Raw genomic sequence first — 57,671 nt, forward strand, 5'->3', positions numbered from 1 at the left:
TATCAACTACTTTCTTTCCTATAATCAGTCTTTCATAATTGGCATAAAATCCTTGGATTAAATCTTTTTTAGATTTATAAGAAGTGTGATAACCATTTTTGTACTTTTTGAACGAATGTTTCCTCGCCGTATCAAAATCTTTTGAAGCCTGTTTGGGAACTTGTGCGTTGATGTCATTTAACCACTCATATCTCTTTCGCTTCTTGATCTTTGTAAATCGTTTCTGTAAAGCTAACTGTGAAACAGATTTTCCAAATAGCTTATAATATCTATCACTCATTCTTTTACAATAGTTATAAGCGAATCTTGCAGCACCAGCATGGTTTCTAAGCACTTTTTCTTGTTCAGGCGTTGGAATCAGTCTAACTTTCTTCGCCAATATCATCAGAAGCCTACTCCTTTACTGTGCGATTATTCGAGCACTCACCTTTTAGATAACGAAAGATTGATCCTTCTGAATAGTAGCGTGTTCCATCAGCATTCTCCAAAGACTACTAGGATACAAACCTGTTAATTCCGATACTTGACTAACTCGTGAAAATTTCATTATTATTCTCACCTCATTGAACCTAACATAGAACGTACGTTCGATATTTTCAATAAAGTTTGATAGATTCAATAAAATTTATCTTGTTCAACTAAGGGCGCAATTCCTTAGCCAGTTCTCTTATGAACTTCTCATGTTTTCACATGAGCGCAGACTATATGTTTATCTACTTAAAGATAGAGGATTTTTCCACCACCATAGGCTTGTGATGTACTCTCGTCAGTTATACGAGATAGTCGTTGAACGTTCATCTTATCCATTTTGACTTAGATGATTCGAGGCGGAAGACCCATTGTTCTAATGTTTAGGATTTAACCTTGCACGATCTGATTGATTTTTTCTGCTTTCGCGACATTCACGCTCGCTATTTCTAGCCACGTTGTAGTTCAATCAGCTTTAGGGATTGCCCGCAGTTAACCCTCACTACTAGCCAATCACTTGACTAGCAGGGCTTACTGATATATTTAATTAACTTTGGTTATAATTGGTTAAATAAATCGTAACAGTTAGTTACCCTATTTTCTCTCTCATTCGTACTCCCCCATTCTACTTCTTCTTTAATATGTAACTTGCTATACTTATAACAATTCTTAGCAAAATAACAACTACAATTACAAGATAAAGAGCTTTTGCAGACGACAACCATTGTTGAAAAATAGACATTTTCTCCATTTGCTTCTGACCTTCTATTAAAATAAAACCTACGACAAACGAACTAACAACAATGATACCTATCATAATTCCAATACTTTTCTTGCTATATTGTTTCATATCATCCCAGTTATATAAAAGTACAAATACAAACCCGAAAACAGGTATGATACTGATCCATTCATTGTTTGTGAACAGATTTAAAATGATTAATAGACTACAAGAGAGGATGAATCCCCAAAATCCAATTTGTTTGCGCATATGCCCCCTCAAATTCCATTTTTAGGATTAATTGTATTGTAACATCCATTTACTATTCTTACCATTACAGTACATGAAATTTCACTTTTTCTTTTTCCTATACTCACATACTTTCACTGCTTTCATACAATAAACTACACGAATGCCTAAAGGATGTGAATGTTATGGGAGTTGAATTAACGCTGTTGCACGCTCTCTATATTCTTTGTTTACTCACTATTATTACCTTTTTTATTCTCCGGAAAGATACGACGATTATTTGTATCGTTTTTATCTTTTTATTAGCATTAACCGCTACAAGCTCTATCCCTCTTGCTATTAGCGGTATTTTTCACAGTTTCATTTACGCCATTACTGAGCTATTACCAACTATATTAATCATCTCCATTATCGTATCAATGAGCAATCTACTCGTTCATACCGGCATAAATGATACGATGATTTCACCATTTACAAAAATGATTCGTACACCTACCCTCGCCTATTGGATTATCGGACTTTTAATGATGACAATTTCTTTCTTCTTTTGGCCTTCTCCAGCTGTCGCCTTAATGGGGGCTATTTTATTACCCGTCGCTGTACGCGTTGGCCTTCCGCCAATTGGTGTTGCCATTGCTATGAACTTATTCGGACACGGCATCGCCTTATCTGGTGACTTCGTAATTCAAGGTGCACCGAAATTAACTGCAGACGCTGCTGGTCTTCCTGTTTCCAGCGTTGTTTCAGCCAGTGTTCCCCTCGTTATTGTTATGGGTATTGTAACAACTTCCGTTGCATTTTTCTTCTTACGAAAAGAATTTCATATAGGCTTATCTATACAAGAATCTACTCCATCAACTGAGTCTTCTAAAACGCTCACTTCATTATCTCCTCAGACAAAAAAATGGCTCGCTATTTGTATTCCGATCGTATATGCCATAGATATTCTTTGCATGATTCAATTTAAACTACAAGGAAGCGACGCAACTGCACTTATCGGCGGGACGACTGTTATTATGATTATCATCATTTCTCTCATCACCTACAAAGGACATGGACTAAATAAAACGACCGATTATTTTATAGCAGGGCTTCAATTTGGATTTAAAATTTTCGGACCAGTCATTCCAATTGCTGCACTTTTTTATTTAGGAGATAGCGGCTTTGTGAAAATCATCGGAGACTATTTACCGAAAGGTTCACACGGAATCATTAACGACTTAGGAATCGCTTTATCTCAAACTGTTCCTTTAAACCAATATGTATCAGCTGGAACATTAACTATCGTTGGTGCCATAACAGGATTAGATGGATCTGGCTTTTCCGGCATTTCACTTGCTGGTTCAATTGCCAATCTTTTCGGAACAGCGCTTGGGCATGGGACCGCTACATTAACAGCTCTCGGACAAATTGCAGCTATATGGACCGGGGGCGGGACGTTAATTCCTTGGGCGCTTATTCCTGCTGCTGCCATTTGTAAGGTGGATCCATTTGAACTTGCACGCCGAAACTTTTTACCGGTTGTGATTGGCTTAATTGTCACCACAATCGTTGCGATGTTTATTTTATAACGTAAGCAAGTGTTCTCTTGCTTACGTTTTTTTCTTGTAAAATTCATCATGAATTACTCGTTTTCAAAAGGGATTAGTTATTACTTAGCGAAATTATATTAGGAGAGTATTTATTTCAAAATGTTTACGGAAAACAGATTACTGCAATTAGAAAAGGGGACATAACTATGAATGAATTGATTTTCGTCTTATTAATTTGTCCATTACTTATCTTTATCGTTTCTGTTATGGGAACACGTAGAACGAAAACGTATTACGTAATGCCGATTGTAACGTTTGCTAGTTTTTTAATAATAGGTGTTTTCGCCTTTACCCCAAAGTTTTTCTTTTGGATTGGTATGTACAGCATCTTCTCATTTATTGTTTCTTATATGACTCTCTTGTTTGTGAGAGGATATGAAGTTGTAGAAAACGCTAAGTAGTTACTAGTAAGGAGATTTTACTATGATTTTCTTTGATATCGATGGAACTTTACTTGATTACGACACTGCTGAGAAAAATGGTATCTCACATTTCTTCCAAAAGTATAATGATATTTTCTCAGGAAACGAATTAGAGGCTACGAAACTATGGCATGAATTATCCGAACAATATTTCAATAAATTTTTATCCAAAGAATTATCTTTTCAAGACCAACAAAGGTTGCGAATGTCTCATTTATTTAAAGTATATGAAGTAAACTTATCACTCGAGGAATCTCAGCACAGATTCAATCAATATATAGAACTATATAAGAAGAACTGGACCACGTTTGAAGATGTCCTCTATACATTGCAAACTTTGCAGCAAAGAGGATACTCGTTAGGTATCATTAGTAATGGTGACTATGAACAACAAATCGAAAAATTAACAGCTCTAAACATTCTACAATATTTCAAATATATTTTTACTTCTAGTGAAATTGGTATATCGAAACCAGACCCTGAAATATTTCACAGAGCCGTATTACAATCGAATCTTGAAATGCAAGACTGCTATTATATTGGCGATCGATTAGAAACTGATGCAATTAGTAGTACAGCAGCTGGAATGCAAGGGATATGGTTAAATCGGGATAACTCGCAACTCAAGTGCGCTGTTCCTACTATATGTTCTTTACATGAATTTTTAACAATGATATAAAAAAAACGACCGCGTTTCCCCCCGCAGTCGTCTTTTTTCGTATTACGCTGTAACCCAAGCTTCGTCAGCTGGATTTTTACGCCACTCTTGTAATTTTTTCGTTTCAGCTTGTCCGATCATACCTTTTTCTGCTGCAACTTCAGTTAATGCACTGTAATCACTTAAAGAATATGATGCTACGTTTGCTGCTTCTAGTTTCTCTTTTCCTGACTCAAGCTCGTACGTGAAGATTGATACGATTCCTAATACTTCACAGCCAGCTTCGCGAAGTGCTTCTACACATGTAATTGCACTACCGCCAGTTGAAATTAAGTCTTCTACTACTACTACTTTTTGACCTTTTTCAGCTTTTCCTTCGATTTGGTTCCCTTTACCGTGACCTTTTGCTTTACTACGTACGTAGCACATTGGTAAATCCATACGATCGCTTACCCATGCAGCGTGCGCAATACCAGCAGTTGCTGTTCCTGCAATAACTTCTACAGTTGGGAAGTGCTCTTTAATTAACTCTTCTAATCCAGCTGCAATCGCTTGGCGTACTTTTGGATAAGATAAAGTTAAACGATTATCACAATAAATTGGTGATTTCATACCAGAAGACCAAGTAAATGGATCATTCGGTTGTAAAAATACTGCTCCAATTTCTAATAAATGCGATGCGATTTCTTTTTTCATACTGTTACACCTTCCCACTGTTGTTTTACTGTTTTATACGCTTCAAGCGGATTTTCTGCTTTTGTAATACTACGTCCAACTACGATGTAGCTTGAGCCAAGTTCCCTCGCACGTTTCGGTGTTGCTACGCGCACCTGGTCATTTACATCATCGCTTGCAAGACGAATCCCCGGTGTTACTGTTACAAATTCATTTCCGCATACTTCACGTAATTTTGGTACTTCAAGTGTTGAACAAACAACGCCATCAAGTCCACTTTCTTTCGTTAATTTTGCATAATGAGCAACCGCTTCTTCTAACGTTTTCTCAATGCCAATCTCTTTTTTCATCATAGCTTCCGAAGTGCTTGTTAATTGTGTAACGGCAATACAAATCGGTCTCTCTTTTCCTTCTTGCTTACCTTCCTCTAATCCCTCAATCGCAGCTTTCATCATACTGCTTCCCCCAGCAGCATGAACATTTACCATATCTACATCTAGACTAGCTAGGCTACGCATAGCGCTTTTTACCGTATTCGGAATATCATGAAGTTTTAAATCTAGGAAGATTTTATGTCCTTTTTCTTTTAAGTACGTAATAATTGCAGGACCTTCTTTGTAAAACAACTCCATACCAACTTTGACAAATAACTCTTCCCCTTCAAAGTGGTGTAAGAATTGTTCTACCTCTTGTTTCCCTGGAAAATCTAGTGCAACGATTAACGACTGTGACATGTTTGCTTCCAGCTCCTTCCTTGACATTCCGAAATATGATCAAATCCTAATTCATCTAGTAATGCTGGTAATTCTTCAATAATTGTCGGACATACGAACGGATCGATAAAGTTCGCCGTTCCAACTGCAACCGCGCTTGCACCCGCATAGAAGAATTCAATTACATCTTCCGCTGTTTCAATACCACCCATTCCGATGATCGGAATGTTAACAGCTTGACTTACTTCATGTACCATACGAATTGCTACTGGCTTAATCGCAGGCCCGGATAGTCCGCCCGTACGGTTTGCTAAAATTGGTTTTGCAGTTTTTAAATCTAGACGCATACCAAGCAATGTATTAATCATCGTTAAACCGTCCGCACCCGCATTTTCAATTGCTTTTGCAATTTCCACAATGTTTGCCACGTTCGGTGACAATTTCACATATACCGGTACTTCAGAAACCTCTTTTACTCGCTTCGTTAAATCAGCAGCAATTTCAGGATTTGTACCAAAAGCGATACCACCCGTTTTTACGTTTGGACAAGAAATATTTAATTCTAGCGCATGAACATTAGGTGCCTTTGAAATCGCCTTCGCAACCGCTACGTAATCCTCAGCTTGTGAACCCGCAACGTTTGCAATAATCGGAAGATCAAATTGCTCGAGAAAAGGTAATTCAGAATTCATTACCTTTTCTAATCCAGGATTTTGAAGCCCGATTGCATTTAGCATTCCGCCTGGTGTTTCAGCAACACGAGGCGTTGGGTTTCCATAACGAGGTTGTTCTGTTGTCGCTTTAATCATAATTGATCCAAGTACACTTAAATCATAGAACTGTGCATACTCACGACCAAATCCGAAGCAACCAGATGCTGGGATGATTGGATTTTTTAATGATAACCCTGGTAATTCAACTTGCAATCTGTTCATAGTACAACCTCCCCGATTGGAAATACTGGTCCGTCGCTACACACCTTCTTGTAAGAATGTCCACTCGGATCTGCTTGCAAATGGCATACACATGCGAAACATGCTCCGATACCACAGCCCATACGTTCTTCTAATGAAATGTAGGCTTTTCTCTCCTTATAGCGTCCTTCTAATGCACGAAGCATCGCTAAAGGTCCACATGAGTAGAGAATGTCAAAGTCAATTCCATAGCTATCGATTACATCTGTTACAAACCCTTTTGTACCATGTGTACCATCAACTGTTGCAACATACGTATCACCAAGTTCTGCGAATTTCTCTTCATAGAAGACAACATCTTTCGTTTGGAAACCTAAGATGTGAATAACGCGTACTCCTTTTGCTACAAGACGCTGTGACAATTCATATAGTGGTGGTACACCAATTCCCCCACCAACTAATAGAGCCGTTTGTCCAGATTCCGCTTCTTCTACAGGAAATCCATGACCAAGTGGTCCTAACACATCTACAAGTTCACCTTGTTTTCTTTTCGCTAATGTTTTTGTCCCTTGTCCTTCCGCACGATATAGCATTGTAAATTCGTTCTTGTCTTGATCGACATTACAAATACTAATTGGGCGGCGCAGAAGGGGCGTAATGCCCTCTGCTACCTTAATGTGTACAAACTGTCCTGGATCGTTCATTTGCTGCACTAAATCCCCTTGAAGCACTAATTCGTAAATGTTTTTTGCGATTTCTTTTTGGTTAACGACGATCATATTTTGCTTTTGCATCATGCATGTACCACCTCGTGACGCTTCGTTTGCGTAATTTCTTTCATTGAATGAGCTGAGAATGTCATAGATTCTAATACTCTCAAGATTGCTCTCGTTGTATCAAGTGATGTTAAGCAAGCCACACCATTTTCTACTGATTCACGGCGAATGCGGAAACCATCACGCGCTGGTTGTTTTCCTTTTGTTAATGTATTGATTACAAACTGCGCTTTCCCTTGACGGATAATATCAAGTAAGTTGTAGTCTTCAGAATCAATTTTGTTTACAACTTGCACCGGAATGTTTTGTTCTGTTAGCGATTGTGCTGTTCCTGCTGTTGCTAATAAGTTATAGCCGATTTCATGGAAGCGTTTTGCAATTTCCAGCGCTTCTTCTTTATCTTTATCCGCTACAGTGATGATTACTGATCCGTGCGTTGGAATGTTAATTCCTGAAGCAACAAGTCCTTTATATAATGCTTTTTCAAGCGTTAAATCTTTACCCATTACTTCCCCTGTTGATTTCATTTCAGGCCCTAATGTTGTATCAACTGAGCGTAGTTTCGCAAATGAGAATACCGGTGCTTTTACATACACTTCCTTCTCTTCTGGGTGATAGCCAGTTCCATATCCTTGTTCTACAAGGTTTTGACCTAAAATAACTTTCGTTGCGATATTTGCCATCGGTACGCCTGTAATTTTACTTAAGAATGGTACTGTACGGCTCGCACGTGGATTTACTTCAATTACATACACTTCATCTTTGAATACTACAAACTGAATGTTTAGTAATCCAACAATGTTTAAACCTTTTCCAAGCCCAATTGTATGTTCAATAATTTGTTCTTTTAGTTTTTCAGATAAGCTCTGTGGTGGATATACTCCAATTGAATCCCCAGAGTGAACTCCAGCGCGTTCGATATGTTCCATAATACCTGGAATGAATACATTCTCACCGTCTGAAATTGCATCTACTTCAATTTCTTTACCAACCATATAACGGTCGATTAATACTGGGTGATCTGCGTGAACTTTAACCGCATTTTTCATGTAGTGCAGTAATTCTTCTTGACGATATACGATTTCCATCGCACGTCCACCTAGTACGTAAGATGGTCTTACTAATACTGGGTAACCAATTTTGTCAGCGATCGCTACTGCTTGCTCTACAGTCGTTGCTGTTTTACCAACTGGTTGCGGGATACCAAGCTTTGTTAAAGCTGCTTCAAACTTATCACGATCTTCTGCACGGTCTAAATCTTCAAGTGATGTTCCTAAGATTTTTACACCGTGTGCTTCTAATTTAGCCGCTAAGTTAATTGCCGTTTGTCCACCGAATTGGACGATAACACCTTCTGGCTTTTCTAAATCGATAATGTGCATTACATCTTCGATTGTTAATGGTTCAAAGTATAATTTGTCAGAAATACTGAAGTCTGTTGAAACTGTTTCTGGGTTGTTATTAACAATAATTGCCTCATATCCAGCTTCTTTTATTGCCCATACAGAGTGAACTGTTGCATAATCAAACTCAACACCTTGACCAATACGGATTGGACCAGATCCTAGTACAACTACACTCTTACGATCTGTTACAATCGATTCATTCTCGTCACCATATGTGCTGTAGTAGTATGGTGTTGCAGATTCAAACTCTGCCGCACAAGTATCTACCATCTTATAAACAGGAGTCATATTGCTTTCTTTACGCATATCGTAAATTTCACGCTCTGTTTTGTTCCAAGCATTGGCGATGTAATGGTCACTGAAGCCCATTTCTTTCGCAGATTGTAACACTTCCATATTTCCTACATTCGCTTTTACTTCGCGTTCCATGTTTACGATATTTTCAACTTTTTGTAAGAAGAAGAAGTCCATTTCACACCATTCGTTGATTTCTTCTTTCGTTACACCTTGACGGATCGCTTCTGCTACAACGAACAGACGCTCGTCATCAGCTTTTATAATACGCTTTTTCATCGTTTCTTTATCAAGCTCTTTTAAGTGGTCTAACTCTAGGTGATAAACGCCAAGCTCTAAAGAACGGATCGCTTTTAATAATGATTGTTCTAAGTTACGTCCGATTGACATAACTTCACCAGTTGCCTTCATTTGTGTACCAAGTGTTCTGTTTGCTGATTCAAACTTATCAAATGGCCAACGTGGAATTTTTGAAACAACATAGTCTAATGCTGGCTCGAAGCAAGCGTATGTTTTTTGTGTTACTGGGTTTATAATTTCATCTAATGTTAAACCGACTGCAATTTTCGCCGCTAGCTTCGCAATTGGATATCCAGTTGCTTTAGATGCTAGTGCAGACGAACGACTCACACGCGGGTTTACTTCGATTACATAGTATTGGAAGCTATGTGGATCAAGTGCAAGCTGAACGTTACATCCACCTTCAATTCCTAATGCACGAATAATTCTTAATGAAGTGTTTCGTAACATTTGATACTCACGGTCACTTAATGTTTGGCTCGGTGCTACAACGATAGAATCACCTGTGTGAACCCCAACCGGATCGATATTTTCCATGTTACATACTACAATCGCGTTATCATTCGAATCACGCATTACTTCATATTCAATTTCCTTACAACCGGCAATACTCTTTTCTAATAAACATTGTGTTACTGGACTATGTTTTAATCCACCTGATACGATTTCAATTAGTTCTTCTTCATTATTACAGATTCCGCCACCTGTTCCCCCCATTGTAAATGCTGGGCGAACAATAACTGGATAACCAATTTCTTTTACAAATTCATGTGCTTCTTCCAGCGTATGAATAATCGTGCTAGATGGAATTGGTTCATTTAATTCCTGCATTAATGTACGGAATAAATCACGATCCTCGGCTTGCTCGATTGCTGATAATTTTGTTCCTAAAATTTCAACTCCGCACTCTTCAAGTATGCCTGATTTCGCAAGTTCAACAGCCATGTTTAGGCCTGTTTGACCACCTAATGTTGGTAGGAGTGCATCTGGACGTTCTTTACGAATGATACGGCTTACGAATTCTAATGTTAATGGTTCTATATATACTTTATCTGCTGTTGCAGTATCTGTCATAATTGTTGCTGGGTTAGAGTTAACAAGGATTACTTTGTAACCTTCTTCTCTAAGAGATTGACAAGCTTGTGTACCAGAGTAATCAAACTCTGCTGCTTGCCCAATTACAATTGGTCCTGATCCGATTACTAAAATTGTGTTAATGTCTAGGCGTTTTGGCATAACTCTTCCCCTTCTTTCTTGAAGTTTTCAATCATTGCTAAGAAATCTTCGAATAAATCATTTGCATCTTCTGGACCTGCAGAAGCTTCTGGATGGTATTGCACTGTAAATGCCGGGAACTTCGTATGACGAAGACCTTCTACTGTTCCATCATTTAAAGCAACATGTGTAATTTCCAGTTCTGTATTTCCAACTGATTCTTCTTCTACTGCGTAACCATGGTTTTGAGATGTAATTGCTACTTTTCCAGTTGCAAGATTTTTTACTGGATGATTTAAACCACGGTGACCGAATTTTAACTTACTTGTATTCGCACCAGATGCCAGGGCGAACAATTGATGTCCTAGGCAAATCCCGAATAAAGGAACTTTACCAATAATGTCTTTTAACATTTCAATTGCTTCTGGTACATCTTTTGGGTCCCCAGGTCCATTACTTAACATAATTCCATCTGGGCTAAGGCGTAGAATTTCTTCTGCTGTTGTATTGTAAGGTACAACAATCACATCACAATCACGCTTATTTAATTCTCGTAAAATACCATGTTTCATTCCGAAGTCTACAAGTACAACTCGGTGTCCACGGCCTGGACTTGGATATGGATCTTTTGTTGATACGCGTTTCACATGATCTGTAAAGACAGTTGCTTTCAATTGGCTAACGATGTCCTCTACATCCACATCCATATTGCAAAGACGTCCGCGTAAAGTTCCATATTGACGAATTTTTCTTGTTAATTTTCTCGTATCAATTCCTGCTAATCCTGGGATATTTCTTTCTTTCAAGTAATCATTTAACGAAATTTCATTACGGAAGTTTGATGGATGATCACAAATTTCGTTTACGATTAAACCATTTACAGATGGGTGAATTGATTCAAAATCATCACGGTTAATGCCGTAGTTTCCGATTAATGGATACGTAAATGTTACGATTTGACCGCAGTATGATGGATCAGATAAAGTTTCTTGATATCCAGTCATCCCAGTTGTAAATACAACCTCACCTGACTTTTCTATTTCTCCTCCGAAACCTTTTCCAATTAATACTGTTCCATCTTCTAAGATAAGTTGTCTTTTCATACTAATGCACTCTCCTTTTGCCATGCGATCTTACCACCAACGATTGTCATAACCGGCCAACCTTGGCATTTCCAACCTGCGAATGGTGTGTTTTTTCCTTTTGATAAGAATGTTGTTGGATCAATTTCTTCTTCTTGTTCTAAATCGATAATTGTAATATCAGCTGTTCTACCTTCTGTTAAGCGCCCTGCTTCTAAACCGAATGTGTCAGCTGGTTTTTCTGTTAAGAATTGAATCAGTTGCTCTAATGTAATGATTCCTTTTTTCACAAGGTTTGTATATAAAAGCGGGAATGCTGTTTCAAAACCAGTAATTCCGAACGGTGCTCTTTCAATCCCTTGCGCTTTCTCTTCTGCAGTATGCGGTGCATGGTCAGTTGCGATCATATCAATTGTTCCATCTAATAGTCCTTCAATTAACGCTGCATGATCTTCTTTTCCTCGAAGCGGTGGATTCATTTTAAAGTTAGGATCAGCCGATGGGATATCATCTTCACATAATACTAAGTGATGCGGTGTTACTTCTGCTGTCACCTTAATTCCAGCACGTTTCGCGTCACGGATTACACGTACAGATCCTTTTGTACTTACGTGACATACGTGGTAGTGACAATTTGCAGCTTCCGCAAGTAAGATGTCCCGGGCAATATGTACGGATTCACATACTGATGGGATACCGTTTAATCCGTGTTTCTCAGAAAACTTCCCTTCATGTACACATCCTTTATTAATAAGTGTGTTCTCTTCACAGTGTGCAACAACTGCCATATTTAATTTCGATGCACGCTTCATTGCAGCTAACATCATACTTGCATCTTGCACGCCTACGCCATCATCAGTGAAAGCAAACGCTCCAAGTTCTTTTAACGTTTCAAAATCGGTCATTTCAGAACCTGCTTGACGTACTGTAATTGCTCCATATGGTAATACATTTACATGTGCTTTTTCTTTAATACGCTTTTGCAGGTCTTCCATATGTTCTTTACAATCTGGTACTGGGCGTGTGTTTGGCATTGCGCAAATTGTAGTAAATCCACCTTTTGCTGCTGCAAGTGTTCCTGTTTCAATTGTTTCTTTATGTTCACCACCTGGTTCACGAAGATGAACGTGTACATCTACTAATCCAGGTGCGATTAACTTTCCATTTACATCGATTACTTCAGCATTATCTGCCGTAATATTTTCTGCTACCTTCGCAATTTTACCGTCTTGTACGAGAAGATCTGTTGCTACAATTGTTCCTTCTGCATTCATATAACGACCATTTTTAAACAAATAATTCATGTTTCATTCCTCCTAATACATTTGGTAATGCGCGTTTTAGTACAGCCATTCTTACGTAGACCCCGTTTTCCATTTGCTTGAATATGCGTGAGCGTTCACACTCGACAAGTTCACTCGCAATTTCAACATCACGGTTTACAGGGGCTGGATGCATAATAATGCTTCCTTCTTTCATACGTTTTTCTCTTTCAACTGTTAACCCATGTTGCTCGTGATACTCTTTCATAATGTCTGTTTCATAATGGTCATGACGCTCATGTTGTACACGAAGTAACATCATCACATCCACTTCTGGAACAAGTTCATCTAAACTCTTGTACGTTCCAAATGTGTTCTCTTCATCTTTCCACTCTTCTGGGCTTGCAAAGTAAATTGTCGCGCCCAGTTTCGTTAATGCTTCTGCATTAGAACGTGCTACTCGGCTATGACGAACATCCCCAACTATTGCAATCTTCAAACCTTCAAATCTTCCAAACTCTTGTTTAATTGTTAGAAGATCGAGTAGACATTGCGTTGGATGATTTCCACATCCATCTCCAGCGTTCAAGATTGGGATATTCACCTGATCTTTTAATTCATCGAAGTAACGATCTTGCTCATGGCGGATGACTACCGCTTTTGTTCCGATTGATTCTAGTGTTCTTATCGTATCGTATAAAGTTTCTCCTTTTTGTACGCTAGATGCATCTGCGGAAAAGTCTAATACTTCAAGTCCTAATCTCTTCTCAGCAACTTCAAAGCTAAATCTCGTCCTCGTACTATTCTCAAAGAACAAGTTCGCAACAAATGTTTGCTCTGTCGTTTTTCTCTCTTTTCCATTCGCGAAATCTTCTGCGTCTTTTAGGATTTCTGAAATTTCTTGTTCCGATAATTCACTCATCGTTAACAAATGGCTCATCGTCATCCCTCATCTTTCTGTTTTTTATGATAACACCATTGAATTTATATAACAATAACTGTATAAAAATACCCTAGTCTTTGAGACTAGGGTGCGTTAAAGTAGCCACCCTTTTCTATCTCACAGGACTGAATTAAAAGGTTATTTTTATGAAGCAATCTGCTTAGATTGTTTTGTTTTATTTGTTTGTTTTGTCTCTGGTAGTAGTAGATTTAATAGTACACCTACAATTGCTGCTAGCGCCATTCCTTCTACTTGGAACGATTCACCTACGTGCAGTACCGCTCCGCCAATACCGATTACTAGTATAACTGATGCAATCATTAAGTTTCGTTTGTCACCTAAGTCTGTTTTATCGTCTACCATCATACGTAAACCACTTGATGCGATTACACCGAAGAGTAAGATTGATACACCACCCATAACTGGTGTTGGAATCGAATGAATCAGTGCTGAAATCTTCCCGATAAATCCAAACATGATTGCGAACACTGCTGAACCGATGAATAAGTATACACTGTATGCTCTCGTAATTGCTAGCACACCGATGTTTTCACCGTACGTTGTATTCGGTGGTCCTCCTATTAGTGATGCGATCAATGTTGCTATCCCATCACCGAAGATTGAACGATGTAAACCTGGTTTTTCAATTAAATCTCTTTTAATAACATTTCCAAGTACAATTTGATGTCCGATATGTTCTGAAATTGTTACAAGTGCAACTGGCACCATTAAGAGTACAATTTTCCATGAAAACTCCGGAGTATATGTTACAAACGGTACTGTGAAGTCTGGTATGACAAACCATTTTGCCTCAGCTACTGGCTTTAAATCTACTAGCCCTTGGAAGTAAGCGAATATATACCCGCCGATGATTCCAAGTAGCACTGGTATGATACTGAAAAATCCTCTCCCGAATATGGAGCAAATGATTGTAATTGCTAATGTTACTAATGCTACTGAAAAGTGTGTAATGCTATACTTACCATCCGCACCGTTCATCGCCATGTTCACTGCTGTATGTGCTAAAGATAAACCGATTACCATTACGACTGGCCCAACTACGATTGGCGGAAGTAATTTCATAATCCATTCTGACCCAGATTTCTTAATTCCGAGTGAGATTAAGATGTAAACAAGTCCCGCAAGCATTCCTCCAAGCATCGCTGCTCCAGGTCCACCTGCTGTTTTCGCTGTAATAATTGGTGCAATAAAGGCGAATGATGATCCTAAATATGCTGGTACTTGACCTTTCGTTATTAGAAGAAACGCTAGCGTTCCTAATCCACTTGATATTAAAGCTACTGATGGATTCAGTCCTGTTAAAAACGGAACAAGCACTGTTGATCCAAACATCGCGAACAAATGTTGTATACTTAATAATAACCATTTTCCCGGTTTCGGTACTTCATGAATGTCTAACACTGGCCTTTGCTCCATTGTTACATCCTCCTTCAGTTTTAATTTTTGCAATAAAAAAACTCTTTGTGCCTGTGCACAAAGAGTCCTACACTTTCGTATGCCAAATTTGACATATGAAAGCCAAGACCCTTTGGCAGCCTCACAGGACTACATTTAAAAGGGCTTTACTTATCGTATATGCTTACTCGATCTTGTTGATCTGTCTCTTGCAAATCAACTTCGATACGCTCTTCACTAGATGTTGGAATGTTCTTTCCTACATAATCAGCGCGAATTGGTAATTCACGATGACCTCTATCAACAAGAACAGCCAATTGGATTTGTGATGGTCTACCTAAATCCATAAGAGCATCCATTGCTGCTCGAACTGTTCTACCTGTATATAACACATCATCCACAAGGATAACTTTTTTCTTCGTAATATCTACAGGAATATCAGAACCTTTTACAAGTGGTTCTTTATGTTTCGATTGTAGTGTTAAATCATCACGATATAACGTAATATCTAACTCTCCTACTTCCATCTCTTTTCCTTCAATTTGACCAATTCGTTCTGCCAAACGTTGTGCAATAAAAATTCCACGTGTTTTTATTCCGACAAGAACACAATTATCGACACCTTTATTTCGTTCCACGATTTCATGACTAATTCGTGTTAAAGCGCGGCGAATCATTTGGTCATCTAAAACGACAGCTTTCTCTTGCATGCTCTACACCTCCAAGCTTTTTTTCTTGCGTGAGAGTAATGGTATAAAAAAAGTCCTCTCAGCGTGTGCGAGAGGACTTTTGAAAAAAGGGTACAACATACCCTAAGTATTTCAAACCGTTACCTTCTCAACCTCACGGGGCTGTGTTAAAGGATCATTATTTAACTGTTGTCAGTATCTCAGTTTTCTTATGATTTGTCAATACTATTTCCGTAAAACATTTAGCGCTTCTTCAAACACTTCTGGAATCGGTGCCTCAAACTCAATATATTCACCAGTACGAGGGTGATCGAAACCTAAAATCCCTGCATGAAGTGCTTGTCCATTCATATCTAATGTTTTCTTCGGACCATACTTTGGATCTCCTGCAAGTGGATAACCAATATATTTCATATGAACACGAATTTGGTGTGTACGTCCCGTTTCTAAGCGGCATTCTACAAGTGTGAAATCCTTAAATCGCTCTAACACTTGGAAATGTGTAACTGCATTCTTACCATTTTCATCAACAGTCATACTTTGACGTTCTTTTTTATCACGACCAATTGGAGCGTCAATTATTCCTTTATCATGTGGAATTACACCATGTACAATCGCTTTATAACGTCTTGTTACCGTTTTTGCTACAAGTTGATTTACAAGTGATTCATGCGCCATATCATTTTTAGCAACCATTAATAATCCAGATGTATCCTTATCAATACGGTGTACTATACCAGGACGCATTACACCGTTAATACCTGATAGGTCTGTACAATGATGCATAAGTCCGTTTACAAGCGTACCCTTCGTATGCCCTGGTGCTGGATGTACTACCATGCCACGCGGCTTATTTACAACTAGTACATCGGCATCTTCATAATAAACTTCTAAATTCATATCTTCCGGTTGAATATCTAACTCTTCTGGCTCGGGAATTGTTACTGTAATTTCATCATTTCCTTTTACTTTATAATTCCCTTTAACTGATTTCCCATTTACTGTCACAACAGCATCTTTAATCCATTGCTGCACTTGTGAACGTGACCATTCACTGTTTATTTCTGCAACGAATTTATCAATTCGCTCGCTTTTTTGTTCTTCTGCAACTGTTACTTGTACTACTTCACTCATTCAATTACTCCTTCGCTTTCTTTCCTTCTAATACTGTTTGAATAATAATTAATACAACTCCAATACATAATGCTGAGTCAGCTATATTGAATACCGGATAGTTGTACGAGAAAATATACACGTGAATGAAATCCACTACTTCTTGTCTAAATACACGATCAATAAAATTGCCAATTGCTCCGCCTAAAATTAGACCTAATGAAATACCTAGAAGCTTGTCCGTTTTCGCATATTTTTTCATATAAAATACGATAAATGCTACGAAAATGACTGTAATAATGTAGAAAAACCACATTTTATTTTCTAAAATACCCCAGGCAGCTCCTCTATTTCGATGAGATGTTATGTATAATACATTATCGATAATCGGAATGCTCGTACCCAATTCCATGTTCTTTACAATTAGCCACTTCGATATTTGATCGATGGCAATGACAAATAACGCTATTACATAATATATCATTTTCATTTCCCCCACAAAGACAGTGTACCTCAAAATTTTAGCATAGCTGCTACCTTTTCACAATGAACCTTTGTAGAAGAATAAAATAAATTAAAAAAAGGTAACATAATATCGTTGTGCGTATTTCATACATTTACCTTTTCATAGAAAAATTCATGAATAGTACGAGCAGTCGGCATTGTTTTCATTTGTTTTGTAGAAATCGCTCTTCCAGTTTCTTCACAAATACCGTACATATCTATTTCCATTTTAAACAATGCACGTTCTACATCTTTTAAATCCTCTTTTATATCATGTAATAGCAATTTTTTCTTTGTCTCTTCCTTTATTTCGTATCCAAGTTCTTGCCCAAATTCCATATAGTATGTGTGCATTACTTCTTTAGCCAGTCTATCTTGCAACTCTTTTCTCATCAATTGTAATTCTTCTTTTATTTCCATATAAATTTCATTCACGTGTACATTCCTCCCAGCTGCAATGTACAATTAGTGTGTCCGAAATTTCCACGCTTACCTCACACACATTTTTCCTTCATAGGAAAGAGAGTGAAAGTTATTTTGATATATTATCAACAAAAAACTGACTGCTATTATGAGCAGTCAGCTTTTTTTCATTATTTTACATAATTTTCTTTAACAACCGTTGCACAACGCTCACATAATGTTTCATGTTCTGCATCTTTACCAATTGTTTCTGAAACAACCCAACAACGTTCACACGTCTCACCTGTCGCCTGTGCTACAACTACAGCTGTATGCTCATACTTTGGTGCTTCTGTTGGCGCTTCTTCAATTGTACCACCAAGTTTATACTCAGAGACGATGAATAATTGCTTTAAGTCTTCGCTAATAGACTCTAACATAGCCTTCATTTCTGCAGTCGGATATAGCGTAATGCTCGCATTTAATGACTTACCAATTACTTTCTCATTACGAGCTACTTCTAACGCTTTTAAAACGTCATCACGTAATGTCATAAATGCATCCCATTTTGCTCTTAACGCTTCTGAACCCTCTACTTCTGTAGCTTCTGGCATATTAGTTAACTGTACGCTTTCTTCTTCTGCACCAGGAACATATGGCCATACTTCATCAGCTGTATGAGGTAAGATTGGCGTTACAAGTTTCGTTAATGCAACAAGAACATCATATAATACAGTTTGAATTGCACGACGATCCGCGTGATCTGCACCTTCAATGTATAAAATGTCTTTTGCAAAGTCTAAGTAGAATGAACTTAGATCAATTGTACAGAAGTTGTGAATTGCATGATATACAGCAGCAAAGTCATATGTTTCATATGCATCTTTTACTTTTGTAATTAAGTCATTTAACTTCACTAACATGTAACGATCTACTTCACGAAGTTCAGCTACCGCTACTGTATTTTCACTTGGATTAAAATCATCTAAGTTTCCTAATAAGAAACGGAATGTGTTACGGATTTTACGATACACTTCTGCTACTTGTTTTAAAATATCATCTGAAATACGTACATCAGATTGATAGTCAACAGAAGATACCCATAAGCGTAAAATGTCTCCGCCTAATTGATCCATAATTTTCTTCGGTACGACGATGTTTCCAATCGACTTACTCATTTTACGTCCTTCACCATCTAGTACGAAACCATGGCTTAGTACGCCTTTATATGGAGCTTTACCAGTTACAGCAACTGCTGTTGATAATGAAGAGTTAAACCAACCACGATACTGGTCAGATCCTTCTAAATATAAATCAGCTGGACGTTGTAAGTCTTCGCGCTCTTCTAATACCGCTTGGTGAGAAGAACCTGAATCGAACCATACATCCATGATGTCTGTTTCTTTACGGAATTCACCATTTGGGCTACCTGTATGTGTAAATCCTTCTGGTAATAAATCTTTCGCTTCACGCTCGAACCATACGTTAGAACCGTGCTCACGGAATAAATCTGCTACATGATTAATTGTTTCATCTGTAATAATTGGATCACCATTTTCTGCATAGAATACAGGAATTGGCACACCCCATGCACGCTGACGAGAAATACACCAGTCACCACGGTCACGAACCATATTATGAAGACGAGTTTCTCCCCATGCTGGTACCCATTTTGTTTCCGCAACAGCTTCTAATAATTCTTTACGGAACGCTTCAATAGATGCAAACCACTGCGCTGTCGCACGGAAAATAATTGGTTTTTTCGTTCTCCAATCATGTGGGTATGAATGCGTAATGAATGTTAGTTTCAGTAACGCGCCTACTTCTTCTAATTTTTCCGTAATTGGCTTGTTAGCTTTATCATAGAATAAGCCTTCAAATCCAGGTGCTTCATTTGTTAATACACCTTTATCATCAACTGGGCAAAGTACTTCTAAGCCATACTTTTTACCAACAACGAAGTCATCTTCCCCGTGTCCTGGTGCTGTATGAACACAACCTGTACCTGCATCTGTTGTTACGTGCTCTCCTAGCATAACTAATGAGTCACGATCGTAGAATGGATGTTTTGCAACTGTATACTCAAGTTCGCTACCTTTTACCGTTTTCACAACTTCAGCATTTTCCCACTCTAACGTTTTTGCAACTGTCTCAAATAGTTCAGAAGCGATGATATATTTCTCATCATTTACTTTCACAATAGCATATTCAAGTTCTGGGTGAACAGAAATACCTAAGTTTGCAGGTAACGTCCAAGGCGTTGTTGTCCAAATAATGTATTTCTCATCACCTTCTAATACGTTCTTTCCATCTTTTACAGGGAATGCTACGTAAATAGATGCTGATTTTTTATCTTGATATTCAATTTCAGCTTCTGCTAAAGCTGATTCACTTGTTGGAGACCAGTAAACTGGTTTTTGTCCTTTATAGATATAACCTTTTTTCGCCATGTCACCAAACACTTTAATTTGTTGTGCTTCATAAGCTGGCTCTAAAGTAATATATGGATTATCCCAATCTGCACGTACACCTAAACGCTTAAATTGTTCACGTTGACGTTCCACTTGCTCATATGCATACTCTGCACATAACTTACGGAACTCAGCAACTGTCATTTCTTTACGCTTTACACCTTTATTTGTTAAAGCTTGCTCAATTGGTAAACCGTGTGTATCCCAACCTGGTACATATGGTGCACAGTATCCAGTCATTGATTTAAAACGAACAATAAAGTCTTTTAACACTTTATTTAGTGCGTGTCCCATATGGATGTCACCATTTGCATATGGAGGTCCATCATGTAGTACAAATAAAGGACGGCCTTTCGTATGTTCTTGTACCTTTTCATAAATATTCATTTCAGCCCATTTTTCTTGCATTGCAGGCTCACGTTTCGGTAAATTCCCACGCATCGGGAATTCTGTTTTTGGCATTAGTAATGTATTTTTGTACTCCATGCTCAATTCCTCCTTAAATATATAAACGACAGACCTTAAAAAAGGGAATAAAAAAGAGACCTCTCATCCCCAAAAAGGGACGAGAAAGTCTCCCGCGGTACCACCCTAGTAGACCATATACAAATGCATAAGGTCCTCTTTATATTCTTAACGCGAATATACGCCTACGCTTACTAAATTTGTTCAGCGCGGAACTCCAGGGTGATATTCCCATTATCTCCTTATCCTGAGCTTACACCATCCTCAGTTCGCTATATAAGGTATGAAAAAGGTACTTATCCCTATCTTCGTTTTTCTTAATAAATATGCTGTTTAAAATTATATGTAATAATGAGAAAAACGTCAAGCTTACACTGTTTCTTCTTTTTTCAACAGTTCGTCCACTTCGTCTTCTAATTCAATTAGTTTATCCCAATCATCGTTGTTTAACATTTCAAGTTGTGTTTCTAATAACATACGGAAACGAGTTCGGAATACTTTCGCTTGTTTCTTCAACTCTTCAATATCAAAAGCAACTTTTCTTGATTTCACTAACGCTTCATTAATGATACGATCTGCATTTTTTTCTGCTTCACGTACAATTAATTTTGCTTCTTTTTGTGCATTACGCTTCACTTCTTCAGCAGCTTCTTGTGCGACAATGATAGATTTGTTCAGCGTATCTTCAATATTAGAAAAATGATCTAACTTTCCTTCTAATTGTGCAACCTTTTCTTCTAAAGCTTTTTTCTCACGAATGACTAATTCATAATCTTTGATGATTTGATCAAGAAACTCATTTACTTGATCTTCATCGTAGCCACGAAACCCGCGACCAAATTCTTTGTTATGAATATCTAATGGTGTTAACGGCACAACGCCACCTCCAAGTAGTTATCTAAATTTCCTCTTTCAATTATATCTTTTCTTCGACAAAATAAGAGAATTTCCTTCTAAAAAACCAATCATTTTAGTATACCATACAAAACTCTCCATTTGTCGCGCTTCGTTTTACCTTCTACAGAAAATAATTTGCTTCGTCCATACCCTCTAACCGAGAAAACATCCCCCGGAAAACATTCATACGAAGTTTGCTCTACTGTTTTCCAATTGACTTTTACTAAGCCACCTTTTATAAGAGGCTGTACCTTCTGCCTAGATATATGTAGCATTTCAGCTAATAAAACATCTAGACGAAGTGACGAAACAGTCCCAGATTTTTCTCCCCATTTTTCACCTACACGCAAAATTTTCTCTACTTGTATAGGAGAGAGTGTGACTTTCATTTTCCCTATTGATTGTAAGTTCATTTCAATATACGATACAACTTCTTTGGCAACTGCAATTTGGGCACGGTCTTCTTGAAGCAAAATATCACCACATTTTTCCCTTGTTAAACCAAGCGACATGAATGCACCTAATATTTGCCTATGTTCTAGCGTAAAAAACTTGGAAGGATAGTCAATTTCTAATACTTCTACTTGAAATTCCTCTTCATTTAATTCTAGATAATCTGGATAAATTAGTGCTCTTTTCCGTTCGGCTTCAGGCATCGCACCATCAAACCGTACAGCTACATCTCCTTGCCCTATTACCATAGAAACAATTTGTTGCTGTCTTGGATCAAGAAAATCTGTTAACTTGACTTGATGGTACTCAGCAGCCTGTTTCCACTCTAATACTTTATCCACAAAGACCTCTTCATCAGGTCTAAAATGCTCATAGATGCTCATGTATTTAACCTCACACTATAAAAAATAGTTGAATAAACTCACTAAACCACCTCTAGCAAGTTTCAAGGCAACAATAGCAACAAGTGGAGAAATATCAATCATACCAAATGGTGGAATAAACCTCCTAAACGGCTCTAAATACGGTTCGCAAATACGCGCAAGAAAATCTCCAAAAGCTGATTCCTTTGCGCCAGGAAACCATGATAGGAGAATGTAAATAATTAGTGCCCACGAGTAAATCTCGATAGCAGTAAGTAACACTGTTAAAACTGTTGTCATGGCGTATTACCACCTCTTTATATTTGTCTCTTCTTCTTCACCGAATAACTCTGAAATCGCACCAACGATATCAACATTTTCAGGTGTACACATAAATGTTTTCGGGCCTATTTTTTGAATATCCCCGCCTATAGCGTATACAGTACCACTTAAAAAGTCAACGATACGTACAGCTTGATCTGTAGACATTCTTTGCAAATTAATTACAACAGCTCGTCTACCTTTTAAGTGATCCGAAATGCCTTGCGCTTCCGAATATGTACGTGGTTCTAGTAAAACAACTTTTGAAGATTGCTTCGCTGTTTCAATACTCACTACATTTTGCTTCGGTTGCACTTTCGCAAACGGAACATCTTGTTGTTCTGGGGGATCTTGTTGCTTTTTCATGTCTGTTTGCTCCTTTTCATAACTATATTGAGCTGCTTCTTTTTCTTCCGGTGTGTCAAAAAAGAAGTATTTTACTTTTGACCAACTCATAATAACTTTCTCCTTCCTCCTACGCTTTTCCTACTAAAACCGTTCCCAAACGAATATATGTAGCGCCTTCCTCAATTGCAATCGTGTAATCATTTGACATTCCCATTGATAATTCTTTACATGGTGCATGTAATAATTCTAGCTCCTGCACCTCTGTTTGTAGCATGCGCAATTCCTTAAAGCAGCGACGAATCTCTTCCTCTTCTCCTGTAAACGGAGCCATTGTCATTAATCCTACCACTTCAATCTTATCCAATTCTTGCAAACTTTGAATAAAAGAAATTGTTTCTTCTATCGCCAATCCTTGCTTTGATTCTTCAGATGATGTTTTCACTTGAATAAAGCATTTAACTTTCTTATCAGCACGTTTTTGAATTTCTTTTGCAAGCGAAAGACGATCTAATGAATGTAAATAATCAATTTCATTAATGATTTCTTTTACTTTTCTCGTTTGCAATGATCCAATAAAATGCCAATTCACTTTTGAACCGAAATGCTCGTATTTTTGTAAGAAACCTTCATTTCTATTTTCACCTAAATCAATAATTCCTGTTTCAATTACTTCGCTTGTTTTTTCAATCCCTACAGTTTTTGTAACTGCAACGAGCTTAATATCTTTCATCGAACGTCCAGCTCGTACACAAGATTCTTTAATTACTTCGTTTACATCTGCTAAATTCCCTTGCACTGCCACTTACTTCACTCCTCCTTAAAACCTATGAAACTCAACATTCTCCCCGTCTTACCTTGATCACGACGATGAGAGAAAAATAATTGTTCTTCACAGCTTGTACAAAGAGATGACATTACAATATGTTCTTCTTTTATGCCTGCTTGTACACATAATATACGATTAACTTCTTTTAAATTAATTGCATACTGACCATCAGAAATTACTTTATGAGGAACAGATCCGTTTACTACTTGCTGTGCTGCTGTTAATACACGATCATCAACAACATAACAACATGATCCGATTGCAGGACCAATTGCGACATGAATTTCATCACTTGAAACACCTTCTGCATTCCACTTTTGAATCATTTCTTTCGCAATCTCTGTTACAGTCCCTTTCCACCCAGCATGCGCAAGTCCTATCATATCATGTGATGGTGCATAAAAATAGAGCGGAACACAATCAGCGTAACAAGATGTTAAGAGAACATCTTTGTTAGTCGTATAAATGCCATCCGTTTTTGGAATACCGTCTTCATATGAATAAACGCCTTTCCCTTTTTCTTGCAGTCCTACTTTCTCAACATGATGGTCATGAACTTGTTCAGAGCAAATCCATTTTTCTAATGGTTTTTGTAACTTATTAGCTAAAATGCGTCTGTTTTCATGAACATTCTCCACGATATCATTCACATGTAATCCTAAATTCATCGCATGAAAGGAGCCTGTACTTACTCCACCATCTTTTGTCGTAAATCCAACAGTAATGTTTCCAAGTTCTTTCCACGCTTGTAAATACAGTATACCGTCCGCATATTTAAATGGTTCTCTCATAAAGCGACTCCTTTTAATTAAAATAACAGAAAAAAGTATGGTACTTCCTGTCTATTTTACCATACTTTTATTTTTTCATAATGACAACAGAAAAAAAAGAGGAATTTGTAATATTCTTTATGAAATTGTCGGTGTTTGTATTGATTCTGTTACAGAATTAACATGATCTACTTTTACAAGTATGACATCTTCTCCAATTTTCATAATTTGCTCCCAAGGAATCACAAATTCTACTTCCTTCCCAAAGAGTCCAAGCATTCGTGCCTGCTTAGAAATAATAACCGCCCTAATCTTTCCTGTGTCTATATCAATATCAATATCTCCAATATTCCCAAGCCTCTTTCCATCTGAAACATTTACAACATCCTTCATTTGAAACTCCGAAATCCGTATCATATTCATCCTCTCCCTTATATCATGAATCGTAAGTACGCTCTCAAATAAAGTGAAACCTTAATCAGTGGGATTATCCCCATCCCTACTGATTATTAACCCATGCCAATCGGACTTTTACGGGCAGTCCCGCTTCCATCTAACTTTTTACTTCAGCCTAATTTCGAAGCGGATAAACAGTATATAACCGCTACTAATAGAACATCCATTTTATTTTCATTATATGAACCTACCCAATCTACTATGAGCGCAAAATATTATATATAAAAAAGACCTCACCATAACTGGTGAGGACCTTATCCTTGAATCGTCTTATTCATTTGCTTAATAGCAGACTTCTCCAAACGTGATACTTGCGCTTGAGAAATCCCAATTTCTTCGGCAACTTCCATCTGTGTCTTTCCTTGAAAGAAACGTTTTCGAATAATCATTTTTTCACGATCATTTAAACGCTTCATTCCTTCTTTCAACGCCAGTTCTTCAACCCACTGCTCGTCCTTTTGTTTTTCATCCTTTAATTGATCCATAACAAAGATAGGATCTCCTCCATCGTTATAAATCGGTTCAAATAATGAAACCGGATCTTGAATCGCATCTAGTGCAAAAACAATCTCTTCATGTGTCACTTCAAGAACTTTCGCAATATCCATTGCTGTTGGTTCTTTTGAATTTTCAGCAATCAATTTTTCTCTTACTTGCAACGCTTTATACGCAATATCTCGTAATGAGCGAGATACACGAATTGGATTGTTATCACGCAAATATCTGCGTATTTCTCCAATAATCATCGGCACAGCATACGTTGAAAACTTTACATTTTGGCCTAAATCAAAGTTATCAATGGATTTCATAAGTCCAATGCAACCAACTTGAAATAAATCATCAACATATTCTCCTCTGTTATTAAATCTTTGGATGACGCTCAGTACAAGACGTAAGTTTCCATTCACTAATTTCTCTCTGGCGCTTATCTCTCCACTTTGCATTTCACGAAATAATTTACGCATCTCTTCATTTTTTAGTACTGGAAGTTTAGCTGTATCAACACCGCAAATTTCTACTTTGTTTCTCGTCAAAGTGTTCCCTCCTATCGGGAGTTGCTGTACAGTGTAAAGTATTTCCTTTGAAGGGGATTTTATGCATACGGTTTTTCCATCATTTTTCACAAATATCATATTTCCTAATGCACAAAAAAAGAATAAGACCAGTCTAGATACCGACTGGTCTTATTCTTCACACCATTTTATTAAATTCTTTTCGTAATCTTTTTATAATTCTTTTTTCCAAACGAGAAATATAAGACTGTGAAATTCCAAGCATATCAGCCACATCTTTTTGTGTCTTCTCTTCGCCACCAGCGAGTCCAAACCGAAGCTCCATAATTTGTTTTTCACGGTCATTTAATTGATGCAATGCTTTCATTAAAAGATGACGATCTACAGTAGCTTCTAAATCTTTTGTAATAATGTCATCATCTGTGCCTAAAACATCTGATAGTAACAGTTCATTTCCGTCCCAATCAATGTTAAGCGGTTCATCAAAAGAAACTTCCGAACGATTTTTATTATTTCGACGCAAATGCATTAAAATTTCATTTTCTATACAACGAGATGCATATGTTGCTAATTTAATTTTCTTTTCTGGATTAAATGTATTCACTGCCTTAATAAGACCAATTGTTCCTATACTAATCAAATCCTCAATATTGATCCCTGTATTTTCAAATTTTCTTGCTATATATACAACAAGCCTTAGGTTACGTTCAATAAGCATCGACCTCGCAGCTTGATCTCCATTTGGTAATTTATTCAAAAGAACTGCCTCTTCTTCTTTCGTTAACGGCGGTGGCAACGCTTCACTTCCACCAATATAATAAATTTCATCGGTCTTAATTCCTAATTTCAGCAATACTTTATACCAAAGGTATACCAAATAAAATTTAAATTTCACCATATTATCCCGCCTCTCATAATTAAGCAATTACCATCTTTTGCGAAATCAACATTTTCGGATGTACAATGCATTGATACTCTCCATTAGTAGATAATTGTTGTGTATTTAATCCAATCAGTACTTTGTTTACAACAACCGAACTACCTTCATGATAAACTCGCACACAATCTGGCTTAATTGCCCATAAAAATTGATTCTCTACTCCTACTGCTCGGAAAGGAATTAAACGTAGTTTCGTCGCCCATCCAGAATCATTTTCTGGTATTTGAGGAATTTCTGTTTTGGAATAAATTTGTTCTGTTAACCAAGCTGGCAAACAATGTTCTAATGATGAAATATGCATAATCATAACGGGTGTTTTCGTTAACGGGTCATAAAGTTGGTTCCCACTATCAATTAGACCTGCTAATTCTAGTTCCTCTCCAGCTAATTGAATTTCCACTTTCACGATTTGATCATAGTGTATCTTTGTGACCTCTACGCTTTCTATACGCTTTTTAGAAAAATAATAAATTACTGGAAAACCAAAAATAACAAATACCCAACTAATTGGATCACCGTAAGAAACTGATTTAGATTGAACTAATCCATTTACCATTTCGTTCGTTTGCAAAAAGTAATGCGTTCCAATTAATCCTCCACCAACCATAAAGGTTACAAAATAGAAAGTAAAAACAGTTTGTGTATAATTTCTAAATGTCGAAAACCCAAATGCTGTATACACAATAAGTAACGAGTACAATAGTTTCATAATTGGATGTGTCATCATAGAAGCAAAAGGCGTAAAGGCGAAAATAACAATAGTTGAACCTATAAATGCCCCTAACACAAGCCTCCATCTTTTGATTCTCTTTTTTAACACGGTGGCTGTTAATAAAAGTAAAAGAAAATCAATGCAGGCGTTTAACAACCAGACAATGTCGGCGTAAACAACCAAACAATTCACCTCTTTTTTTAAGTTGAGACTAGTATAATGCATATCCAATAGGAAAGTGTGTCAATTGGTGGAGGGATTTTTTTGTTATTTTGTGATTTCTAGACATAATCTGTCGGTAAAAAATAAAAGTGTATTTTTCATAGAATAATATGAATTTTTTACTTGTATACATAATAATTGAATTATATATATACAAAGTTTATCTTGCTATTTGCGGGCAGTAAGACCCTGCCTCAAAATTCAGCTATAAAAAAGGACAGAAGTTAAGTGGGAGTCGGGCTAACAATCATTTTTGGATGAACACCCCCGACTAATTAAAGTTTCAATTTATCACAGCTTATGGCTTAAAAATAGGACTGGGCTCTCCATATGCAAAATAATAAAAAAAGATCTGCTTAGCAGATCTTTTCCATTTAGACAACAAAAAAAAGGAGCATGAAAGCTCCTTTTCTTTTATCGTCTACGACGGTTACGTAAGAATGCTGGAATATCGATGTCATCTGAATCTGTATGACGATCATGCACAACCGGCTCTTCACGTTTCATTTCACGCTTAACTTCACGTTGTTTTGAAGGTTGAGCTACTGGTTGTTGTTGCTGTTGTGTGTGATTCGCAGTCGGACGGATAATTGGTTTTGGTGGTTGTGTCGAAGCACTATCATCAAAACCAGTTGCAATTACAGTGACAACGATATCATCTTTTAATCCTTCATTAATAACAGAACCGAAGATCATATTTACTTCTGGATCCGAAGCTGAAGCTACAATGTCTGCTGCTTCTTGTACTTCATATAAACTTAAGTTTGCGCCGCCCGTAATGTTCATAATAACACCTTGAGCTCCATCAATAGATGTTTCTAGTAATGGACTAGAAATCGCTTTTTTCGCAGCTTCAGCAGCACGATTTTCACCATTACCAGAACCGATACCCATTAAAGCAGAACCTCTATTAGACATAATTGTTTTTACGTCTGCAAAGTCTAAGTTAATTAGACCTGGTGTAGCAATTAAATCAGAAATACCTTGAACACCTTGACGTAATACGTTATCTGCTTCACGGAACGCTTCTAACATTGGCGTATTTTTATCAACAATCTCTAATAAGCGATCATTTGGAATTACGATAAGTGTATCTACATTTTCTTTAAATGACGCAATACCAGATGCAGCTTGAGTTGCACGTTTACGCCCTTCAAATGTAAATGGACGTGTTACAACACCAACTGTTAACGCGCCTAGTTCTTTTGCAACTTGAGCAACAACTGGAGCTGCACCAGTTCCAGTTCCGCCGCCCATACCAGCAGTTACGAAGACCATATCCGCGCCACGAAGCGCTTCTTGAATCTGTTCTTTACTTTCTTCTGCAGCTTTTTTCCCTACTTCAGGGTTTGCGCCTGCACCAAGTCCACGCGTTAATTTTCCACCAATTTGCATTTTCGTTTCAGCTTTTGATAGATTTAATGCTTGTGCATCAGTATTCACAGCGATAAAGTCTACACCTTGTACACCGTGTTCAATCATACGGTTTACAGCGTTGTTTCCGCCACCGCCGACACCGATAACTTTTATATTCGCTAATTGATCTTGAGTAGTATCAAACTCTAACATGTCGAAATCCCCCTAGAACCTCATTTTTCGTGTCCAATTTTAATCCCATAAATAACGGAATGCACGTTTTACTTTTGACATCATGCGGTCATCATTTTGATTAGTATTGTTTTGATTACGAGTTTTTTGTTTCGCAGGTTGCTGTTGTACCGGCATTGGTGCTGGTACTGGTTCAAAATGTTCTTGCTTTTCCTGCACATTTTTCCCACGTAATTTAGCTTTTTGATAAGAATGTTTAATTAATCCAACTCCACTTGTATATTGAGGCTCACGAACACCAATATAATCAGGAGTTGCTATACGAACATTTTCATGTAAAATATCGTATGCAAGATCAAGAACACCTGGCATAGAAGCTATCCCACCAGTTAGTACATATCCAGAAGCAGCTTGCTTTACTCCTAACTTATGCACTTCATCTTGAACAAACATTAAAATTTCCTCTACACGAGCCTCTATTATATCCGATAATTCCAACTGAGAATATTGTTCTGTTTGATCGCTTCCCATAATAGGAACCGTAAACATCTCTTCTTCAGATGCTGTATCATAAAAAGCATGTCCATATTTCAGCTTAATTTGATCTGCATTTTCTGTTGAAGTTTTCAGCCCAATCGCTATATCCTTCGTTATATGATCTCCACCTAATGGCAATACGCTCGTTGCTTGCAACTCTCCATCTTTAAAAATAGATAAGGTTGTAGATCCTCCGCCCATATCAACAAGGGCTACCCCTCTATTTCTTTCATCCGAAGATAACGCAACTGTCGCTGCCGCTAAAGGTTGCAGACAAATATCAACAATTTCAAGACCTGCTTTTTCTACACAACGAAGTAGGTTATGTAGTAAAGTTCTCGAGCCTGTAATAAGTGTACCTTCCATTTCTAATCTTACACCGATCATCCCGCGTGGATCGTTAATCTCGTCAAGACCGTCTACAATGAACTGTCGAGGTACCACATCAATAAATTCACGTTCAGGAGCAATTGACACAACTTGCGCTGCATCTAGAACGCGTAAGACATCTTCATTCCCGATTTCACGATCTTCATTTGAAACAGCGACTACTCCGTGACACGGGAGCAACTGTACCTGGTTTGCATTGACACCTACTACAACTTGCTCAATGTGGATACCCACCATGCGCTCAGCTTGTTCAATTGCTTTTTTAATTGATCGAACAGTTTCATCTATATCAACTATCGATCCCTTTTTCAAACCATTTGATTTTACGTTTCCAACACCAATAATGTTTAAGCTATCATTAACCATTTCACCAATGATGACTTTAACATTGGATGTACCGATGTCAAGACTAACATATATTTCATTGCTGTTCATTCTTTGGCACCTCCTTCTTTATTTATACCATACAACTCAATATATGGAACAACAATCGCAACTTTACTATTTATAAGAAAAATATTCAACGTCTTTGTACGTTTCCCTTTTTTAACCCTATATTTTTCTTATTTTTATTTAACATTCATTTAAGAATATCGCAGTAACCTGTGAATAACTGCTCTATCTTGAAATAATTATATTTCAAGTGTAAAGATTACCGCCAAGTATAAGTCTACACTAAGATGTACTTGTAGAAAAGTGAAACTTGTACCAATCCTAGTATGAATCTAAGAAAATTTACATTTTTTTCATCAAATTAAGCATTCTTGCAAATTAGCATCCATATAAAAGAACGTTTGTTTCATTTCATACGTAATAACGCAGTAAAAACTATCATTCTATTCTTTCTTTTCTTCAGCACCTAGTTCCTTCGTATATGCACCCACTTCTAAGTCAATTAAAACCTTCTTACCAGGTTCAATTGTTTTTAAAATAAGTGGATAAGCTTCCATTCGCTTTGCGAAATTTTGAATAGTGGTGCTCACTTCATATCCTTCATTCATATATAAAGTAAGATGATCTTCATTTGCGTTCGTTGGTGTATAACGAATTTCAGAAATAGACCTTAAAATAGTTGGCGTTAATTTTTCTAGTTCTGCAATTAATTCCTTCATTTTTTCCTCTTTAAATGGTTCAAAAATTGGTGCTGCAACTGGAAGCTTTCCGTTCGGAAGTACATCGAGTGTTTTCCCATTTTCTAATAACGGTTGTAATTTCCCATCTTTGTTTATATAGCCAATTGTTAAATATTCTTCGATATGAACATCAATTTTGTTTGGGAAACGTTTTTTTACATTTACCTCTTTAATTTCTTTTCGTTTCGTTAAGTTTTCTTCTGCTTTATGTGCTGTTACTCGGAAATAACTCGTATCATATGTCACACCTGATTCCTTCATAACTTGTTCATCTGTCATATAATGATTTCCAAAGACACTTATCTTTTTTATATTACTAAGCGGAGACCGAAAATAAATTAAAAAGAGTACTAATAAAAATAAAATCGATATGTATAAAATTAACCGATGATTAACAGGTTTCTTATTTTTTTTATTTTGATTCTTTAATTTTGGTACACGATCTTGTAGTTTAATCACTTTACTATTTTTCATGTACGATCCCCCTATGTAACATAAAGAACGGCATGTTCCTCATGCCGTTCTTATCTTCTTATTATAACATAAATGATAATGAGCGGAACGAACAACCGTTATCTTCCAATTATTTCTACTTCTGTATGCATATCAACACCAAATTTATCTTTAATTGTACGCTTTACCAATGCGATTAAGTCTAATACATCTTGCGCTGAGGCCACACCAGTATTAACAATAAAATTCCCATGCATTTCAGAAATTTGAGCTCCACCTATTGTATAACCACGAAGCCCTGATTTTTCTATTAAATCTCCTGCAAAATAGGGGACTGGATTTCGAAATATACTTCCTGCACAAGGGTGATTCCAAGGCTGCGTTTCACGGCGATACTCTTTATTCTTTTGCATGCTTCTTACAATTCCCTCGCGTTCGCCTACCTCCAATTGGAATTCAGCTTCCAAAACAATACCAGGGCGTTTCATTTGCAATACAGATGTGCGATAAGAAAAGCCCATTTCGGTATTCGTCAACCAATTAATTGTTCCATTGTCAAACAAAATACAAGCTTTCGTTAATACACTCGATATGTCGGACTTATGAGCGCCTGCATTCATATACACTGCACCGCCAACACTTCCTGGAATACCACTTGCAAATTCCAGGCCCGCTAATCCCTGTCGACTAAGTAAAGTTGACAATTTAATAAGGGGATATCCAGCACCGACTCTTACTCTATGTTTTTCGACTTCTAAATGGTCTAATCCTTCTCCTAAACGAATAACCACACCTTCTATACCTTGATCAGATACGAGAAGATTTGAACCACGACCAATTGCAGTCCACCTTGTCTTGTACTTCTTTACTAACTCTAGAGTCTTCTCAATACCAGCAACATGCTTTGGTACAATTAAAATATCAGCTGGTCCGCCTATTTTCATAGTCGTGTAACGCGCTAACGGTTCATTAACTAACACGCGACCAACATTTGCTTCTAAAAGCTCTTTTACTAATTGTTCCATAGACAATCTCCCCCATATCAAGTCTCCTTATTACAGTAATATGCGGGGCGTTCACCTAATGTTATTTTTTAATAAGCTTGTTCATTACTTCATATAGCTTATTTGCTGCATCTGGAATACCAAGTTGCTTAGTAGCCAGTTTCATATTTTGTAATGTTTGTGTATCCAATAAAATCTCATCAATGTCACGAATAAGCGTTTCAGATGTTAAATCTTTTTCAAGTAGCATTTTAGCTGCTCCTTTATCAACAACTGATCGTGCATTTTTTTCTTGATGGTTATTTGTTACGTACGGACTTGGAATTAATACACTCGGCTTTCCTAACGCTGTTAATTCTGCAAGCGTTGTAGCCCCTGCCCTTGAAACAACAAGATCTACACCCGTCAGTACCTCTGGCATATTATGAATAAAAGGTTTAATAATAACATTATTCGGATTCCCTTTTTGTTTCACGGCTTCCATAACTTTATCATAATGTACTTCGCCTGTTACATATAATACTTCGTAACTTTTATTCCCAAATTGTTCAATCGCTTCTACAAAAGCATCGTTAATCGGTCTAGCCCCGCGGCTCCCACCAAAAATAAGCACGGATTTTTTAGAAAGGGATAGTCCTACCGAACGTTTTCCTTTCATTCCATTTTGGTCCATTACTTCTGATGCACGTGGATTACCTGTCATAACCACTTTTGACTGTGGAAAATGTTCTGCAGCTGCTTCAAAACAAACTGCAACTTTATCGACATAACGACTTAAAAATTTATTCGTTACACCAGGTACACTATTTTGTTCATGGACAATAGTCGGAATACCTAATTTAGCCGCAGCATATACAACTGGCCCACATACGTATCCACCCGTACCAATCACAATATCAGGGTTAAAACGACGAATATATCGTTTACTATCTTGAACACCTTTTAGGAAACGCATCACGGTTTTTACATTATCAAGAGATATTTTTCGTTTAAATCCACTTATAGCAATAGATTGGAACGGAATACCCGCTTTCGGTACGATGGTACTCTCTAATCCATTCTCTGTACCAATGTATAAAAATCTTGCTTCCGGATTTAGTTTTTTTATTTCTCTAATTAAAGCAAGAGCTGGATAAATATGTCCTCCAGTACCCCCACCACTTACTAATACTCGCACTACTGATTCCTCCACTTCCCTGTTCTTATTCAATCGTATTTATTTCTATATACATATTGTATTTTCACACACACACGAAAAACCCTGTCTTTTAAACAGGGTTTAATAGCGAGAATGGCGACTTATATTCAATAATACACCTACTGCCATTAACATTAAGGTCAAACTTGATCCACCATAACTTAAAAATGGCAAAGTAATACCGGTAACAGGCATCAGTCCTGTTACAACACCAACATTAATCATTACTTGAATCGCAATCATCGCCACAATACCTACTGCTAAAAACGTACCATATAAATCTGGCGCTCCTAATGCTATACGAATCCCACGCCATAATAATAGACTAAATAATAATAACACAAATGAACCACCAATAAAACCTAATTCCTCGGATAAGATTGCAAATATAAAGTCTGTTTGTGGTTCAGGTAAATAAAGGAATTTTTGTCTACTTTGTCCAAGTCCAAGCCCAAATAAACCACCAGGTCCAATTGCGAGTAACGATTGGATAATTTGAAATCCACTTCCGAGCGGATCCGACCACGGATCTAAATATGATGTGATGCGTTTCATTCGATATGGCGCTGATGCAATTAACCCTACAAATCCCGCTGCACCAAGCAAACCAAACATTGCAAAGTGAAAGACCCTTGCTCCCGAAATAAATATCATAATAATACATGTCCCAATCATTACCGTTCCCGTACCAAGATCTGGCTGTAACATAATTATCCCAAAAGCAAGAAATACAAAACTAAGAGCCGGTAGTAAACCTCGTTTAAAAGATGTAATTAATTTTTGTCGTTCCGCTAAAAATTTTGCTAAGAAAATAATCATCGCGAATTTCATAAACTCTGACGGTTGGATAGAAAATGCCCCGATTCCAATCCAACTTCGCGCCCCTCCACGAACGAGACCTACTCCAGGAATAAGAACTAGAATAAGAAGAACGAAACAAACTAGTAAAATTACTTTTGAATACGTACGCCATACCCAATAATCAATTTTCATCAGAAAAAACATAGCTACTACCCCAAGACTTGCAAATAACAATTGTCTTTTTGCAAAAAAGAATGAATCCCCCATTTTATAAGAGGCCCAAACCGCACTCGCACTATAAACCATAATCATTCCGATTGTTAACAACGCAAGTGTAACGATGATGAGAATAAAATCAGGCGTTTTCTTCATTACCCATGAACACCACCTCTTTGGGCAGAACCTTTGCCCTATGTAACAAAACATCAGTAGGTGTTAGCCTACTGATGTTTTGATTTACTTTATATAAGTTTATGCACAGCTTGTATAAAAATGTCTCCTCTTTCTTCAAATGTTTTAAATTGATCCCAGCTTGCACATGCTGGTGAAAGAAGAATTACATCACCATCGGTAGAATGAGCATAAGCTTTCACTACTGCATCATCTAAAGTATCGACACTTTCAATTACATCTAATCCTGCTTTTTCTGCCGCTCTTACTAATTTTGGTGCAGTTTGTCCAAATGTCACAATCGCTTTGACATGTTTAAAATATGGAATTAAATCATCAAATTCATTACCACGATCAAGTCCACCAGCCAATAATACAATCGGTTGTGTAAATGCAGATAATGCTTTTTCTGTCGCTAGCATATTCGTCGCTTTTGAATCATTATAAAATTTACGATTATTAATCGTTGTTACATATTCTAAGCGATGTTTTACACCTGTAAAACTTTTTAACACAGCAGTAATTGCTTCATTAGAAACACCTAGTAATTTAGCAATACTCATTGCTGCTAAAATATTTTCTAAATTGTGCTTACCAGGTAAAACAATATCACTTACTTTAACTACTTTTTCGCCTTTAAAATAAAGAGCGTTATCTTTTATATACGCACCATCTTCAATTTCTTTCGTCGTCGAAAATAATACTTTCTGTCCTTTACTATATGCCGATAACGCCATGACATCTGCATCATCTGCATTAATTATACTATAATCTGCTTCAGTTTGGTTTTTGAAAATATTCGCTTTCGCCAAACCATACTCTTTCTTCGTCCCGTGATAATCTAAATGCGCTTCAAATAAATTTAAAAAGGCTGCAATTTTTGGTTGGAACGATTCCACTCCCATCAATTGAAACGATGAAAGTTCCGTAACGACAACTTCATTTTCCTTCGCCAATTGTGCAACTTCACAAGCTACAGTACCTATATTCCCCGCAATAACTGGGTGCTTTTGTCCTTCTTTTAACATTTCAAACGTTAACATTGTCGTTGTTGTTTTACCGTTAGATCCCGTAATCCCAACAAACGGTGCTGCTGAAATGGAATATGCTAATTCAACCTCAGTTACAATTGGAATTTGTTTTTCTTTCGCCGCCACTAAGAGTGGATTAGAATATGGAATTCCTGGATTTTTTACGACAAGTGAAATGTTTCTCTCCAGCAATTCTAATGGATGCCCACCACACACAACATCCATTCCTTCCGCTTGTAACTCAGCTGCAAGCACATTACCCGCTAATGGTTTCCCATCATTTACAATGACGTTTGCCCCTAATTTTTTTAATAAAGTAGCTGCTGCATAACCACTTTTAGCAATACCTAATACAAGAACATTTTTATTTTGATATTCAGTTACAGTTTTCAATTACATCCACACCCCGATATAAATTCCTAGCACAGCTAATAAAAATCCTACAGACCAAAACGTTACAACAACGCGCCACTCTGACCAACCACATAATTCATAATGATGATGTAATGGACTCATTTTAAAGACACGCTTTCCTGTTGTTTTGAACGAAATAACTTGGATAATAACAGATAACGTTTCCGCTACGAATACACCGCCAATAATAACGAGTAACAATTCTTGTTTTAACAAAATCGCTACAGCTGCGATAGCACCACCTAAAGCTAGAGAACCTGTATCCCCCATAAATACTTTCGCTGGATTCGCATTGAATACTAAAAATCCAAGTACAGCTCCTACAACTGCCATACAGAAAATCGCTACCCCAAATTGTTCTTGAGCTACAGCAATAATACTAAATGCTCCGAATGCAATAGCAGCTGTTCCTGATAATAAACCATCTAAACCATCTGTTAAATTAACCGCATTTGATCCACCAATAAGCATAAATAATACGAGAACAAAATACGCCCAGCCTAATTCAAATTTAACATCAGTTCCCGGAATCATGATATAAGTGTGAAATGCTTGCCCTTTTCCAATTAAAAAGAACGCAATAGCAATTACAAGCTGACCAATCAATTTTTGTTTTGATGTTAAACCAAGATTTCTTTTCTTTACTACTTTTATGTAGTCATCTAAAAATCCGATTAATCCGTACCCAAATGTAACTAATAATAACAATGATACTTCTGCACCTAAATTGTTAAATTTAATCGCCATAATAAGCGTAGTCACCATCATAGATACATATATGACAATACCACCCATCGTTGGTGTCCCTGATTTCTTTTGGTGTGACTTCGGTCCTTCGTCACGAATACTCTGTCCGAACTTTAACTTTCTTAAAAATGGAATAAATAATGGCGAAAGGGCAACAGAAATTAAGAATGCTACCCCAGCCGTTACTAATAAACCTTGTTCAAGCACATGTAGTCCTCCTCTCATGCTGTTACACTTCGTTGTTTAAACGCTCCGTGATTGCTTCTTTAGCAACTTCACGATCGTCAAAATGATGAACTTCTTTACCAATAATTTGATACGTTTCATGCCCTTTACCAGCAATAATAATAATATCTTCTGCTTTTACTTTCGAGATAGCGGAACGTATCGCTTCTTTTCGATCGACAATTACTTCATAATTATTCCCATTCACATCATTTACCATATCATCTAAAATAGCCTTCGGATCTTCACTTCTTGGATTATCTGATGTATAAATTGCGTGAGTTGCATATTCGGTTGCGACACTTGCCATTATTGGTCTTTTCGTTCTATCTCTATCACCACCGCAACCAACGATACAATATACATCGCCTTTTGCAAACTGTTTTGCTGTTTTTAGTACGTTCTCTAAGCTATCAGGTGTATGCGCATAGTCAACAATAACTGTGTAATTTTGTCCACCATCAACAACTTCAAAACGTCCAGGAACGCCAGCAAGCTCTTTAATTACATCAATAATTGTTTGTAAGCTCACTCCTGAAACAAGACCTGCTGCTGTAGCAGCTAACACGTTGTATACATTAAACTTACCAATTAATTTCATCGTAACATTTACAGTTTCATACGGTGTTACAAGTGTAAATGTTGTACCGCCACTCGTCATTACGATATCTCGTGCCATAATGTCGCTTGCAACATCTATACCGTATGTTACAACAGTAGCTGCTGTACTTCTCATATACTCTTCTGCTACTGGATCATCACTGTTTAATATAGCGTATTTTTCACGATTATGATGATAACTATTGCCAAGCTGTGCGAAAAGCAACCCTTTCGCATGTTTATATTCTTCCATCGTTTTATGATAGTCTAAATGATCTTGTGTTAAATTCGTAAATACTGCAACATCATAATCGCACCCGTGTACACGGCCAAGATCTAAAGCATGAGACGAAACTTCCATTACTGTGCTATCCACACCTTGTTCAACCATTTTTGAAAATGTCTGTTGAAGTGTTAGTGCATCTGGTGTTGTATTTTTCACCTCAAATGTTTCATCACCGATTTTCATATTAATCGTTCCAATTAGCCCTGTTTTATGACCATGTGCGCGCATAATTTCATCCATAATATGCGATGTTGTTGTCTTTCCATTTGTACCTGTAATACCGATTAAATGTAACTTGTGTGTTGGTTGGCCATAAAAATAATCAGCTAAAACCGCTAGCGAACGAAAAGTATTTTTCACAAGTACAACTGGAACGTCAACATCAATTGGTCTTTCCGCAACAATAGCAGCCGCTCCTTGTGCGGCTGCTTGCTTAGCAAAGTCATGGCTATCAACCGTATATCCTTTCATACATATAAATAAGCTTCCCTCTTTCACTTTACGTGAATCCGCTTCAATAGATGTTATTTCTGGATTTTCTGTTGGAACAACTGGAAAATCATGCAAACATGATACAAGTGTATGCAACTTCATTTCACTAAACCCTCTCTACATTGTTTATTTATCTCTTATTTTAGCAAGTAACACGTTACCTCCTAGTTATATAAAAATAGGAGGTAAGTGCTACTATAGTCTAATCAATAGATTTATTTATTAATGAGACACTTATCGTCTCAAGTAAAGCAATTTTTCTATAAAGAACTCACTTCCACCAATTGTACCATAAAACACAATCAGTTACCTTTAATTCCCGAAGTAAATTCTAACTTTTGAACCCTCTTTTACTTTAGCTCCTGCTTCTGGTGATTGTTTAATTACTTTCCCACCATCACCACTTATATCAAGCTTCAAGTCTACAAGTTGCGTTTGTAAATCTTTCTTTTTCATACCAATTAAATTCGGAACTTCCACAGTTGGTGTATCGCCCCATTTATATTCTTTCTCAACTTGCTCTTTTCTCGGTTCCACTCCCATTACAGGAAGTGCGTCACGAAGAATATTCCCAACAATAGGTGCTGCTACAACTCCACCAAATTGAGTGACTCCTTTTGGATTATCCACTGCTACATAAACAACAATTTGCGGATCGTCAGCTGGAGCAAAACCGATAAATGATACAATATAGTTATTATCTAAATATTTTCCATCTTTCACCTTTTGAGCAGTTCCAGTTTTTCCACCTACACGATATCCATCAATATAAGCCCCTTTACCCGAACCTTTCGCTACAACATTCTCTAATGCGTAACGAACTTTCTCTGAAGTTTCCTTGGAAATAACTTCCCTTTTCGCAACAGGTGTCTTTTTGCTGACAACTTGATTATTCTTCGGATCAATAAATTCCTTCGCTATATATGGCTGATACAAAGTTCCACCATTTACAGCGGCCGCTACAGCTGCTACTTGTTGAATCGGTGTAACAGAAACACCTTGCCCAAATGAAGTCGTCGCTTGCTCGACTGGACCAACTTTATCTAAATTAAATAAAATCCCGCTACCTTCACCTTGTAAATCAATTCCGGTCTTCTGTCCAAACCCGAAATTGCGAATGTATTTAAACAATCGATCTTTACCAAGACGATCACCGAGTTCAATAAATCCTGGGTTACAAGAGTTTTGAACTACCTCTAAAAACGTTTGGCTACCATGGCCGCCAGCTTTCCAACACCGCAATCTAGCTCCACCAACTTCAGCTGCCCCATCATCATAAAATGTATCTTTCTCTAAGTCTACTAAATTTTCATTCAAGGCTGCAGCTAATGTAATAATCTTAAATGTTGACCCCGGCTCATACGTACTCCATACAGGTAAGTTTCTGTTATATACTTCCGGAGAAACACTTTGGAAATCTGCTGGATCAAAACTTGGTCGACTTGACATACCTAAAATTTCACCATTTTTCGGATTCATTGCAATTGCTATCATACCGTCAGGATTATACGTTGATTCCGCAATATTCATTTCTCTTTCCATAATCCTCGTAATGCGTGAATCAATTGTTAATCCTAAATTCAAGCCGGCTTCTGGTTTTTTGAAATCATCTCCAACGTTAGGCATTCTCTGTCCTTTCGCGTCTGCAAAAAATCGCACATGACCTTTATCACCATTTAGCTCTTTATCATAATATTTCTCTAGTCCCATAAGCCCTTGATTATCACTGCCCGCAAATCCTAATACGTGTGATAAAAAATTACCGAATGGATAGTACCGGATAGAATCCTCTGCGATGTACACACCCTTTAAACTTAATCCGCGTACTTCTTTCGCTTTGTCATGCGATATTTTCCTTCCGCCTTTATCAAGCCTTACAATCGATTCTTTTTTTGTAATCCGCTTATAAACATCATCTTTTTCCACACCTAATACTGCAGCTAACTTCTCTGCAGTCTCTGCTGGTTTTTCAATTTGCCTCGGCACAACAAAGACGGTCGGTGCACTTTTATTCGTAGCAAGCTCCACACCATTTCGATCTAAAATTTTCCCTCGCTCTGGTTCAAAAGTAATATTACGACTCCATGAATCCTTCGCACGATCCGTTAACATATTTCCAAGAAAAAATTGCACATATCCAAGACGAATATCGATAATGGTAAAAATGAGTATACCCGATATAAGTATAAAAATAAGTCGTTTTCTAACTGTTACATTTGATACACGCATATTGGAACAAGCCTCCCTTACGCCTAGCTTGTTCCAATATATGCTTGTACTTATTTAATTAGAACTTCTTCCCTATTACCATTATGGCTTTTCTGCTTCTTGCTGCGGTTCAAGTGGTGGTACGAGTGTTACACCTAATTCTGTACCAGGTTGCAACAATGTCCCTTCCGCTACACTTTGCTCAGTTACATATCCTGTACCAGAAGGTTTTAAGTTAAGCTTTAATGTTTTTGCTAAATTCATAACATCACGCAGTGCCCATCCCTGTATATTTGGCATTGTAGGTTTATCTCCTACTAAGAAGACTCGATCACCCTTTAATGTTTGTTCAGTTGCTTTTGGCACTTGCTGCTGCACTTTACCTTCACCTAATACGATTGGACGAAGTTTTGCTTTATCAATTGTTTTTTTCGCTTCTTCCATCGTTTTTCCGGTTACATCTGGAACGACAGTTTGTTGTTCTTTCACATATTTTTTCGGGTCTTTTACTTCATTCGGCTTAATCTTTAAATACTCTAAGCTATTTTTCGTTACATATTTAAAGATATCTGCTAAAGGTTTAGCCCCGTTTTCATCATCTTTTAATTTCGGTTGTTTAACGGACACATACACAACAAGTTGCGGATCGTCCATCGGTGCCATACCTAAGAATGAGAATATATAATTCTCTCTTCCCGTCATATAGCCACCTTTCCCGTCAGGAATTTGTGCTGTACCTGTTTTCCCCCCGACTGAATACCCATCAACTTTATATGCAGTTCCTGTTCCTTTCGGTGATGTAACAACACGTTCTAGTAATTGCCTTACTTGCGCTGCTGTCTCTTTGGAAACAGGTTTTCCTACTTCTTCTGGCTTATGCTCTAGCTGTACTTTACCTGTTATTGGATCCACAATTTTATCAATTGTATAAGGTTTCATCATTTTCCCATCATTTGCAATCGCTGTTGCAGCTTGTACAAGTTGAATTGGTGTAACTGTAGAACCTTGTCCAAACGCTGTTGTTACTTGTTGTATTTGTTGATCAAATAAAATTGTATTTGACCCTTCACCAAGTAAATCAATGTTTGTTTTTTCATCTAATCCAAAATTATGAATATATTTCCGGAAACGATCTGGACCAAGCTTTTGATCACCTAAAATTGCAAACGCTACGTTTGAAGAGCGCTCTACCCCTTCGTCAAAAGTAATAGAACCCCATCCAGCGCCGCCGTTATGATCTTTTATTTTGCGATTACCTACTTGATATGTACCAGACTGATAAAAGTCTTGTCCCTTGTATACACCTTCATTAATGGCCGCTGCTAATGTGAAAATCTTCATTGTTGATCCTGGTTCAAATGCATTTGCAATGGCATCATTATAAAAATATTTATTATTCTCTTGGTTCGGATCATAACTAGGTTTACTAGACATCGCTAATATTTTCCCTGTTTTGGGGTCTGCAACAATTCCTATTAAACTTTCTGGTTCATAATGTTTACTCGCTTCTTTCATTGCGTCTTCTAAATAACTTTGAATACGTTGGTCAAGCGTTAAATACACATTATCTCCATTTTTAGGTGCCTTTACATTCACTTTCCCGCCGTCAAGAGATACTCCTTTACGGTCACCTGTATAAGCTACCTCACCATTAGAAGCCCCTAAATACTTATCCAAACTCTTTTCTAAGCCAAATTCACCTACTGCGATTCCATTATCATCAGGTCTGGCATGACCTATGACGTAAGATGCGAAATCACCGTTTGGATACACTCTCGCATTTTCGGTAATAAAAGTTATTCCCGGCAATTTCAATGCTTCTATTTGTTCTTTCTTTTCTTTCGTCAAGCCCTTACCCAATGTTCCAAATTCCACTTGACTTCTATCTTTATTTAAAGCGGCTAAGATCGCGTCTTCGCCCGTTCCGAGTACTCCAGCGATTTTCTTTGCAGTATCCTCTTTATCCTCAACAGGCTTAGCACCTTTTAATTCCGCTACCATTCTATAGGAATTTGCGTCATGTGCTAGCACATGACCATTTTGATCATAAATTGTTCCTCGATTCGCTTCGAGAACTCCTTTTTTACTATGTTTCTGCTCAGCAAGTTTCTTCAAATCATGATTGTCCACTGTTCCTGTTACTTGTATGTAAAAAAATCGGGCTAATAACAGCAAAAAGAGCAGGAGGAAAAATATCATAAAATAACCTGCTCCCTTATTGGTATGAAATTTGGTCATATTTCTCTTCATCTTTTCTTCACACCTATTTGCCTTACTTTAGGCCTTTCACATTATTCGCATTAATTTCTAGCCCGTGTTTTTTTGCAACTTCAGCGATACGTTCATAACGACTTAACTTCTCTACTTCAGCCTGCAATTCTTGATTTTCCTTTTGTTTTTTCACAATTTGTTCTTCTATCGTCGCTGCTTCTACATTAACTTGATATAGACCCGCTTTATTCCCAATAAAAGCTACACAAGCATATAATAAAAACCCAATAAACGTTACGTACAATAGCTTTTCAATTCTTGTAATTTTCGTTTTAACTTTTGGCTTAACCATCTGCTGTGGCGGCGCTTGAATTTGTACCTCTTCTTGCGCCTGTTGTTTATACTTTACAGCTAAATTAGTCATACCTCTCTCTCCTTTTTATCGTTTTTCAGCGATTCTCAACTTCGCAGAACGCGCTCGATTATTTTCTTCTAATTCAATGTCAGAAGGTAAAATCGGTTTCCTTGTAATAAGCTTTAATTTCGGCTTAAATTCATCCGGAATAATCGGTAGTCCCTGTGGTAATTGCGGCGTTGTGCTATTTCGCTTAAACGTCGTTTTACAAATACGATCTTCTAAAGAATGGAATGTTATAACACTAACTCTTCCACCAGGCTTGACCATATCAATTGCAGATTCCAACGCTTCTTCAAATACTTTTAATTCATCATTTACAGCAATACGAATCGCTTGAAATACTCGCTTCGCAGGATGTCCACCTGTTCTACGTGCCGGAGCTGGAATACCTTCTTTAATTAATTCCACTAATTCTCCTGTCGTTTCAATAGCCTTATTCTCGCGATAAGCTTCAATTTTCCTTGTTATTTGCTTTGAAAATTTTTCTTCTCCGTATTGGAAGAAAATTCTTACGAGTTGTTCATATGACCAGCTGTTCACAACATCATATGCTGTTAATGGGGCATCTTGATCCATCCGCATATCTAACGGTGCATCATGATGATAACTAAAGCCACGCTCTGGTGTATCTAATTGTGGGGATGAAACACCTAAATCGAATAAAATCCCGTCTACTTCTGTGATACCTAATTCATGTAGTTTTTCAGATAAATAACGGAAGTTGCTCTTCACTGTTACAAATTGTTCACCATAAGAAGAAAATTTTTCCTTCGCATTTTGAATCGCTATTTCATCTTGATCAAATGCTATTAACTTTCCACCATCTGTTAGCTGAGATAATAAATAAGAACTATGTCCTCCTCCACCCAGTGTACAATCTACATATGTACCACTCGGTTTTATATCTAAGCCATCTACTGTTTCTTTCAAAAGTACTGTTACGTGTTTGAACATTGCTGCACCTACTCTTTTTCCAATTAATTATGTTAAATACATTTCTCACTCTACAAACACAATTTACTACTAGAGGATGAAATGCTACTAAAGAACGACTCATTTAACTTCCAACAAGGTAGTACGCTATACAAATCGCTATTTTATTTTATTATATACTAAATTTTATCATTTTTTGCGGGAATTTAAACAAAAACCTGTCGAAAAAGATATTAATCCGTTTACATTTTGTGCTATTTTGTCATATATATATACCTGATACATAGCGATTCATTACATTAACATAAGATGGATAATTCAGAAATATTTCACTTCACAGTTAATTCAACAGAATAAAAATAAAATCCTGCTCAAAAGAGCAAGATTCTATAGTTTTATTACATGATGTTTTCCATCCCACGAAAAAGATTGTTCCATTACCCGGTCAACAAAATCAAGGCCGAACTGATTTAAATAATAACACACATTCCACACACGTTCTTGCGGTGCTCCTAATGGACGAAGCGCGAATTGTAAACGGCGGAATTTATTCAGTTGAACCTCATGTTTCTTCTCAACATTTCTTTTCAACATTTTTTCTAACAGTTCAATTTGCTCATTAATTTTCAGTTCATTTTTCCCCGCAAACTCATTTAACCCTGGATCTATTTTTTTCACGAATTGTTGTAATGATGTATGAATATCCATTATTTCTTTTTTCGCTTCTATAAATCGCTCGTCTATCGGTTCCTCTATTTGATTAGAAAGCCAATTGTCACGCAGATTATCTATATTATTTAGAAATGGATCAATTTCTTGCAAATCTAAATCATATAAATCTGTCGCTATATCTCGCTCCATATAAGTAATTGTAAGCCGCGGAACAACAGGTGGCATTTGGAAACCTGCCGTATGAAACACTTGTTGCAATTCACTCCAATAAGCTAACTCCCCTGGACCGCCAATAAACGCTAACGTAGGAAACACATATTCTTGCATAAGAGGTCGCGTTACAACATTATTACTAAAACGTTCTGGACTTCTTTCCATCTCTTCCATCAATTCTTCATACGAAAATGAATGCACTCCATCTTTTCCAATAAACTTCCCTTGATTCTCTTCAAGCAATACTCGCTCATTATCAATTTCCATAAATATATGCACTGCATTTGTCTTCGTTTCAATAATCGGTTTAAATCCTAATTCCTTAAGTACTTCCTGTTGATTACGAAGCCCTACTTGAATTTCTTTATATTTACTTATAATTTGTTGTAAAAACGGCACTTCTAATTTTCTTAATGCAGGATGATGTGAATCTACAAGAATTAAACCAGAATTTGCGAACATTTTCGTAATAAGGTGCGCAAAGAAATCTACATATGTATGCGATTTACCTAAAGCATCATCAACAAATTGTAATACATCCTTTGTAAAATTCGTTTCCGGATATGTTTTAAAAATCTCTTCGACCCATTTTCTACAGTCTTCAATAGAAAACTCAGACTCAGAAGCACTCGCCTTTTTCGGATAACGATCATGAAAAATGGTCTTTTTTATTTTTTTATTTTTCGTTACAAATGTATGATTAATTTCATCCATATCATGGTCTTCACCAGCAATCCAAAAGACAGGAACAACCCGAACCCCTAAGCTCTCTTCTTTTTCTTTTGCAAGCTGTAAAATTGAAATGATCTTATGAACTGTATAAAGCGGACCAGTTAATAACCCAGCTTGTTGTCCAGCTATAACTACATATGTATTTTCATCTTCAAGCGCTTTTATATTTTGAATTGTAAATTCTCCCGCTTGCAATTGTGTATTATATTCTAATAAATGCGTTACTAAATCTTGACGGAAAAACTCTCTCTCACGTAAATCATGTAAACGCTGTTTAAAAGCATCCTCTGTTAACAGATAATCAAAACATGACTGTATCTCTTTTTTACCGTTCATATAGTCCGCTACAACACCTTGTAGTGGAACAGAGATTTCTTTTATCTCCATATAATTCTTCCTTTCGTATCCTGTTCTCTCACCAACCCACATTGTATTCAATGTTTCACGTAAAAGCAAAGAAAAACACTTATAATTCCATTCCTTTTATTGCATTGAACAAAAATCGAAGTGTCGGAACAGATTGTTGTTGTTCCTTAGCTTCTTCTAATACATATCCAACAATCGCGTTAACTTCCGTTTGTCTATTCGCTCTTACGTCCGCTAACATAGATGAAGTATTATGGGATGTTTTTTCACATACTTGGCATACCATTTTCCATAGCATTTCCTTATCTTCTTCTTTAACAAGAAATGCAACTTCCTGAAATACTTGCTCCATCATTTGATAAAAAAGCGGGTTTGAAATTAACTCCCCGTTCTCAACCCGCAATAATGCCGTCAACGGATTAATACATACATTGACTACTAATTTATTACGCATAATCCCCTTCCAATCATCTTCTATCTGAATCGGAAAATAATCAAAAGGAAAACAATTAAATACCTTTTTAAAACAACTAGATTGACCACGCACTACACCAAACTTTGTAACACCTATTCCAGTATGACGAACTGTATGTCCATCCTCTTTTTTTGCACCATGCTCCACAATCCCGACTGCTATACGTTCATTTCCTATTTTTCGCATAACGTGAAGATGTGACATTCCATTTTGCAAAAAGATTAATGACGATTCTCCCTGCACAAAAGGTAATATATCAGTTACATGATATTGCTTTACAGCAATAAATATATAATCTAACTGTTTATCCAGCATACTTTCTATCGGTAAAATAGATGGAAATACCGTTTCACGTTCTCCATTCCTAATACAAGTTACACCCGTTAAGTTTAATTCTTCTGCTTGCTTATCGTTTCTTGTAAACAACGTAACATCTTGATTACTTTTTTGTAAATAAAATGTATATAGGAGACCAATAGCTCCCGGTCCAACAATTCCAATTTTCATCTTCACACAAAGAACTCATATTAACAAGTGATATAAGTTCCCTTGCCTTTCCCCCTTTATATCTTATTAAATTACAATTACATAGTTGAGGATTCAATTACCTTTTAACAAATGCAACCTCTTCTTTCACTACGTATATACTACCTATATACATAGTTCTATTCTTAGTTTAGCAAATCCTCAAAAAAATAATGAAAGAAATATTCTATCTTCTTCATAAAAATTTAAAAATGAGTTATAATATTATTATAAATATTTTAACTTTTCTGCATTCAACAAGATAAGAAAAGGACGTGATGTAATGGGATTCCCAAAAGTTGAACGCTTGCTCATCAATTATAAAACATTAGATGAATTTAAAAAATTTAAAGGGTGCGGAGCTCAAGAACTATCCATGTTGGAAGAATTACAAGCAAACATTATTGAAAATGATAGTGAGTCTCCATTTTACGGTATTTATTATGGTGGATCGCTAATCGCACGTATGAGTCTATATATGAAAAGGAACGGTGGAGAACCATTTGAAATTACAGGTACTTACCTAGAACTTTATAAACTTGAAGTATTGCCGACTTTTCAAAAACAAGGATTCGGACAAATGCTTGTTAATTATGCGAAACAACTACAATTCCCAATTAAAACGATAGCACGTATCCAGTCATCTGGTTTTTGGGATAAATTAAGTTTCCAGCCAGTATCAGTAACTGATGGTGATTTTTATATTTGGCATCCAGAAACAAATTCGAATGCGATTACAAACGAAGAATCTGCATAAGAAACAAAAAAAACAGCTGTTACGCAGCTGTTTTTATTTCTTTAATTTTTCTAATTCTCCATTCGAGCGAGCGCCATTTCTTTCCGCTACCATTACACTTCTTTTTTGATCGATATAATCAAGTAATGTTCTATATTCTTCCTCATATACTGATAATCGCTCCAGAAGACGTTCTTTCTCTGTTTGTAACGATTCAATTTGTTGTTGCAACACCATTAAAGAGCTTTCATCTTTATAATTTCGCAAGAATTCAATAACATCATTCAATGTAATTGATGTAGGCTCTAATACCTTTGTCTCTTTCACTTCATAATTTTCTACTTTACGAAGTTGCTTTGCTTCTTCAATACGTTCTTTGTATTGCTTTCTAACATAAGAATTCCACCTAAATCCACATGCTGCTGGTGTGCGAGACAAATGTCTCCCCACTTCTTTAAAGGCAGAAAGTTGCGTTCCACCTTCTTGAATATGCCGGAGTACTACTTCTGCCAGAAGCAAATCTTCATCATCAGTCCAAGCATCTTGTCTTGTTGTCGCCATCTCTCTAGTCCTCCCTATGCATTTTTTATTAAGCATATGCAGTTACTAGAAAAGATAGAATACAACAAATAAAGAATAAGACAAAAAAAAATAAACGTAGAAGATATCTTCTACGTTTATTTTCCCGCAATTACTTGCTGATTACTTCTTTACCTTTGTAAGTACCGCATGCTTTACATACACGGTGAGCTAATTTCGCTTCACCACAGCTTGGGCACTCTACCATACCAGGTACTGATAATTTGAAATGCGTACGACGCTTTCTTTTTACTGTTTTAGAAGTTCTTCTAAAAGGTACAGCCATTCTTCCCACCTCCTTAAAAGAAATAGTTATTTTCATATGAAGGCCTAAACCAGTCTTCCGATTATTTGTCAAAAAACTTTGCAAGTCCTGCTAATCGTGGATCAACAGTCTTTTCTTTGTTTTCTTCCGAAATCACTTGCCAGTCTTGACCTTGCATCGGTGCTCCACCAGAAACATCATCACTGAAAATTTGCATTGGAATCTCCAAAAGTATATTTTCCTTGATTACGGGCAGTAAGTCAAGTACTTCTCCTTCTAAACAATGAATTTCAGCTTCTGTTTCAAATTCTTCTTCCGAAGTTTGGAACACCTCAGTTGTTTTAATGTCAAATGGTAATGTCACATCTACTAAAGAGCGAGAACATGGTAAAACCATGCTTCCAGTTATATGTAGATGAAACGTAAACTTACCGGAGCCAAAATCAACTCTTCCTGTTACATGAGCAGGATTAATTTCACGAATATCTTTCTCGACCTCTTTTAGCTCACTTACATCTACCATTTCATTTAATGTCAATCCTTTATTTCTCAATTTATTCAATTGATGGATGGACCATTTCATATCATATCACCTCAAGGCAACAAACAAAATTATAGCTAGCCATTTTATATTTGTCAATGTTTTTTCTTTACACTATAATGAAGTCATCATAGGAAATAATATATAGACTATCACGTTTTCCAAAAAGATGCTACATCGAAAGGAGAGATTACCATAAAATCCAGTGGTATTGTTGTTGAATATAACCCTTTTCATAACGGTCATGCTTATCATGTGCAACAAACAAAAAAGTTAACACAGTCTGATATTATTATCGCCGTTATGAGTGGTCCTTTTTTGCAGCGTGGTGAGCCCGCACTCATCTCCAAATGGTATCGTACCAAAATGGCCTTAACAAACGGCGTAGACCTCGTTGTAGAGCTTCCATATGCATTCGCAACACAAAAGGCCGAAACTTTCGCAAATGGCGCAATTTCGATTTTAAACGCCCTTGGTGTTTCTGAAATTTGTTTCGGTAGTGAAGATGGACAAGCTGAAAATTTCTACAATACCATCGCTATACAAAAAAATGAAGAAGAGACTTTTAATCGTCTTGTGAAGCAATTTATGAATGCAGGTAATAGTTATGCGAAAGCTACATCTGAAGCCTTTCTACACATCTTACCACCCGAAAAAAACGTAGATATGTCACAACCAAATAACATTTTAGGCTTACAGTACATTAAAGCAATTCTCTTACAAAACAGTTCGATGCAAGCACAAACTATAAAAAGATTCGCCTCTCATTATCATGATGAAACATTTCACGATCAACATATTGCAAGTGCAACAAGTATTCGCAAACAGCTATTTAATGAAAACAGTTCCTCTACAACTATTGAGCCTTTTATCCCGAAAATGACTGCTTCTCTTTTAGAAAACTACAAGCAAAACTACGGGACGTTACATAACTGGGAAAAATACTTTTCATTTTTTAAATACAAACTTATGACGATGTCTTCAGAGGACTTACAACATATATATGAAATGGAAGAAGGTTTAGAGCATCGTATTTTATCAAAAATACAAAACAGTTCATCTTTCTATTCATTCATGGAAGCATTAAAAACAAAACGTTATACATGGACTAGATTGCAAAGAGCTTGTACACATATTTTAACAAATACAACGAAAGAAGAAATACACAAAGCAAATATAGAGCAACATGCGCCGTATATCCGTCTTCTCGGAATGTCACAAAAAGGACAAACTTATCTTTCTAGAAATAAGAAAAAAATAGAACTCCCAATCCTTACTCATACAAAAACATTCGAACATCCAACTTTAGACATAGAACGAAAATCAAATGCTGTATATTTCTCCATAATGCAAGAACCTTTGCGGACACAACTGCTAAAACAAGACGCAACGCATCATCCAATTCGTTATGATGAAATAACGAAAAAATTCCTATAAGAAAAACCTCTCTTCTTCAGAGAGGTTCACTTTGTTTTACCCATTTTTTCCAAATAAGTTAATGCATCATCCAGTGTGTCCACTGGTACAATTTTCATCTTCGTTTTAATATCTTTCGCAGCTTCAAGAGCATCTTTATAATTCGATTTCTCTACACCTTTTTCATTTGGCGCAAAAAACACTTCAGCTCCCGCATCACTAGCAGCTACTACTTTTTGCTGAATACCACCAATTGGACCAATTTCTCCTTTATCATTGATTGTACCTGTTCCAGCTATTTCATGTCCGTTTGTTAAATCTTCTTCAACGAGCTGATTATAAATTTCTAGTGTAAACATTAACCCCGCTGATGGACCGCCGATTTCATGAGAATCGATTTTCACTTTCGGGTCTACTACTAACTCTCTTTCCGTAACGATAGAGACCCCTATACCGACGCGTCCATTCCCATTAGGGATCGTCTTTACATTTAAATTTTCTTTAAACTGTTTTCCGCCCCGCTTGTATTCAATATTTACTGTGTCCCCTTCTTTTTTCCCTGTCATATACTCAATAAATTGTTCCGTCTTGTCGAATATTTTTCCATCGACAGCTATAATAACATCTCCAAGCTTAAGCTTTCCCTCTGACGGCATACCCTTTGCTACACCAGCAACTAGTACACCTTTATTTTCAAAAGAAACAGAGCGATTTGCACGTTTATAAGCATTATAGATTGCTGCATTTTGCGAATCTTTCATTGCATAATTTTGGCGAAATTGATATTCTTCATCACTCTCGCCTTTTTGCAATATTTCTTCCGCCTTCGAAACGTGTGTATATTTATTAAATTGCGCGGCTATTAAGTTCACCACATTAGCAGGTCCCATTGAGACAGTGACAAGCATGAAATCACCAGACTCTTTAGTTCCACCGTCAACTTGCACGTACGGCGCTAATTTCGCGGCCATACCTGGTTTTGTCACATAATACGGCAAGCGCACATAAACAAGTAGCATCGCCAATATAACCCCTATTAAAATTGCATATATAAACCGAAAACGCTTAAACATTATGTTTCTCCTTCCACTGCTCAATTAGTAAATAAATGTTTGAAATATGTTGTTCCGCTTCCACTTCTCCGACCCTAATAATGTCTTCAATATGTGTAAAAGCACGCGAACTAAATTGTTCCACTGCTGGCCGCATCATTAAATCTGATGCTATTTGCCGATTCATCACAAGTTCATGTTGCATAATTTCAATACTTTGCATAATTACATCATAAATCGATGTAACCTCTCCATTCACCTTAATTGGAGATACATCAACAGCAATAACAATATCAGCACCTAAATCTTTTACAACCGATACGGGAATACGGTCAATTACCCCTCCATCCACTAATAAGCGGCCATCTATTTTTTCTGGAACAAACACCCCTGGTACAGATATACTAGCTCGAACCGCCTCCGCAATCGGACCACTTGTAAAAACAACTTTCTCCCCCTTCAAAATGTCAGTAGCCACAACAGCTGTCGGGATATCTAACTCTTCTAAATTTTTATTATATGTAAACATTTTAATCATATCTTTAATACGTTTTCCAGCAATAAATCCCATTTTAGGAACTGTAAAATCCAAATAATATTTCCTTTTAAAAACAGCGGCCAATCTATACAGTCTTTCAACGTCACAACTCGCTGCATAAAATGTACCAATTAACGCTCCTATACTACTACCTGCTATCATGTGAATAGGGATGCCAGCTTCCCTTAACACTTTTATTACCCCTATGTGAGCAAAACCTTTTGCACCTCCGGATCCAAGCGCTAAACCGATTTTTGGTTCCTTCATTTTTCTCACCCTTTAATTTTTTTCATTCCTTTTTCATACTTATGGTCTAAATTCACCACATATCCACGTATACTGAAATGAACGTTTTTGGGACAAAGGGGGATTTTCTTACATGTACGAAAAATGGAAAACTGCTTTTCTTACCATATCAATGTTGTTTTTAACCTTTTCTCTTGTACTTCACCCCCAAGATGCTTTGCAAGCTTCAATTCGCGGGTTAAATATATGGTGGGAAGTTGTATTCCCTTCACTACTACCGTTTTTCATCATTGCGGAACTTCTAATCAGTATTGGTATTGTAAAATTTATCGGTGTTATATTAGAACCACTAATGCGTCCACTGTTTCGTGTTCCAGGGGTAGGCGGATTTGTTTGGGCAATGGGAATGGCTTCAGGATTCCCCGCTGGCGCCAAATTAAGCGCTAGACTACGCAAGAGCAATCAACTAACACAAATTGAAGCGGAACGACTCGTATCTTTCACAAATTCTTCTAATCCACTTTTTATTTTCGGAGCGGTTTCTATTGGTTTTTTCAATAATCCGAAATTAGGACTCGTATTAGCAGCAGCACATTATATAAGTAACTTTATCGTCGGATTACTTATGCGCTTTTATGGTAATAACGATACTTACATAAAAGACAAACATACGAATCAAAAGCGTGCCTTTCAAAACCCTTTTTCCATCCTCCACCAAACACGTATGCAAGAAAAAAGACCAATCGGAAAACTACTCGGTGACGCTATCGTTTCTTCTATTCAAACATTGCTCATGATTGGTGGGTTTATTATTTTATTCTCTGTTTTAAATAAAATGATTACTGTTTTCAAAATTACAGAAGCGCTTTCTTTTATTATGCAACATATTTTATCATTCTTCCAACTTACATCCCAATTTAGTATTCCGATATTATCCGGTATTTTTGAAATGACGCTTGGAAGCCAAATGATTAGTCAAATTAATGAATCAACACTTCTTCAACAAGCGATGGTAACAAGCTTCATTTTAGCATTTAGCGGTCTTTCTATTCAGGCACAAGTAGCAAGCATATTAGCGGAGACAGATATCCGCTTTAAACCATATTTTTTAGCTCGAATTATCCAAAGTATTCTCGCTCCTATTTTCACTTTTATATTTTGGGGACCATTTTATGAAAAAGTTCATTCTTTCTCGCCTACGCAAGAAGATCTTCCCGTATTTTTATTGAATCATTCTTATACACTAACTGATATTTGGACATCATTTATACACTACGGACCAATCTTCACCTTATTTTGTTTATATTTGTATGTCATCTTATTGTTTTTACGCATTCATAAAGAAAAACCCCGTTCACTTTAACGGGGTTTTAAACTTTTCTTTTAAAGCACGCTCTACAATCGGAGGAACAAGGTCTACTACACTCCCACCATATCTCGCAACTTCTTTCACAATACTTGAACTTAAAAATGAATATTGATTATTTGTCATAATGAAGAAGGTTTCGATACTTTCGTCTAGTTTTCGATTCATTGAAGTAATTTGCATCTCATATTCAAAATCAGAAACTGCTCGTAAACCACGTAATATTGCATTTGCATTACGCATTTTTGCATATTCCACCAATAATCCACTATGTGAATCAACTTTTACATTCGGAATATCCTTTGTCGCCTCTCGAATTAACTCTAGGCGTTCTTCTACCGAAAAGAATGGTTTTTTTGATGAATTGTTTAAAACAACTACATATACTTCATCAAATACTTTTGCTCCCCTTTTAATAATATCCAAATGTCCAAGGGTAATTGGATCAAAACTCCCTGAAGAAATAGCTATACTTGTCATTCTGTCCCCTCACCTTCATACTTATAAATCGAAATTGCTGTAATCCCGTAGTTTTCTGCCCGTACTTTTACAAGTTCTCCTATAGAATCAGGTAAAACCACGTCATCCCCATGCTCTGCCATAATGATGCCATCTTTATTTAACAATCCATGTTGATCCATTACACTAACTAAAGACACAATTTTTTGAGCTTTATATGGAGGGTCTATTAGTATAAGATCGAATGAGATTTCACGCTTTATAAGCGCCTTTACCGCACGCTCTGCATCATTTCGGTACACTTCAGCTTGTTCTTGTAGTCTACAGCTTTCTAAATTTTGATGAATGACTTTTATCGCTTTACTATCTCGGTCAACAAAAATCGCTTTATCAATCCCTCTACTTATGGCCTCAATTCCAAGACCACCGCTACCACCAAATAAATCAAGAGCGATACCACCATCATAATAAGGACCTATCATATTAAAAATAGATTCTTTCACTTTATCTGTCGTTGGACGCGTTGTATTACCAGGTACCGCTTTAAGTGGGTGCCCTTTACATTTCCCTGAAACTACTCTCATCTGTTGTCACTACCTTTATTTCAATCTATAGAGCGATTACAGCAAATTCATTTCAATTCGGTAACCGCTACCGATTCATACTATTTCATACATTTTTTCATTAATCTGTTATTTAACTAATTGAAAACCTCAGTTAAAATAATCGCTCGCTATTTCTTTCATATCCATTTCACTATTTGCAAGCAACAACCCTCTATGTACATCAGTTCCACTTTACCTTTTTTATCCTATCATAAAATAAAAAAAAGAAAAATAAAAAGCCTAACATAAATTTTAATTTCATTATGTATATCTTCATTTTAGATTGGACATAAATAAATATAACAACATCATTTTCGATGTTGTTGCCAACCGCGGAGAAGACTTACGTTTCCCCATAAGTTCTTCCTCCGGTTTCTCCTCTCCCTTTGCCTTCTTACTAGTAGTACATACTAGTATTAGAAGGGCCCTGCTTTGCAGGGTTTTTTTATTTGTCTACTTTTCATTTAAAAAGTGAGGTGGTACAGTAAAAGAAAGAGGAGGAAAAAATATGATTCAACGCTTTATAGAACTCGGAGAAGGCTACTCTGACTTATATGAATTACTTGAAATTGCCAAAACAAACCAAGAACGTGTAACACATATGTTACAATTCGAAACTGTAAAAAACGAAAAAAAAGTGTGTTCACTTGTTGTAATACTAAAACCGACAACTACTGGTGATTTCCAACCATTATACATATGTCGTGAAGGCATTCCTGTACTTGAAAATAAAAAAAGTAAACGTGTCGTTTTATTTGAAGAAATGGCGGAACAAATAGGGAAAAAAGTTACTCCCTTTACTGTAAAACCATCAACAACTTTCCCTGAAAAAGAACTATTTTTTAATCATCTAATTGGTATTTTACGAATGAACAATTTCATTCCTCCAATGAAATAACACGTTATTTCAAGTGAAAAATCCCCTGCTAAATTTAGCAGGGGATTTTTTTACTTAGCTATAATCGTATTCTTTTGCCCGATCAGGACGCGAATTTTCGAATTCCGTTTTTAAAAATGGGCGATACGACTGTTCTACTTTTTTTACAAAAGGAAGTTTATTCAATTTTTGCATCATATGCTCAATTTGTTCCATATCACAATATACAACGGCATATTTCAAACGTTTTGATATGTAATGAATGTTACCATATTTCCTTAAAATCTTGGCATGTTTCAATGAATGTAAATAAACAATCATACTTTGTCGTTGCCCGAACATAATCTTCTCCATCTTCTCCTTTTAAAAACTTATATTCTTATATTTTATGAAAACCAATCATAAATTTATGACATTAAAGAACAAACTCTGTATACGTTTTCTTCTATATTCTAAAAAACGGGGTAAATTACCCCGTTTTTTTACAACCACAACCGCCTCCGGTACCACAACCACCGCCACAGCCACCCGCATCAAAAAACGGATTTCCTGTTGGAACTTTAACGGAAGAAGATACCTCAGAACCAATTGCTACACTAACTTCATCTAATAACTTCTGTAAAGCTGTTTCTGCTCTTTTAAAAGTTGCAACCTTATCATGCATATCTACAGAACGCTTTAATTCCCTCATTTTCGTCGAAACGAAAGTATAATCAGGATGATATTTACCAAAACGTTGCACTTCTTCGTATCGCTCTTTCATCGCTGTAAATTGCTGAATTAGCGTCTGGACTTCTATATCTTCTTGTAAATCCTTATAATACTTACGGTAATCTTCTGCTATATCTGAACAGATGATCGCTTTTGCAAGCTGCTCTGCCTTATCTAAAATCAATACGCTTTCCAGCGTCGCTACAAT

At 36.8% G+C, this 57,671-nt stretch carries 57 protein-coding genes and 1 other annotated feature (1 of these 58 running past the window's edge); of the genes, 7 read left to right on the forward strand and 50 right to left on the reverse strand.

Annotated elements, in window-relative coordinates; translation table 11 throughout:
- Together CQ058_RS22470 and CQ058_RS22475 are read right to left on the reverse strand one after the other, a co-directional pair.
- The coding region (locus CQ058_RS22470; protein WP_142396391.1) for a helix-turn-helix domain-containing protein at positions 1-385 on the reverse strand (385 nt) is incomplete at its 3' end.
- Between the two features lie 708 nt (positions 386-1,093).
- Positions 1,094-1,459: a YoqO family protein gene (locus CQ058_RS22475; protein ID WP_002128842.1), complete on the reverse strand. Its 366-nt coding sequence runs from the start codon at positions 1,457-1,459 to the stop codon at positions 1,094-1,096.
- Between the two features lie 164 nt (positions 1,460-1,623).
- On the opposite strand from CQ058_RS22475, the gene CQ058_RS22480 reads away from it, so the two are divergent.
- The 3 genes from CQ058_RS22480 (at position 1,624) to CQ058_RS22490 (ending at position 4,131) form a co-directional block, all read left to right on the forward strand.
- The gene (locus tag CQ058_RS22480; RefSeq protein WP_002190514.1) at positions 1,624-3,009 is read left to right on the forward strand and encodes a hypothetical protein; all 1,386 of its coding nucleotides are present in this window, start codon (positions 1,624-1,626) and stop codon (positions 3,007-3,009) included.
- 167 nt (positions 3,010-3,176) lie between these two features.
- The gene (locus tag CQ058_RS22485; protein WP_002190515.1) at positions 3,177-3,431 is read left to right on the forward strand and encodes a YbeF family protein; all 255 of its coding nucleotides are present in this window, start codon (positions 3,177-3,179) and stop codon (positions 3,429-3,431) included.
- 22 nt (positions 3,432-3,453) lie between these two features.
- The gene (locus CQ058_RS22490) at positions 3,454-4,131 is read left to right on the forward strand and encodes an HAD family hydrolase (protein ID WP_002014703.1); all 678 of its coding nucleotides are present in this window, start codon (positions 3,454-3,456) and stop codon (positions 4,129-4,131) included.
- A gap of 42 nt (positions 4,132-4,173) precedes the next feature.
- Here the strand turns inward: CQ058_RS22490 and pyrE are convergent, their stop codons facing one another.
- From pyrE to panE, 39 genes are all read right to left on the reverse strand, one after another.
- Positions 4,174-4,806, reverse strand: coding sequence for an orotate phosphoribosyltransferase (gene pyrE, locus CQ058_RS22495; protein WP_000711455.1), 633 nt, complete (start codon positions 4,804-4,806; stop codon positions 4,174-4,176).
- Positions 4,803-5,519 carry an orotidine-5'-phosphate decarboxylase gene (gene pyrF, locus CQ058_RS22500; RefSeq protein ID WP_000083510.1) on the reverse strand — a complete coding sequence of 239 codons (717 nt, stop codon included), beginning with the start codon at positions 5,517-5,519 and terminating at the stop codon, positions 4,803-4,805. The genes pyrE and pyrF overlap by 4 nt, the downstream gene beginning before the upstream one ends.
- Entirely contained in the window at positions 5,504-6,433 is a 930-nt protein-coding gene (pyrD, locus tag CQ058_RS22505) for a dihydroorotate oxidase B catalytic subunit (RefSeq protein ID WP_002088238.1), read from the reverse strand. The genes pyrF and pyrD overlap by 16 nt, the downstream gene beginning before the upstream one ends.
- Entirely contained in the window at positions 6,430-7,209 is a 780-nt protein-coding gene (pyrK, locus tag CQ058_RS22510; protein ID WP_002088239.1) for a dihydroorotate oxidase B electron transfer subunit, read from the reverse strand. Before pyrK ends, pyrD begins: the two co-directional genes overlap by 4 nt.
- Positions 7,206-10,424: a carbamoyl-phosphate synthase large subunit gene (carB, locus tag CQ058_RS22515; RefSeq protein ID WP_002165154.1), complete on the reverse strand. Its 3,219-nt coding sequence runs from the start codon at positions 10,422-10,424 to the stop codon at positions 7,206-7,208. The genes pyrK and carB overlap by 4 nt, the downstream gene beginning before the upstream one ends.
- Positions 10,409-11,506, reverse strand: coding sequence for a carbamoyl phosphate synthase small subunit (locus CQ058_RS22520; RefSeq protein WP_002121861.1), 1,098 nt, complete (start codon positions 11,504-11,506; stop codon positions 10,409-10,411). Before CQ058_RS22520 ends, carB begins: the two co-directional genes overlap by 16 nt.
- Entirely contained in the window at positions 11,503-12,789 is a 1,287-nt protein-coding gene (pyrC, locus tag CQ058_RS22525; protein WP_002088243.1) for a dihydroorotase, read from the reverse strand. The genes CQ058_RS22520 and pyrC overlap by 4 nt, the downstream gene beginning before the upstream one ends.
- Complete coding sequence (gene pyrB, locus CQ058_RS22530; RefSeq protein WP_002128846.1) at positions 12,773-13,687, reverse strand: aspartate carbamoyltransferase; 915 nt, start codon at positions 13,685-13,687, stop codon at positions 12,773-12,775. Before pyrB ends, pyrC begins: the two co-directional genes overlap by 17 nt.
- Before the next feature lie 147 nt (positions 13,688-13,834).
- A complete protein-coding gene (uraA, locus tag CQ058_RS22535; RefSeq protein WP_002190517.1) occupies positions 13,835-15,127 on the reverse strand; it encodes a uracil permease in 1,293 nt (430 codons plus the stop codon).
- Positions 15,128-15,273: 146 nt separating this feature from the next.
- Positions 15,274-15,816: a bifunctional pyrimidine operon transcriptional regulator/uracil phosphoribosyltransferase gene (pyrR, locus tag CQ058_RS22540; protein ID WP_001156489.1), complete on the reverse strand. Its 543-nt coding sequence runs from the start codon at positions 15,814-15,816 to the stop codon at positions 15,274-15,276.
- Positions 15,817-16,020: 204 nt separating this feature from the next.
- A complete protein-coding gene (locus tag CQ058_RS22545; protein WP_002128848.1) occupies positions 16,021-16,929 on the reverse strand; it encodes an RluA family pseudouridine synthase in 909 nt (302 codons plus the stop codon).
- A 4-nt stretch (positions 16,930-16,933) separates the two neighbouring features.
- Positions 16,934-17,392 carry a lipoprotein signal peptidase LspA gene (gene lspA, locus CQ058_RS22550; RefSeq protein WP_002128849.1) on the reverse strand — a complete coding sequence of 153 codons (459 nt, stop codon included), beginning with the start codon at positions 17,390-17,392 and terminating at the stop codon, positions 16,934-16,936.
- 125 nt (positions 17,393-17,517) lie between these two features.
- Positions 17,518-17,847: a TraR/DksA C4-type zinc finger protein gene (locus tag CQ058_RS22555; protein WP_002014715.1), complete on the reverse strand. Its 330-nt coding sequence runs from the start codon at positions 17,845-17,847 to the stop codon at positions 17,518-17,520.
- Between the two features lie 158 nt (positions 17,848-18,005).
- Entirely contained in the window at positions 18,006-20,771 is a 2,766-nt protein-coding gene (gene ileS2, locus CQ058_RS22560; protein ID WP_002128852.1) for an isoleucine--tRNA ligase, read from the reverse strand.
- Positions 20,772-20,843: 72 nt separating this feature from the next.
- Positions 20,844-21,068: a binding site (T-box leader), on the reverse strand.
- Positions 21,069-21,119: 51 nt separating this feature from the next.
- Positions 21,120-21,626, reverse strand: a complete 507-nt coding sequence (gene divIVA, locus CQ058_RS22565; protein ID WP_001131609.1) for a septum site-determining protein DivIVA — start codon at positions 21,624-21,626, stop codon at positions 21,120-21,122.
- Positions 21,627-21,715: 89 nt separating this feature from the next.
- Positions 21,716-22,483 carry a YlmH family RNA-binding protein gene (locus CQ058_RS22570; protein WP_002033759.1) on the reverse strand — a complete coding sequence of 256 codons (768 nt, stop codon included), beginning with the start codon at positions 22,481-22,483 and terminating at the stop codon, positions 21,716-21,718.
- A gap of 15 nt (positions 22,484-22,498) precedes the next feature.
- Positions 22,499-22,762 carry a YggT family protein gene (locus CQ058_RS22575; RefSeq protein WP_002014720.1) on the reverse strand — a complete coding sequence of 88 codons (264 nt, stop codon included), beginning with the start codon at positions 22,760-22,762 and terminating at the stop codon, positions 22,499-22,501.
- A 6-nt stretch (positions 22,763-22,768) separates the two neighbouring features.
- Positions 22,769-23,239: a cell division protein SepF gene (locus tag CQ058_RS22580; protein ID WP_002014721.1), complete on the reverse strand. Its 471-nt coding sequence runs from the start codon at positions 23,237-23,239 to the stop codon at positions 22,769-22,771.
- Positions 23,240-23,258: 19 nt separating this feature from the next.
- Entirely contained in the window at positions 23,259-23,933 is a 675-nt protein-coding gene (locus CQ058_RS22585) for a YggS family pyridoxal phosphate-dependent enzyme (protein ID WP_002190520.1), read from the reverse strand.
- A gap of 5 nt (positions 23,934-23,938) precedes the next feature.
- The gene (pgeF, locus tag CQ058_RS22590) at positions 23,939-24,748 is read right to left on the reverse strand and encodes a peptidoglycan editing factor PgeF (protein WP_002128855.1); all 810 of its coding nucleotides are present in this window, start codon (positions 24,746-24,748) and stop codon (positions 23,939-23,941) included.
- Between the two features lie 117 nt (positions 24,749-24,865).
- A complete protein-coding gene (locus tag CQ058_RS22595; protein ID WP_012261605.1) occupies positions 24,866-25,144 on the reverse strand; it encodes a YlmC/YmxH family sporulation protein in 279 nt (92 codons plus the stop codon).
- A 293-nt stretch (positions 25,145-25,437) separates the two neighbouring features.
- Positions 25,438-26,217: an RNA polymerase sporulation sigma factor SigG gene (sigG, locus tag CQ058_RS22600; RefSeq protein WP_002014725.1), complete on the reverse strand. Its 780-nt coding sequence runs from the start codon at positions 26,215-26,217 to the stop codon at positions 25,438-25,440.
- A 157-nt stretch (positions 26,218-26,374) separates the two neighbouring features.
- Positions 26,375-27,094, reverse strand: a complete 720-nt coding sequence (gene sigE, locus CQ058_RS22605; protein WP_002128857.1) for an RNA polymerase sporulation sigma factor SigE — start codon at positions 27,092-27,094, stop codon at positions 26,375-26,377.
- Between the two features lie 19 nt (positions 27,095-27,113).
- The gene (spoIIGA, locus tag CQ058_RS22610) at positions 27,114-28,031 is read right to left on the reverse strand and encodes a sigma-E processing peptidase SpoIIGA (protein ID WP_002165147.1); all 918 of its coding nucleotides are present in this window, start codon (positions 28,029-28,031) and stop codon (positions 27,114-27,116) included.
- Between the two features lie 453 nt (positions 28,032-28,484).
- Positions 28,485-29,639 carry a cell division protein FtsZ gene (gene ftsZ, locus CQ058_RS22615; protein WP_002014730.1) on the reverse strand — a complete coding sequence of 385 codons (1,155 nt, stop codon included), beginning with the start codon at positions 29,637-29,639 and terminating at the stop codon, positions 28,485-28,487.
- A 39-nt stretch (positions 29,640-29,678) separates the two neighbouring features.
- A complete protein-coding gene (gene ftsA / locus CQ058_RS22620; RefSeq protein WP_002014731.1) occupies positions 29,679-30,980 on the reverse strand; it encodes a cell division protein FtsA in 1,302 nt (433 codons plus the stop codon).
- Positions 30,981-31,381: 401 nt separating this feature from the next.
- Positions 31,382-32,152 (reverse strand): cell division protein DivIB, encoded by a 771-nt coding sequence (gene divIB, locus CQ058_RS22625; protein ID WP_002014733.1) that lies wholly within the window; start codon positions 32,150-32,152, stop codon positions 31,382-31,384.
- Positions 32,153-32,250: 98 nt separating this feature from the next.
- Positions 32,251-33,156, reverse strand: a complete 906-nt coding sequence (murB, locus tag CQ058_RS22630; protein WP_002190524.1) for a UDP-N-acetylmuramate dehydrogenase — start codon at positions 33,154-33,156, stop codon at positions 32,251-32,253.
- A 61-nt stretch (positions 33,157-33,217) separates the two neighbouring features.
- On the reverse strand, positions 33,218-34,312 hold the full coding sequence (gene murG, locus CQ058_RS22635) for an undecaprenyldiphospho-muramoylpentapeptide beta-N-acetylglucosaminyltransferase (RefSeq protein ID WP_002190526.1): 1,095 nt from the start codon (positions 34,310-34,312) through the stop codon (positions 33,218-33,220).
- 102 nt (positions 34,313-34,414) lie between these two features.
- Positions 34,415-35,506 carry a stage V sporulation protein E gene (spoVE, locus tag CQ058_RS22640; protein ID WP_002014736.1) on the reverse strand — a complete coding sequence of 364 codons (1,092 nt, stop codon included), beginning with the start codon at positions 35,504-35,506 and terminating at the stop codon, positions 34,415-34,417.
- A gap of 89 nt (positions 35,507-35,595) precedes the next feature.
- On the reverse strand, positions 35,596-36,948 hold the full coding sequence (murD, locus tag CQ058_RS22645; RefSeq protein WP_002142942.1) for a UDP-N-acetylmuramoyl-L-alanine--D-glutamate ligase: 1,353 nt from the start codon (positions 36,946-36,948) through the stop codon (positions 35,596-35,598).
- Positions 36,949-37,923 carry a phospho-N-acetylmuramoyl-pentapeptide-transferase gene (gene mraY / locus CQ058_RS22650; protein WP_002014738.1) on the reverse strand — a complete coding sequence of 325 codons (975 nt, stop codon included), beginning with the start codon at positions 37,921-37,923 and terminating at the stop codon, positions 36,949-36,951.
- Between the two features lie 22 nt (positions 37,924-37,945).
- A complete protein-coding gene (gene murE / locus CQ058_RS22655; protein WP_002014740.1) occupies positions 37,946-39,421 on the reverse strand; it encodes a UDP-N-acetylmuramoyl-L-alanyl-D-glutamate--2,6-diaminopimelate ligase in 1,476 nt (491 codons plus the stop codon).
- Between the two features lie 210 nt (positions 39,422-39,631).
- On the reverse strand, positions 39,632-41,548 hold the full coding sequence (locus CQ058_RS22660) for a stage V sporulation protein D (RefSeq protein WP_002014741.1): 1,917 nt from the start codon (positions 41,546-41,548) through the stop codon (positions 39,632-39,634).
- Between the two features lie 81 nt (positions 41,549-41,629).
- A complete protein-coding gene (locus tag CQ058_RS22665) occupies positions 41,630-43,777 on the reverse strand; it encodes a penicillin-binding protein (protein WP_105589991.1) in 2,148 nt (715 codons plus the stop codon).
- A gap of 22 nt (positions 43,778-43,799) precedes the next feature.
- Complete coding sequence (gene ftsL / locus CQ058_RS22670; RefSeq protein ID WP_002014745.1) at positions 43,800-44,162, reverse strand: cell division protein FtsL; 363 nt, start codon at positions 44,160-44,162, stop codon at positions 43,800-43,802.
- A gap of 15 nt (positions 44,163-44,177) precedes the next feature.
- On the reverse strand, positions 44,178-45,110 hold the full coding sequence (rsmH, locus tag CQ058_RS22675; RefSeq protein ID WP_002014746.1) for a 16S rRNA (cytosine(1402)-N(4))-methyltransferase RsmH: 933 nt from the start codon (positions 45,108-45,110) through the stop codon (positions 44,178-44,180).
- A gap of 366 nt (positions 45,111-45,476) precedes the next feature.
- The gene (gene bshC / locus CQ058_RS22680) at positions 45,477-47,093 is read right to left on the reverse strand and encodes a bacillithiol biosynthesis cysteine-adding enzyme BshC (RefSeq protein ID WP_002128861.1); all 1,617 of its coding nucleotides are present in this window, start codon (positions 47,091-47,093) and stop codon (positions 45,477-45,479) included.
- A gap of 79 nt (positions 47,094-47,172) precedes the next feature.
- Positions 47,173-48,060 carry a 2-dehydropantoate 2-reductase gene (gene panE / locus CQ058_RS22685; protein ID WP_002165143.1) on the reverse strand — a complete coding sequence of 296 codons (888 nt, stop codon included), beginning with the start codon at positions 48,058-48,060 and terminating at the stop codon, positions 47,173-47,175.
- 295 nt (positions 48,061-48,355) lie between these two features.
- Here panE and CQ058_RS22690 point away from each other — a divergent pair, with 295 nt between their 5' ends.
- Entirely contained in the window at positions 48,356-48,829 is a 474-nt protein-coding gene (locus CQ058_RS22690) for an N-acetyltransferase (protein ID WP_002014751.1), read from the forward strand.
- 33 nt (positions 48,830-48,862) lie between these two features.
- Here the strand turns inward: CQ058_RS22690 and CQ058_RS22695 are convergent, their stop codons facing one another.
- The 3 genes from CQ058_RS22695 to CQ058_RS22705 form a co-directional block, all read right to left on the reverse strand.
- A complete protein-coding gene (locus tag CQ058_RS22695) occupies positions 48,863-49,369 on the reverse strand; it encodes an RsfA family transcriptional regulator (RefSeq protein ID WP_002066865.1) in 507 nt (168 codons plus the stop codon).
- A 130-nt stretch (positions 49,370-49,499) separates the two neighbouring features.
- The gene (gene rpmF, locus CQ058_RS22700) at positions 49,500-49,673 is read right to left on the reverse strand and encodes a 50S ribosomal protein L32 (RefSeq protein WP_001984764.1); all 174 of its coding nucleotides are present in this window, start codon (positions 49,671-49,673) and stop codon (positions 49,500-49,502) included.
- A 61-nt stretch (positions 49,674-49,734) separates the two neighbouring features.
- The gene (locus tag CQ058_RS22705; RefSeq protein WP_002014753.1) at positions 49,735-50,235 is read right to left on the reverse strand and encodes a YceD family protein; all 501 of its coding nucleotides are present in this window, start codon (positions 50,233-50,235) and stop codon (positions 49,735-49,737) included.
- 153 nt (positions 50,236-50,388) lie between these two features.
- Here CQ058_RS22705 and CQ058_RS22710 point away from each other — a divergent pair, with 153 nt between their 5' ends.
- The gene (locus CQ058_RS22710) at positions 50,389-51,630 is read left to right on the forward strand and encodes a nucleotidyltransferase (RefSeq protein ID WP_164081469.1); all 1,242 of its coding nucleotides are present in this window, start codon (positions 50,389-50,391) and stop codon (positions 51,628-51,630) included.
- Between the two features lie 26 nt (positions 51,631-51,656).
- On the opposite strand, the gene CQ058_RS22715 is transcribed toward CQ058_RS22710, so the two are convergent.
- Together CQ058_RS22715 and CQ058_RS22720 are read right to left on the reverse strand one after the other, a co-directional pair.
- Positions 51,657-52,682, reverse strand: a complete 1,026-nt coding sequence (locus CQ058_RS22715; RefSeq protein WP_002088283.1) for a SepM family pheromone-processing serine protease — start codon at positions 52,680-52,682, stop codon at positions 51,657-51,659.
- The gene (locus CQ058_RS22720; RefSeq protein WP_002138096.1) at positions 52,675-53,466 is read right to left on the reverse strand and encodes a patatin-like phospholipase family protein; all 792 of its coding nucleotides are present in this window, start codon (positions 53,464-53,466) and stop codon (positions 52,675-52,677) included. The genes CQ058_RS22715 and CQ058_RS22720 overlap by 8 nt, the downstream gene beginning before the upstream one ends.
- A 112-nt stretch (positions 53,467-53,578) precedes the next feature.
- Here CQ058_RS22720 and ylbJ point away from each other — a divergent pair, with 112 nt between their 5' ends.
- Positions 53,579-54,808, forward strand: a complete 1,230-nt coding sequence (gene ylbJ / locus CQ058_RS22725; RefSeq protein ID WP_002033736.1) for a sporulation integral membrane protein YlbJ — start codon at positions 53,579-53,581, stop codon at positions 54,806-54,808.
- Here the strand turns inward: ylbJ and coaD are convergent.
- Positions 54,800-55,291, reverse strand: coding sequence for a pantetheine-phosphate adenylyltransferase (coaD, locus tag CQ058_RS22730; RefSeq protein WP_002142952.1), 492 nt, complete (start codon positions 55,289-55,291; stop codon positions 54,800-54,802). The two genes, ylbJ and coaD, sit on opposite strands and share 9 nt — an antisense overlap.
- Positions 55,288-55,854: a 16S rRNA (guanine(966)-N(2))-methyltransferase RsmD gene (gene rsmD, locus CQ058_RS22735; RefSeq protein WP_001266992.1), complete on the reverse strand. Its 567-nt coding sequence runs from the start codon at positions 55,852-55,854 to the stop codon at positions 55,288-55,290. Before rsmD ends, coaD begins: the two co-directional genes overlap by 4 nt.
- A gap of 529 nt (positions 55,855-56,383) precedes the next feature.
- Here rsmD and CQ058_RS22740 point away from each other — a divergent pair.
- The gene (locus CQ058_RS22740; protein ID WP_002014762.1) at positions 56,384-56,773 is read left to right on the forward strand and encodes a DUF7147 family protein; all 390 of its coding nucleotides are present in this window, start codon (positions 56,384-56,386) and stop codon (positions 56,771-56,773) included.
- 54 nt (positions 56,774-56,827) lie between these two features.
- On the opposite strand, the gene CQ058_RS22745 is transcribed toward CQ058_RS22740, so the two are convergent.
- Together CQ058_RS22745 and CQ058_RS22750 are read right to left on the reverse strand one after the other, a co-directional pair.
- Positions 56,828-57,094, reverse strand: coding sequence for a YlbG family protein (locus CQ058_RS22745; RefSeq protein WP_002088292.1), 267 nt, complete (start codon positions 57,092-57,094; stop codon positions 56,828-56,830).
- Positions 57,095-57,221: 127 nt separating this feature from the next.
- Positions 57,222-57,671, reverse strand: the 3' portion of a protein-coding gene (locus CQ058_RS22750; RefSeq protein WP_002014765.1) for a YlbF/YmcA family competence regulator. Its footprint extends 3 nt past the window's final position; the window shows 450 of its 453 coding nt (coding positions 4-453); its start codon lies beyond the right edge, outside the window; the stop codon is at positions 57,222-57,224.

The organism is Bacillus sp. MYb56 (genome assembly GCF_002976445.1).
GTDB lineage: Bacteria > Bacillota > Bacilli > Bacillales > Bacillaceae_G > Bacillus_A > Bacillus_A mycoides.

Excerpts from the sequence above, each read along its gene's own strand:
- pyrF (WP_000083510.1), bottom strand. The coding sequence starts at position 5,519 with ATGTCACAGTCGTTAATCGTTGCACTAGATTTTCCAGGGAAACAAGAG.
- CQ058_RS22660 (WP_002014741.1), bottom strand. The coding sequence starts at position 41,548 with ATGCGTGTATCAAATGTAACAGTTAGAAAACGACTTATTTTTATACTT.
- CQ058_RS22580 (WP_002014721.1), bottom strand. The coding sequence starts at position 23,239 with ATGAGTTGGTCAAAAGTAAAATACTTCTTTTTTGACACACCGGAAGAA.
- uraA (WP_002190517.1), bottom strand. The coding sequence starts at position 15,127 with ATGGAGCAAAGGCCAGTGTTAGACATTCATGAAGTACCGAAACCGGGA.
- CQ058_RS22665 (WP_105589991.1), bottom strand. The coding sequence starts at position 43,777 with ATGAAGAGAAATATGACCAAATTTCATACCAATAAGGGAGCAGGTTAT.
- murE (WP_002014740.1), bottom strand. The coding sequence starts at position 39,421 with ATGAAGTTGCATACACTTGTATCATGTTTGCATGATTTTCCAGTTGTT.
- ftsA (WP_002014731.1), bottom strand. The coding sequence starts at position 30,980 with ATGAACAGCAATGAAATATATGTTAGTCTTGACATCGGTACATCCAAT.
- CQ058_RS22715 (WP_002088283.1), bottom strand. The coding sequence starts at position 52,682 with ATGTTTAAGCGTTTTCGGTTTATATATGCAATTTTAATAGGGGTTATA.
- carB (WP_002165154.1), bottom strand. The coding sequence starts at position 10,424 with ATGCCAAAACGCCTAGACATTAACACAATTTTAGTAATCGGATCAGGA.
- rsmH (WP_002014746.1), bottom strand. The coding sequence starts at position 45,110 with ATGTTCAAACACGTAACAGTACTTTTGAAAGAAACAGTAGATGGCTTA.
- CQ058_RS22690 (WP_002014751.1), top strand. The coding sequence starts at position 48,356 with ATGGGATTCCCAAAAGTTGAACGCTTGCTCATCAATTATAAAACATTA.
- coaD (WP_002142952.1), bottom strand. The coding sequence starts at position 55,291 with ATGACAAGTATAGCTATTTCTTCAGGGAGTTTTGATCCAATTACCCTT.
- CQ058_RS22480 (WP_002190514.1), top strand. The coding sequence starts at position 1,624 with ATGGGAGTTGAATTAACGCTGTTGCACGCTCTCTATATTCTTTGTTTA.
- spoVE (WP_002014736.1), bottom strand. The coding sequence starts at position 35,506 with ATGAAGAAAACGCCTGATTTTATTCTCATCATCGTTACACTTGCGTTG.
- CQ058_RS22570 (WP_002033759.1), bottom strand. The coding sequence starts at position 22,483 with ATGAGCATCTATGAGCATTTTAGACCTGATGAAGAGGTCTTTGTGGAT.
- ftsL (WP_002014745.1), bottom strand. The coding sequence starts at position 44,162 with ATGACTAATTTAGCTGTAAAGTATAAACAACAGGCGCAAGAAGAGGTA.
- CQ058_RS22720 (WP_002138096.1), bottom strand. The coding sequence starts at position 53,466 with ATGAAGGAACCAAAAATCGGTTTAGCGCTTGGATCCGGAGGTGCAAAA.
- murB (WP_002190524.1), bottom strand. The coding sequence starts at position 33,156 with ATGGAACAATTAGTAAAAGAGCTTTTAGAAGCAAATGTTGGTCGCGTG.
- rpmF (WP_001984764.1), bottom strand. The coding sequence starts at position 49,673 with ATGGCTGTACCTTTTAGAAGAACTTCTAAAACAGTAAAAAGAAAGCGT.
- CQ058_RS22595 (WP_012261605.1), bottom strand. The coding sequence starts at position 25,144 with ATGATACGGATTTCGGAGTTTCAAATGAAGGATGTTGTAAATGTTTCA.
- ileS2 (WP_002128852.1), bottom strand. The coding sequence starts at position 20,771 with ATGGAGTACAAAAATACATTACTAATGCCAAAAACAGAATTCCCGATG.
- CQ058_RS22490 (WP_002014703.1), top strand. The coding sequence starts at position 3,454 with ATGATTTTCTTTGATATCGATGGAACTTTACTTGATTACGACACTGCT.
- ftsZ (WP_002014730.1), bottom strand. The coding sequence starts at position 29,639 with ATGTTAGAGTTTGATACTACTCAAGATCAATTAGCGAATATAAAAGTT.
- divIB (WP_002014733.1), bottom strand. The coding sequence starts at position 32,152 with ATGAAAAATAGTAAAGTGATTAAACTACAAGATCGTGTACCAAAATTA.
- sigE (WP_002128857.1), bottom strand. The coding sequence starts at position 27,094 with ATGGTGAAATTTAAATTTTATTTGGTATACCTTTGGTATAAAGTATTG.
- CQ058_RS22520 (WP_002121861.1), bottom strand. The coding sequence starts at position 11,506 with ATGAAAAGACAACTTATCTTAGAAGATGGAACAGTATTAATTGGAAAA.
- pyrB (WP_002128846.1), bottom strand. The coding sequence starts at position 13,687 with ATGAGCCATTTGTTAACGATGAGTGAATTATCGGAACAAGAAATTTCA.
- rsmD (WP_001266992.1), bottom strand. The coding sequence starts at position 55,854 with ATGAGAGTAGTTTCAGGGAAATGTAAAGGGCACCCACTTAAAGCGGTA.
- ylbJ (WP_002033736.1), top strand. The coding sequence starts at position 53,579 with ATGTACGAAAAATGGAAAACTGCTTTTCTTACCATATCAATGTTGTTT.
- pyrD (WP_002088238.1), bottom strand. The coding sequence starts at position 6,433 with ATGAACAGATTGCAAGTTGAATTACCAGGGTTATCATTAAAAAATCCA.
- CQ058_RS22475 (WP_002128842.1), bottom strand. The coding sequence starts at position 1,459 with ATGCGCAAACAAATTGGATTTTGGGGATTCATCCTCTCTTGTAGTCTA.
- pgeF (WP_002128855.1), bottom strand. The coding sequence starts at position 24,748 with ATGAGAGAACCATTTAAATATGCGGACGGTATACTGTATTTACAAGCG.
- CQ058_RS22745 (WP_002088292.1), bottom strand. The coding sequence starts at position 57,094 with ATGTTCGGGCAACGACAAAGTATGATTGTTTATTTACATTCATTGAAA.
- pyrE (WP_000711455.1), bottom strand. The coding sequence starts at position 4,806 with ATGAAAAAAGAAATCGCATCGCATTTATTAGAAATTGGAGCAGTATTT.
- pyrC (WP_002088243.1), bottom strand. The coding sequence starts at position 12,789 with ATGAATTATTTGTTTAAAAATGGTCGTTATATGAATGCAGAAGGAACA.
- lspA (WP_002128849.1), bottom strand. The coding sequence starts at position 17,392 with ATGATATATTATGTAATAGCGTTATTTGTCATTGCCATCGATCAAATA.
- CQ058_RS22695 (WP_002066865.1), bottom strand. The coding sequence starts at position 49,369 with ATGGCGACAACAAGACAAGATGCTTGGACTGATGATGAAGATTTGCTT.
- CQ058_RS22740 (WP_002014762.1), top strand. The coding sequence starts at position 56,384 with ATGATTCAACGCTTTATAGAACTCGGAGAAGGCTACTCTGACTTATAT.
- CQ058_RS22705 (WP_002014753.1), bottom strand. The coding sequence starts at position 50,235 with ATGAAATGGTCCATCCATCAATTGAATAAATTGAGAAATAAAGGATTG.
- pyrK (WP_002088239.1), bottom strand. The coding sequence starts at position 7,209 with ATGATGCAAAAGCAAAATATGATCGTCGTTAACCAAAAAGAAATCGCA.
- pyrR (WP_001156489.1), bottom strand. The coding sequence starts at position 15,816 with ATGCAAGAGAAAGCTGTCGTTTTAGATGACCAAATGATTCGCCGCGCT.
- bshC (WP_002128861.1), bottom strand. The coding sequence starts at position 47,093 with ATGGAGATAAAAGAAATCTCTGTTCCACTACAAGGTGTTGTAGCGGAC.
- CQ058_RS22575 (WP_002014720.1), bottom strand. The coding sequence starts at position 22,762 with ATGACAACAGTTTTAACAGTGTTACTTACTGCTATCGAGATTTACTCG.
- CQ058_RS22545 (WP_002128848.1), bottom strand. The coding sequence starts at position 16,929 with ATGAGTGAAGTAGTACAAGTAACAGTTGCAGAAGAACAAAAAAGCGAG.
- CQ058_RS22485 (WP_002190515.1), top strand. The coding sequence starts at position 3,177 with ATGAATGAATTGATTTTCGTCTTATTAATTTGTCCATTACTTATCTTT.